The sequence below is a fragment of the Methylobacterium sp. AC690 genome (genome assembly GCF_979256535.1).
Genome location: NZ_CEEDOX010000020.1, coordinates 1 through 56,603, shown reverse-complemented (window position 1 = coordinate 56,603; position 56,603 = coordinate 1). Strand labels below are relative to the sequence as shown.

Annotated in this window: 50 protein-coding genes (1 of these 50 running past the window's edge); 15 read left to right on the top strand and 35 right to left on the bottom strand. The window is 69.2% G+C overall.

Annotated features, from left to right (window positions below; all coding sequences use genetic code 11):
- Both AC0IY1_RS21075 and guaA read right to left on the bottom strand, forming a co-directional pair.
- Window positions 1–591, bottom strand: the beginning of a protein-coding gene (locus tag AC0IY1_RS21075; RefSeq protein ID WP_471772145.1) for an efflux RND transporter periplasmic adaptor subunit. The gene continues 666 nt to the left of window position 1, outside the view; the window shows 591 of its 1,257 coding nt (coding positions 1–591); the start codon lies at window positions 589–591; its stop codon lies off the left edge, out of view.
- A 429-nt stretch (window positions 592–1,020) separates the two neighbouring features.
- Window positions 1,021–2,577 (bottom strand): glutamine-hydrolyzing GMP synthase, encoded by a 1,557-nt coding sequence (gene guaA, locus AC0IY1_RS21070; protein WP_055953455.1) that lies wholly within the window; start codon window positions 2,575–2,577, stop codon window positions 1,021–1,023.
- Between the two features lie 164 nt (window positions 2,578–2,741).
- On the opposite strand from guaA, the gene AC0IY1_RS21065 reads away from it, so the two are divergent.
- The gene (locus AC0IY1_RS21065; RefSeq protein WP_055953452.1) at window positions 2,742–2,969 is read left to right on the top strand and encodes a hypothetical protein; all 228 of its coding nucleotides are present in this window, start codon (window positions 2,742–2,744) and stop codon (window positions 2,967–2,969) included.
- 82 nt (window positions 2,970–3,051) lie between these two features.
- Here the strand turns inward: AC0IY1_RS21065 and AC0IY1_RS21060 are convergent, their stop codons facing one another.
- Window positions 3,052–4,380, bottom strand: a complete 1,329-nt coding sequence (locus AC0IY1_RS21060) for an RsmB/NOP family class I SAM-dependent RNA methyltransferase (protein ID WP_471772143.1) — start codon at window positions 4,378–4,380, stop codon at window positions 3,052–3,054.
- A gap of 138 nt (window positions 4,381–4,518) precedes the next feature.
- Here AC0IY1_RS21060 and AC0IY1_RS21055 point away from each other — a divergent pair, with 138 nt between their 5' ends.
- Complete coding sequence (locus AC0IY1_RS21055; RefSeq protein WP_181017347.1) at window positions 4,519–4,692, top strand: hypothetical protein; 174 nt, start codon at window positions 4,519–4,521, stop codon at window positions 4,690–4,692.
- Here the strand turns inward: AC0IY1_RS21055 and panE are convergent.
- The 4 genes from panE to AC0IY1_RS21035 all read right to left on the bottom strand — a co-directional run bounded on the left by panE (window position 4,686) and on the right by AC0IY1_RS21035 (window position 8,773).
- A complete protein-coding gene (panE, locus tag AC0IY1_RS21050; RefSeq protein ID WP_471772141.1) occupies window positions 4,686–5,642 on the bottom strand; it encodes a 2-dehydropantoate 2-reductase in 957 nt (318 codons plus the stop codon). The two genes, AC0IY1_RS21055 and panE, sit on opposite strands and share 7 nt — an antisense overlap.
- Before the next feature lie 78 nt (window positions 5,643–5,720).
- The gene (locus tag AC0IY1_RS21045) at window positions 5,721–6,152 is read right to left on the bottom strand and encodes an MAPEG family protein (protein ID WP_055953445.1); all 432 of its coding nucleotides are present in this window, start codon (window positions 6,150–6,152) and stop codon (window positions 5,721–5,723) included.
- Window positions 6,153–6,212: 60 nt separating this feature from the next.
- Window positions 6,213–7,706, bottom strand: a complete 1,494-nt coding sequence (gene guaB, locus AC0IY1_RS21040) for an IMP dehydrogenase (RefSeq protein WP_055953442.1) — start codon at window positions 7,704–7,706, stop codon at window positions 6,213–6,215.
- Window positions 7,707–7,870: 164 nt separating this feature from the next.
- Entirely contained in the window at window positions 7,871–8,773 is a 903-nt protein-coding gene (locus AC0IY1_RS21035) for a DUF3313 domain-containing protein (protein WP_103710131.1), read from the bottom strand.
- Between the two features lie 232 nt (window positions 8,774–9,005).
- Here AC0IY1_RS21035 and AC0IY1_RS21030 point away from each other — a divergent pair, with 232 nt between their 5' ends.
- Window positions 9,006–10,529 (top strand): MDR family MFS transporter, encoded by a 1,524-nt coding sequence (locus tag AC0IY1_RS21030; RefSeq protein ID WP_471772138.1) that lies wholly within the window; start codon window positions 9,006–9,008, stop codon window positions 10,527–10,529.
- A gap of 20 nt (window positions 10,530–10,549) precedes the next feature.
- On the opposite strand, the gene AC0IY1_RS21025 is transcribed toward AC0IY1_RS21030, so the two are convergent.
- Together AC0IY1_RS21025 and AC0IY1_RS21020 are read right to left on the bottom strand one after the other, a co-directional pair.
- Window positions 10,550–11,074, bottom strand: coding sequence for a DoxX family protein (locus AC0IY1_RS21025; protein WP_471772136.1), 525 nt, complete (start codon window positions 11,072–11,074; stop codon window positions 10,550–10,552).
- Window positions 11,075–11,153: 79 nt separating this feature from the next.
- The gene (locus tag AC0IY1_RS21020) at window positions 11,154–12,323 is read right to left on the bottom strand and encodes a multidrug effflux MFS transporter (protein ID WP_103710171.1); all 1,170 of its coding nucleotides are present in this window, start codon (window positions 12,321–12,323) and stop codon (window positions 11,154–11,156) included.
- A 366-nt stretch (window positions 12,324–12,689) separates the two neighbouring features.
- Here AC0IY1_RS21020 and AC0IY1_RS21015 point away from each other — a divergent pair, with 366 nt between their 5' ends.
- The 3 genes from AC0IY1_RS21015 (at window position 12,690) to AC0IY1_RS21005 (ending at window position 16,397) form a co-directional block, all read left to right on the top strand.
- Complete coding sequence (locus AC0IY1_RS21015; RefSeq protein ID WP_471772134.1) at window positions 12,690–14,114, top strand: serine hydrolase; 1,425 nt, start codon at window positions 12,690–12,692, stop codon at window positions 14,112–14,114.
- A gap of 185 nt (window positions 14,115–14,299) precedes the next feature.
- Window positions 14,300–15,820: an aldehyde dehydrogenase gene (gene adh, locus AC0IY1_RS21010; protein ID WP_055953430.1), complete on the top strand. Its 1,521-nt coding sequence runs from the start codon at window positions 14,300–14,302 to the stop codon at window positions 15,818–15,820.
- A 154-nt stretch (window positions 15,821–15,974) separates the two neighbouring features.
- Window positions 15,975–16,397, top strand: a complete 423-nt coding sequence (locus AC0IY1_RS21005; protein WP_471772131.1) for a DUF779 domain-containing protein — start codon at window positions 15,975–15,977, stop codon at window positions 16,395–16,397.
- A 4-nt stretch (window positions 16,398–16,401) separates the two neighbouring features.
- Here the strand turns inward: AC0IY1_RS21005 and AC0IY1_RS21000 are convergent, their stop codons facing one another.
- The 6 genes from AC0IY1_RS21000 to AC0IY1_RS20975 form a co-directional block, all read right to left on the bottom strand.
- The gene (locus AC0IY1_RS21000) at window positions 16,402–16,956 is read right to left on the bottom strand and encodes a hypothetical protein (protein WP_103710127.1); all 555 of its coding nucleotides are present in this window, start codon (window positions 16,954–16,956) and stop codon (window positions 16,402–16,404) included.
- A gap of 37 nt (window positions 16,957–16,993) precedes the next feature.
- Window positions 16,994–18,205 (bottom strand): hypothetical protein, encoded by a 1,212-nt coding sequence (locus AC0IY1_RS20995; protein ID WP_471772128.1) that lies wholly within the window; start codon window positions 18,203–18,205, stop codon window positions 16,994–16,996.
- A gap of 447 nt (window positions 18,206–18,652) precedes the next feature.
- Window positions 18,653–19,903 carry an alpha-hydroxy acid oxidase gene (locus tag AC0IY1_RS20990; RefSeq protein ID WP_471772126.1) on the bottom strand — a complete coding sequence of 417 codons (1,251 nt, stop codon included), beginning with the start codon at window positions 19,901–19,903 and terminating at the stop codon, window positions 18,653–18,655.
- 308 nt (window positions 19,904–20,211) lie between these two features.
- Window positions 20,212–20,928 carry an RlmE family RNA methyltransferase gene (locus AC0IY1_RS20985; RefSeq protein ID WP_471772124.1) on the bottom strand — a complete coding sequence of 239 codons (717 nt, stop codon included), beginning with the start codon at window positions 20,926–20,928 and terminating at the stop codon, window positions 20,212–20,214.
- Window positions 20,925–22,025: a Ppx/GppA phosphatase family protein gene (locus tag AC0IY1_RS20980; RefSeq protein WP_055953412.1), complete on the bottom strand. Its 1,101-nt coding sequence runs from the start codon at window positions 22,023–22,025 to the stop codon at window positions 20,925–20,927. The genes AC0IY1_RS20985 and AC0IY1_RS20980 overlap by 4 nt, the downstream gene beginning before the upstream one ends.
- Before the next feature lie 186 nt (window positions 22,026–22,211).
- Window positions 22,212–22,682 carry a response regulator gene (locus AC0IY1_RS20975; protein WP_055953409.1) on the bottom strand — a complete coding sequence of 157 codons (471 nt, stop codon included), beginning with the start codon at window positions 22,680–22,682 and terminating at the stop codon, window positions 22,212–22,214.
- Window positions 22,683–23,061: 379 nt separating this feature from the next.
- On the opposite strand from AC0IY1_RS20975, the gene AC0IY1_RS20970 reads away from it, so the two are divergent.
- Window positions 23,062–23,826, top strand: coding sequence for a cold-shock protein (locus AC0IY1_RS20970; protein WP_055953406.1), 765 nt, complete (start codon window positions 23,062–23,064; stop codon window positions 23,824–23,826).
- A gap of 124 nt (window positions 23,827–23,950) precedes the next feature.
- Window positions 23,951–24,223 carry a hypothetical protein gene (locus AC0IY1_RS20965; RefSeq protein ID WP_471772121.1) on the top strand — a complete coding sequence of 91 codons (273 nt, stop codon included), beginning with the start codon at window positions 23,951–23,953 and terminating at the stop codon, window positions 24,221–24,223.
- Window positions 24,224–24,349: 126 nt separating this feature from the next.
- Here the strand turns inward: AC0IY1_RS20965 and rpsD are convergent, their stop codons facing one another.
- Window positions 24,350–24,967 carry a 30S ribosomal protein S4 gene (rpsD, locus tag AC0IY1_RS20960; protein WP_471772118.1) on the bottom strand — a complete coding sequence of 206 codons (618 nt, stop codon included), beginning with the start codon at window positions 24,965–24,967 and terminating at the stop codon, window positions 24,350–24,352.
- A 207-nt stretch (window positions 24,968–25,174) separates the two neighbouring features.
- Entirely contained in the window at window positions 25,175–26,053 is an 879-nt protein-coding gene (gene murI, locus AC0IY1_RS20955; protein WP_471772114.1) for a glutamate racemase, read from the bottom strand.
- A 213-nt stretch (window positions 26,054–26,266) separates the two neighbouring features.
- Between murI and egtB the strand changes: the two genes are divergently transcribed.
- Entirely contained in the window at window positions 26,267–27,538 is a 1,272-nt protein-coding gene (gene egtB / locus AC0IY1_RS20950) for an ergothioneine biosynthesis protein EgtB (protein ID WP_471772112.1), read from the top strand.
- A gap of 32 nt (window positions 27,539–27,570) precedes the next feature.
- Entirely contained in the window at window positions 27,571–28,545 is a 975-nt protein-coding gene (egtD, locus tag AC0IY1_RS20945; RefSeq protein ID WP_471772109.1) for an L-histidine N(alpha)-methyltransferase, read from the top strand.
- Between the two features lie 114 nt (window positions 28,546–28,659).
- Here the strand turns inward: egtD and AC0IY1_RS20940 are convergent, their stop codons facing one another.
- The 4 genes from AC0IY1_RS20940 to AC0IY1_RS20925 form a co-directional block, all read right to left on the bottom strand.
- Window positions 28,660–28,923 carry a hypothetical protein gene (locus AC0IY1_RS20940; protein ID WP_471772106.1) on the bottom strand — a complete coding sequence of 88 codons (264 nt, stop codon included), beginning with the start codon at window positions 28,921–28,923 and terminating at the stop codon, window positions 28,660–28,662.
- A 213-nt stretch (window positions 28,924–29,136) separates the two neighbouring features.
- Window positions 29,137–31,608, bottom strand: coding sequence for an ATP-dependent Clp protease ATP-binding subunit ClpA (gene clpA, locus AC0IY1_RS20935; protein ID WP_103710119.1), 2,472 nt, complete (start codon window positions 31,606–31,608; stop codon window positions 29,137–29,139).
- Window positions 31,609–31,631: 23 nt separating this feature from the next.
- Window positions 31,632–32,060, bottom strand: coding sequence for an ATP-dependent Clp protease adapter ClpS (gene clpS / locus AC0IY1_RS20930; RefSeq protein WP_244477326.1), 429 nt, complete (start codon window positions 32,058–32,060; stop codon window positions 31,632–31,634).
- 300 nt (window positions 32,061–32,360) lie between these two features.
- The gene (locus tag AC0IY1_RS20925; protein ID WP_471772103.1) at window positions 32,361–32,810 is read right to left on the bottom strand and encodes a phasin family protein; all 450 of its coding nucleotides are present in this window, start codon (window positions 32,808–32,810) and stop codon (window positions 32,361–32,363) included.
- A gap of 300 nt (window positions 32,811–33,110) precedes the next feature.
- Between AC0IY1_RS20925 and AC0IY1_RS20920 the strand changes: the two genes are divergently transcribed.
- Complete coding sequence (locus AC0IY1_RS20920; protein ID WP_471772100.1) at window positions 33,111–34,598, top strand: serine hydrolase; 1,488 nt, start codon at window positions 33,111–33,113, stop codon at window positions 34,596–34,598.
- Window positions 34,599–34,728: 130 nt separating this feature from the next.
- On the opposite strand, the gene AC0IY1_RS20915 is transcribed toward AC0IY1_RS20920, so the two are convergent.
- From AC0IY1_RS20915 to AC0IY1_RS20905, 3 genes are all read right to left on the bottom strand, one after another.
- Window positions 34,729–35,406 (bottom strand): J domain-containing protein, encoded by a 678-nt coding sequence (locus tag AC0IY1_RS20915; protein WP_471772098.1) that lies wholly within the window; start codon window positions 35,404–35,406, stop codon window positions 34,729–34,731.
- Window positions 35,403–35,657 carry a hypothetical protein gene (locus tag AC0IY1_RS20910; RefSeq protein ID WP_471772095.1) on the bottom strand — a complete coding sequence of 85 codons (255 nt, stop codon included), beginning with the start codon at window positions 35,655–35,657 and terminating at the stop codon, window positions 35,403–35,405. The genes AC0IY1_RS20915 and AC0IY1_RS20910 overlap by 4 nt, the downstream gene beginning before the upstream one ends.
- A gap of 64 nt (window positions 35,658–35,721) precedes the next feature.
- Window positions 35,722–36,879 (bottom strand): S1C family serine protease, encoded by a 1,158-nt coding sequence (locus AC0IY1_RS20905; RefSeq protein ID WP_471772092.1) that lies wholly within the window; start codon window positions 36,877–36,879, stop codon window positions 35,722–35,724.
- A gap of 436 nt (window positions 36,880–37,315) precedes the next feature.
- On the opposite strand from AC0IY1_RS20905, the gene AC0IY1_RS20900 reads away from it, so the two are divergent.
- Window positions 37,316–37,531 (top strand): hypothetical protein, encoded by a 216-nt coding sequence (locus AC0IY1_RS20900; protein WP_055953370.1) that lies wholly within the window; start codon window positions 37,316–37,318, stop codon window positions 37,529–37,531.
- A gap of 488 nt (window positions 37,532–38,019) precedes the next feature.
- Here the strand turns inward: AC0IY1_RS20900 and galU are convergent, their stop codons facing one another.
- On the bottom strand, window positions 38,020–38,886 hold the full coding sequence (gene galU, locus AC0IY1_RS20895) for a UTP--glucose-1-phosphate uridylyltransferase GalU (protein WP_055953365.1): 867 nt from the start codon (window positions 38,884–38,886) through the stop codon (window positions 38,020–38,022).
- Window positions 38,887–39,051: 165 nt separating this feature from the next.
- Here galU and galE point away from each other — a divergent pair, with 165 nt between their 5' ends.
- The 3 genes from galE (at window position 39,052) to AC0IY1_RS20880 (ending at window position 42,731) form a co-directional block, all read left to right on the top strand.
- A complete protein-coding gene (gene galE, locus AC0IY1_RS20890) occupies window positions 39,052–40,041 on the top strand; it encodes a UDP-glucose 4-epimerase GalE (protein ID WP_471772089.1) in 990 nt (329 codons plus the stop codon).
- Window positions 40,042–40,088: 47 nt separating this feature from the next.
- A complete protein-coding gene (locus AC0IY1_RS20885; RefSeq protein WP_471772179.1) occupies window positions 40,089–41,255 on the top strand; it encodes a lytic murein transglycosylase in 1,167 nt (388 codons plus the stop codon).
- A 72-nt stretch (window positions 41,256–41,327) separates the two neighbouring features.
- A complete protein-coding gene (locus AC0IY1_RS20880; protein WP_471772086.1) occupies window positions 41,328–42,731 on the top strand; it encodes an SGNH/GDSL hydrolase family protein in 1,404 nt (467 codons plus the stop codon).
- A gap of 299 nt (window positions 42,732–43,030) precedes the next feature.
- Here AC0IY1_RS20880 and gor read toward each other — a convergent pair whose 3' ends face one another.
- The 10 genes from gor to AC0IY1_RS20830 all read right to left on the bottom strand — a co-directional run bounded on the left by gor (window position 43,031) and on the right by AC0IY1_RS20830 (window position 56,570).
- Window positions 43,031–44,428, bottom strand: coding sequence for a glutathione-disulfide reductase (gene gor / locus AC0IY1_RS20875; RefSeq protein WP_471772083.1), 1,398 nt, complete (start codon window positions 44,426–44,428; stop codon window positions 43,031–43,033).
- Window positions 44,429–44,581: 153 nt separating this feature from the next.
- Complete coding sequence (rpmG, locus tag AC0IY1_RS20870; protein ID WP_018044575.1) at window positions 44,582–44,749, bottom strand: 50S ribosomal protein L33; 168 nt, start codon at window positions 44,747–44,749, stop codon at window positions 44,582–44,584.
- Between the two features lie 107 nt (window positions 44,750–44,856).
- Entirely contained in the window at window positions 44,857–46,053 is a 1,197-nt protein-coding gene (locus AC0IY1_RS20865; RefSeq protein ID WP_471772080.1) for an MFS transporter, read from the bottom strand.
- Between the two features lie 85 nt (window positions 46,054–46,138).
- Window positions 46,139–47,413 (bottom strand): efflux RND transporter periplasmic adaptor subunit, encoded by a 1,275-nt coding sequence (locus AC0IY1_RS20860; RefSeq protein ID WP_471772078.1) that lies wholly within the window; start codon window positions 47,411–47,413, stop codon window positions 46,139–46,141.
- A 91-nt stretch (window positions 47,414–47,504) separates the two neighbouring features.
- Entirely contained in the window at window positions 47,505–50,741 is a 3,237-nt protein-coding gene (locus AC0IY1_RS20855) for an efflux RND transporter permease subunit (RefSeq protein ID WP_471772076.1), read from the bottom strand.
- Between the two features lie 158 nt (window positions 50,742–50,899).
- Window positions 50,900–52,033: a M48 family metallopeptidase gene (locus tag AC0IY1_RS20850; RefSeq protein ID WP_471772073.1), complete on the bottom strand. Its 1,134-nt coding sequence runs from the start codon at window positions 52,031–52,033 to the stop codon at window positions 50,900–50,902.
- Between the two features lie 42 nt (window positions 52,034–52,075).
- On the bottom strand, window positions 52,076–53,368 hold the full coding sequence (locus tag AC0IY1_RS20845) for a DUF898 family protein (protein WP_471772070.1): 1,293 nt from the start codon (window positions 53,366–53,368) through the stop codon (window positions 52,076–52,078).
- A gap of 115 nt (window positions 53,369–53,483) precedes the next feature.
- Window positions 53,484–53,708, bottom strand: coding sequence for a YbdD/YjiX family protein (locus AC0IY1_RS20840; protein ID WP_055953333.1), 225 nt, complete (start codon window positions 53,706–53,708; stop codon window positions 53,484–53,486).
- Window positions 53,709–53,713: 5 nt separating this feature from the next.
- On the bottom strand, window positions 53,714–55,780 hold the full coding sequence (locus AC0IY1_RS20835) for a carbon starvation CstA family protein (RefSeq protein WP_055953329.1): 2,067 nt from the start codon (window positions 55,778–55,780) through the stop codon (window positions 53,714–53,716).
- Between the two features lie 157 nt (window positions 55,781–55,937).
- Entirely contained in the window at window positions 55,938–56,570 is a 633-nt protein-coding gene (locus AC0IY1_RS20830) for a TPM domain-containing protein (RefSeq protein WP_471772177.1), read from the bottom strand.
- Window positions 56,571–56,603: the final 33 nt, after the last annotated feature.

The following is a 56,603-nucleotide window of genomic DNA, read 5'->3' as shown; positions in this document are numbered from 1 at the left end:
TGTCCGGGCATCGTTGGTGGCCGTATTCAGGTCGTTCTGAGCGGATTGAAGCTCGCGCAGGGTGGTGACCCGCGAATCATACAGATCGTGCAGGCGCTTCTCAGCGGCTTGGGCGTAGCCGAGCTGCGAGCGTGATTTAGCGAGGACGTTCAGGGCTGCGAGATAGTCGTTCTGGGCCTGCACCATCTCGTTGGCCTGGATCGAGAACAGGCGCTCGCCCTTCTGCACCTGCTCGCCGGTGCGCGCGAAGATGGCAATGACCCGACCCGGGTAAGGCGAGAACACCGGGGTGGCCTGATACTCGTCGACGCCGATCTTACCCTCGGTGGTGATCTCTTCGTAGAAGAGCCGTTGCTCCACCGTCTCGGTATCGATGGCGGCCAGCTGGTCGTGGCTGAGGATGAAGTCGCCGTTGCTCGGCGGCACCACTGTGACGGCGGCCGGCGTCGGTGACGTCGCCGCCCCAGCGAACGCGCCTGGAAACCACAAAAACCCAGTAACGCAAAGACTTGAGACGACTAATAGAATGAAGATCTGGGTGCGATGCTTTAGCCCGGCGAGTGGAGCGAACGAACCCTGAGGCTCAACCATCGAATCAATCTCGCGCGTCTTGGCGTTTTTGCACTAAACCGATCCAGCCGGATGGCGCGTCGGTCTGTAGAGGGCCGTCGCTTGAGATACAAGCGTGGCCGATTCACGATTCGGTCGTGCCGTGTATCGCTTGCTCGGTGTGGCTTCCCTGCCCAGTGAAAGCGGTCACTCCGACAGATCGAGAGGCTGCCGAATATTGGGCTCTCGCCCGCTGCTCGGCCTACGAGAGTGCCGAGCAGCCTGACGACAAAACCCCGCGGACCCTAAGGTCTGCGGGGTTAAAGTTGCGTCACATGAATCCCTGGGAGGGACCGTTGGTATACTACATGCCAATTTAGGGACGGCAAGGCTTGTTGCGCTCTGTCGCGTCTTATTTTGCCGATTGGTCGCACCGTGTAGAGAAATTTTTCTGAACAGACTGCCTGCAGCTCATTCCCACTCGATCGTTCCCGGTGGCTTCGAGGTGATGTCGTAGGTCACGCGATTGATCCCCTTCACCTCGTTGATGATCCGCGTTGCCACGCGGCCGAGGAAGGCCATGTCGAATGGATAGAAATCGGCGGTCATGCCGTCGACCGAAGTCACGGCTCGCAAGGCGCAGACGTGGTCGTAGGTACGCCCGTCACCCATCACCCCGACGGTCTTTACGGGCAGGATCACCGCGAAGGCCTGCCAGATCGTGTCGTAGAGACCGGCCTTGCGGATCTCGTCGAGGTAGATCGCATCGGCCTTGCGCAGGGCTTCGAGCTTCTCGGGCGTGATCGTACCGGGGCAGCGGATGGCAAGGCCCGGACCCGGGAAAGGGTGTCGTCCGACGAAGGCCTCGGGAAGGCCCAGTTCCTTCCCGAGGACACGGACCTCATCCTTGAACAGTTCGCGCAGGGGCTCGACGAGTTGCATGTTCATGCGCTCGGGCAGGCCGCCGACATTGTGATGGGATTTGATCGTCACCGAGGGACCACCGGTGAACGAAACGCTCTCGATCACGTCCGGATACAAGGTGCCCTGGGCCAGGAAGGCGGCCCCGCCGATCTTCTTCGATTCGGCCTCGAAGACGTCGATGAACAGGCGCCCGATCGTCTTGCGCTTCTGCTCCGGGTCGCTGACGCCGGTGAGCTCCCCAAGAAACAGGTCCTGCGCTTCAACATGGACGAGGGGAATGTTGTAGTGGTCGCGGAACAGGCGCACGACCTCCTCGGCCTCGCCCATGCGCAGCAGGCCATGGTCGACGAAGACGCAGGTGAGTTGCTCGCCGATCGCCTCGTGGATCAGAACCGCCGCTACGGCGGAATCGACGCCGCCGGACAGTCCGCAGATCACCCGCTCCTTGCCGACCTGCGCGCGGATCTTCTCGATCGCCTCCTCGCGGTAGGCGCCCATGGTCCAGTCGCCCGTACAGCCGGCGATGTCGCGCACGAAATTGCGGATCAGCAGTGCGCCATGCGGCGTGTGCGCCACCTCCGGGTGGAACTGCACCGCGTAGTACCGGCGAGCCTCGTCCGCGACCGCCGCGAAGGGGGCGTTCTTCGACATGGCGACGGTGGTGAACCCGTCCGGCAGCTTGGTGACGCGGTCCCCGTGGCTCATCCAGACGGGATAGTGCTCGCCCACGTGCCATACGCCCTTGAACAGGGGGCATTCCGACAGGATCTCAATCTCGGCCCGACCGAACTCCGCATGATGGCCGCCCTCGACCTCGCCACCGAGCTGGGCAGCCATGGTCTGCTGGCCGTAGCAGATACCGAAGACCGGCACGCCAGAATCGAAGACGATCTGCGGAGTCCGGGGCGAGGCCTCGGTCGTCACCGATTCGGGCCCCCCCGAGAGGATCACACCCTTCGGCTTCGTCTCGGCGAAAGCCTCGGCCGCCTTGGTAAAGGGGACGATTTCGCAGTAGACGCCCTCCTCGCGGACGCGGCGCGCGATGAGCTGCGTCACCTGGCTGCCGAAATCGACGATGAGGATTTTGTCGTGCTCTGTAGTCATGGCACCGGAGTTAGACGAGGCCTCGGTCTGGTGCAACGGATCGGTCCGCAGAGCCGCCCCGCGGCTGGCGTCGGCCTGGGGATCCGGCGTGCAGTCCCGTTAACCGGTCGTTCACCGCCGGGCGCCGACACCGTGCCCCCCAGCAGCGAACAGGAGCCTCAGCCATGAGAGCCACCATCTTCGGGATCGCCACACTCGCCCTCGCCGGACTCGGAGCCACCTCGGCCTCCGCCTTGCCCGTCTCGGCCGGCATCGCACCGGCCGGCGGGATCCAGCAGGTCCGCATCGTCGAGCGCACGGTGATCCGCGGTCCCCGTTGCAAAACCGTCGTTACCAAGCGCCGTGGGCCGATGGGCCGGATGGTCGTGGTGCGCAAGCGCCGCTGCTTTTGAAAGAGCGCCGCTGCTTCTGAAAGAGCGCCGCTGCTCCTGACGAGTCGTATAGATTGGCCCCCTTGCGGGGCCAATCCTCGTTTCAGGCCCGCCGCTCAAGGGTGGCGACGTAGAAGCCATCGGTGCCGGTCCGGGCGGGACTCATCTGGAGACCGTGCCGGGTCAGACGGACCGCCGAGCCGAGATCGGGCGCGTGCGTGGCGAGGATCTCGGAGGCTGAGAGCACCGCGAAGTCGTCCGGCCGGCGCGCGAGAAGACCGGCGACGGCCGCGTCGTTCTCCTCGGGCAGCAGCGAGCAGGTGATGTAGGTGATGCGACCGCCGGGGCGTACCAGCCGCGCGGCCCGGTCGAGCACCGTGGCCTGATCTGCCACACGTGTGCCCAGGGCATTCGGGCGCATTCGCCACTTGGCGTCCGGATTGCGCCGCCAGGTTCCGGAGCCGGTACAGGGCGCATCGACGAGGACGCGGTCCGCGCACCCGTCAAGGTCACCGAGAACGTCGGTGCGGGCCTTGCCGGCGCGGGGCGTACGGATCTCCGCGACGGCACCGGCGCGCCGCAGACGCTCGTGGATCGGGGCGAGCCGGCGGGGATCGTCGTCGCTGGCCACCAATCGCCCGGAATTCTCCATCATCGCGGCGAGGCTCAGGGTCTTTCCACCACCGCCGGCGCAGAGATCGACGACAGTCTCGCCGGGGCGTGAGCCGCTGAGAAGACTCGCAAGCTGCGAGCCTTCGTCCTGGATCTCGTACCAGCCGTCGATGAATTCCGGCTCGACATGGAGGGCGGGGCCTCGCCCATCATCGCCGATGGGGATGCGCAGGCCGTTGGGCGCGTGCGGGGTCGGCTGCGGCGCGAGGTGGACGAGACCCGCTAGGGCTTCCGGACGGCTGCGCTTGAGCGTGTTGACGCGGATATCGAGCGGGGCCCGTCGGCCAAGGGCGCGCAGCTCGTTGAGGGTCTCGGAGCCGAAGGTCGCTTCGAGGGAGGGAAGCACCCATTCGGGGACATCGCCGGCGACGTGGAGCGGGGCGTCGGTCAGAGTCCCTTCCACAAGGCGAGTCCGTTCCTCCGGGGTCAGGGGCTCCGGGGCGAAGCGCTCGCCGCTGAACATCTCCGCGATGGTCGGCGCCGCGAGACCATACTGGAGCCGCAGCATGCCGATCACGAGGCTGCGCGGGCCCTCGTCGGCCATGATCCAGGCGGCGGAGGCGCGCCGACGCAGGGCGTCGTAGACGAGGCTGGCGATGGCGGCGCGGTCGCCCGACCCGGCGAAGCGGTGGCTTAAACCCCAATCCTTCAGCGCATCGGCGGCGGGGCGGCGGCGCGCGGCGATATCGGCGAGGACCTCGATGGCGGCGGAGAGGCGGGCGGGGGGCGTCAGGGCAAGATCCTCGGGTTTTAGGGCCATCGCCTTCCGTAGGCGCCGCGATACCGCCACGCTTCGGGCGAGGGCCGGACACAATACAGTCGAGCTTCCGGCACGTTTACGGCTTAGCTTGCGCCACGGTGCCGCGTGGAGCGGACGCCTGGAGCTTTAGAGAACCCCATGTCTCCCGTCATCCATCTCAGCCTCGCCGGCCTCGTCATGCTGGCGGTCGCCGCCTGTTCCACGGCGCCGGATGCTCCCGACCTGTCGGCGCCGCCCCCGCGCCGGCCGGATGCCAAGACCCAGCTGGAATACGGCGCGCCTCCGCCCCCGCCGCCCGGCCCGCGCTACTGAGGTTTCGCCGCCGCTGCCTCGCGGGCGCGGCGGTTCTCGTAGGCCTTCAGATGCGTGTAGACGCGGTCGAGGACCGGGTGTGCGGACGCATCGGGGGCCCGCGCGATCAGGTCGCCGATGATGTGGTCGGCCTCGATCCGGGCACCGCCCTCGATGTCGCGCAGCATCGAGGCGGTGAAGGCCGATCCCTCGGCCGTGAGCGTCTTGCGCGTGTTTTCCATCACACCGGGCCGCGGCGCGTAGCCGGCGGCCTCGGCGATCGCCCGGCACTCCTCCATCAGCGCCTCGATGACGGCGAGGCCGCCCGGAGCGGCGAGGATGTCGCCGATGGTGGCGCGCATCAGGCAGGTGGAGCCGGCCAGCGTCGCCAGGAAACTCCACTTCTCCCACATTTCCAACACCATGCTCTCGCTGAGGCGGGGCTGGAACGTCACGCCCTGCATCAGGGACTCGATGGCCTCGACCCGGGCCGAGCGGCCGCCGGACCGCTCGCCGTAGGTCAGGGTGTGCAGCGGATTCATCTGGCGGATCTCGCCCGCGGGGCCGAGGGTCGCCACGATGGCGCAGGATCCGCCGAGCACGCGGTCCGCACCGTATACCAGGTCCAACGCGTCGAGGTGGCGCATCCCGTTGAGCACCGGGAGGATCGCGGTGTCGGGACCCACCGCCGGCGCGACGTCCGCGATGGCGCCGTCGAGGTCGTAGGCCTTGCACGAGAACAGCACGAGGTCGAAGGCGCCGCCCTTGCCGGCGGCGAGGTCGGCGGCGGTGACCGTCTGCGGCGCCGGGATGTGCAGGTTGCCGACGGGGCTCTCGACCGTCAGGCCGGCATCGGCGAGCTTGGCCGCGCGCGCCGGACGGACGAGGAAGGTGACGTCGCGGCCGGCCTCGGCGAGGCGTGCGCCGAAGTATCCGCCGGTGGCGCCGGCGCCGACAACGAGAACGCGCATGGTCTCATCCCTTTCGTCGTTCGTGGATCGCGGCCCCTTGGCGGCCACCCATCCGTCAGGCCGCGCCATCGTACCGGGTCAGATGCCGATCGGCGCCAGGAAGATCCGGATTGCGAAGAGGATCCACATCGCGAGCAGCACCAGCGTGCCGACGGCGTAGGCCCGAAAGCGGTACGGGATGTGGTTCGTGGAGAGATACACGCCCGCATGGACGAAGCGCGTCGCGACGAAGACCCAGGCCATGACAACGAACAGGAGGTCGGCCTTGCGGGTGGCCAGGGCGAGGCCGACGAGCACGTAGAACAGCACCGGGATCTCGAACTGGTTCGAGAAGGTGTTGGCGGCCTGCTGGGCCGGGGCCGGCCAGTTGCGCTGGCCCAGCGTCAGCTCGCGGCCCTTCACGGCACCGCCGCGCACCGCGGAGAGGCGCATCCGCCCGGTCCAGAACAGCAGCGCGAAGGTGAGGAAGACCTGGGCGAAGACGGGGGCCAGGATGGCTTGGACGGACACGGCGATTCCTATCGGGCGGCGACCCGGCCGGACATCCGGCACGGGCGCACGCAGCGCCGGTCAGGCGCGGCCGGGGTAGTTCGGGCTCTCGCGGGTGATGGTCACGTCGTGAACGTGGCTCTCGCGCAGGCCCGCATTGGTGATGCGGATGAACTGCGCCTTCTCCTGGAACTCGGGGATCGTCGGTGCGCCGACATACCCCATGGCGGCCCGCAGACCGCCGGCGAGCTGGTGCAGCACCGCCGCCACCGGGCCCTTGTAGGGCACCTGCCCCTCGATGCCCTCGGGAACGAGCTTGTGGGTGTCGCTGACCTCGGCCTGGAAGTAGCGGTCGGCGGAGCCGCGGGCCATGGCGCCCACCGAGCCCATGCCGCGGTAGCTCTTGTAGGAGCGGCCCTGGTGCAGGAACACCTCCCCCGGGGCCTCGTCAGTTCCGGCCAGGAGCGAGCCCAGCATGGCCACGGAGGCGCCGGCCGCGATCGCCTTGGCGAGGTCGCCCGAGTACTTGATGCCGCCATCGGCGATGACCGGCACGTCCGCGCCATGGGCGGCCTCCACGGCCTCCATCAGGGCGGTAAGCTGCGGCACGCCCACGCCGGCGACGATGCGGGTGGTGCAGATCGAGCCCGGGCCGATGCCGACCTTGATGGCGTCCGCGCCGGCATCGATCAGGGCCTGGGCGCCGTCGCGGGTCGCGACGTTGCCCGCCACCACCTGCACGGCGTTGGAGAGCTGCTTCACCCGGCGCACCGCGTCGAGCACCTTGATCGAGTGGCCGTGGGCCGTGTCGACCACGATCACGTCGCAGCCGGCATCGATCAGGCGCTCGGCCCGCTCGAAGCCGCTGTCGCCGGTGGTGGTGGCGGCGGCGACCCGCAGGCGGCCCTGCTCGTCCTTGACCGCGCCCGGATAGGCGACCTGCTTCTCGATGTCCTTGACCGTGATGAGGCCGATGCAGCGGTAATGGTCGTCGACGACGAGCAGCTTCTCGATGCGGAACTGGTGCAGCAGGCGCTTGGCCTCGTCCTGGCTCACGCCCTCGCGCACGGTGATGAGCCGGTCGCGGGTCATCAGGTCGGCGACGGTCTCGGACGAGTTCGTGGCGAAGCGCACGTCGCGGTTGGTGAGGATGCCGACGAGCTTGCCGCGGGAGCCGTTGGGGCCGCGCTCCACCACCGGGATGCCGGAAATGCGGTTCTGCTTCATCAGCGAGAACGCGTCCGCCAGGGTCTCGTCCGGGTGGATGGTGATGGGGTTCAGCACCATGCCCGACTCGTACTTCTTGACGAGGCGGACCTGCTCGGCCTGCTCGGCCGGCTCGAGGTTGCGGTGAATGACGCCCATGCCGCCGTTCTGTGCCATGGCGATCGCCATCGGCGCCTCGGTGACGGTGTCCATGGCCGAGGCCAGGATCGGCAGGTTGAGGTGGATCGAGCGGGTGAGCCGGCTCGCGATCTTCACTTCGGTGGGCATCACCGAGGAGGCTGCGGGGCGCAGCAGGACGTCGTCGAAGGTCAGGCCCTCGATGATGGAATCAGCGGTGATGCGGGCCATGAACCAACTCCGGAACGGGTGCTGCGTCGGGCCCTCACGGGCGTTCCGACGTCACTGGGTTGGCACGGGCCAGTATCATGCGCGAGGAACCGGCGCAAAGCCGCCGGTGCGCGCGTCCGACAGGAAAATGCGCCAGGGGCGCCGTTCTCCGGTGGGGGTTGCGCCTAGCGCACGCCTCGGGGGGCGCCCGGCAGGCCCTCGGCCGGTCCCTTGTCGGTCCATTCCGGCGGGGCGCCGACGTAGTCGCCGAGGATGCCGTCGATGCCGGGTGCGCGGCCGAACGCCTCGCAATCCGGGTCGAGGGGCGCCTCGCCGAGGGTCGTGATGCGGACGCGATCGTAGGTCGGCAGCGTGAGCGGCGCCTTGAACGGGTCCTGGCCGGTGGCGAGGTAGAAGCCGAAATCCTGGCCGAACTCGCCGGCGAGGTCGTAGGCGTCGCTGGCCGGGGAGAACCGGGCCTGGTTGGTGAAGGCGTTGCTCGCCCCGCCCCAGACCATGGCGGCCCGCTGCACGTTGCGGCTGTCGAGGGCCTCGGCCTCGACCGTCAGGCTGCCGAGACCGATGGGGATGCGGGGAATCGGGATGCGGCCGACGGCCGTCGCGAAACCGGCGCCGAGCTGGGACGCGATGGTGATGCCCGCCGAGGTCGCCACCGTGGCGCCGGCCGCCGGGACGTTGGTGAGGTCGATCCGGGTCACCGCCGAGCGGACGGTGAGGTCGGCCTTCCGGCCCGAGACCACGTCGTAGCGCAGGGAGAGTTCGTAGCAGAGGGCCCGGTCGGCCGCGTTGGCCACGAGCTTGCGCTCGGCCGGGGTCAGGCCCGGGGCCACGACCTCGGAGAAGGAGGTGGGTACGATCCGCACCGTCCGGGTGGCCGCGAGGGCCGCCGGATCGACGAAGATTCGTGAGGAGCTGGCCGTCTCGTCGCTGCCGGCGAGGCGGTCGTAGCGGGTCAGGGCGCCGGATTCCGTGAGCACCACGGTGCCGCAGCCCGCGACCGCGGCCGCCAGGGCAAGGCTGGAGACGAAGCCTGCCAGCCTGCGTCGATGTTCGAACCTCGGAAGCATCGGTGACTTTCTTGGGGACGCGCGGGTGGACGCTCGGCACGCCTCCCCGGGAAAGGCGTCTCCCGAAGGAGCCCTTTCCGAGGGGGAGACCTGCGGTGTCCAGATCATGCCGGCGAGCTTAGCGGCTCCAGCAACATTGTGGAAAGGTGAGCAGGCCCGTCGCCGGTCCGATGCTGGACCGATGTGGCCGCAGGGCCACGCCGCCGGAGGCGTCAGGCCCTGCACGTGCGACATGCCGCTTTCATCCCGTGCCATTCGTCACGGGACGCGCGCTTGCCGCGGCGCGGCTTTTCGTCGGTATGAGGCACCCGAACGGCCCGACCGGACCTATGTCTCGCCGATGCGCACCTCCCAGATCGTTCCCCTCGTCGTCGCCACCGCGCTGTTCATGGAGAACACCGATTCCACCGTGATCGCCACCGCGCTCCCGGCCATCGCCCGGAGCCTGAACGAGGACCCGATCGCCCTCAAGCTCGCGCTGACCGCCTACCTCGTCAGCCTGGCGATCTTCATCCCGATCAGCGGCTGGATGGCGGACCGGTTCGGGGCCCGCACGGTGTTCCGGGTCGCACTCGGGGTGTTCATGGCGGGTTCGCTGGCCTGCGCGGCCTCGAACTCCCTGGCGGGCTTCGTCGCCGCCCGGTTCTTCCAGGGGATCGGCGGAGCCATGATGGTGCCGGTCGGACGCCTCGTGATCCTGCGCAGCGTGCCCAAGAGCGAACTCGTCAGCGCCCTCGCCTACCTGACGATCCCCGCCCTGATCGGACCGATCTTCGGTCCGCCGCTGGGCGGCTTCATCACCACCTACTTCGACTGGCGCTGGATCTTCTTCATCAACATCCCGATCGGGATCGCCGGCATCGTTCTGTCGACGCTCTACTTCGAGAACATCCGCGAGAGCGATCGGCCGCCCCTCGACGTCCTCGGCTTCCTGCTCTCCGGGCTGGGGCTGGCCACGCTGATGCTCGGCCTGGCCTCCACCGGCCGCCACCTCCTGCCGGACGGGGTCTCCTGGGGCTGCCTCGTCACCGGGGGACTCCTCCTGGCGCTGTATTTCCGGCATTCGCGCGGCATCGCCCATCCGGTGATCCGCCTCGACCTGCTGCGCTATCCGACCTTCCGGGCGGCGGTGACCGGCGGCAGCCTGTTCCGGATCGGCACCGGGGCGATCCCGTTCCTGCTGCCGCTGATGCTGCAGATCGGCTTCGGCCTCGATCCCCTGCGCTCGGGCCTCATCACCTTCGCGGCGGCGGCCGGGGCGCTGCTCATCAAGATCATCGGCCCCCGCATCCTGCGCGCCTACGGCTTCCGCCGGGTGATGCTCGTCAACGCCCTCGTCGCCTCGGCCTTTCTCGCCGTGAACGGCCTGTTCACCGCCGAGACCCCGCACGCGATCATCATCTGCCTCCTGCTGATCGGCGGCTGCGTGCGCTCCCTGCAGTTCACCTGCGTCAACGCCATCGCGTATGCCGAGCTGGAGACCCGGGAGATGAGCGCGGCCACTAGCCTCGCCAGCGTGGCGCAGCAGCTCTCGCTCAGCCTGGGCGTGTCCCTGGCGGCCCTGGCCCTGGAGGGCGCAGCCGCTTTGCACGGCCGCAGCGAGATCGCGGCGCAGGACTTCGCCCCGGCCTTCCTGGCCGTGGCGCTGATCTCGGTGATGTCGTTCTTCCCCTTCCGCCGGCTAAGCCCGGAGGCCGGGGCCGAGGTCTCGGGGCACCGGCTGGTCGCCGCCGCCCCACGCAACGCGATGCCGTAGAACGCCCGGGGGCGCGGGCCTCAGGCTGCGGCGCGGGCGGGCGCCCGGCCGCCGGGCGCGCGCTTCGGCTTCGGCCCGCCCCGTGCGCCGGCCGTCGGCTTGGCCGCCGATCGGGCCGGGCTCGCCGCGGCGCGGGCGCCCTGGCGCCAGCCCTGCCAGCTCCAGCGGCCGGGGCCGGTCATCGCGTACATGAGGAAGCCGCCGGCGAGACCGAAATCGGCCAGGAGCAGGGTGCGCTCGGCCACCGCGCTCGGGCCGACGAACTGCCAGAACGGATGCAGCAGCACCGCCATCACGCCGACGAAGACGGCGAGCGCCAAGCCGCTGAGGCGCGGCAGCACGCCGAGGATCAGCGCCACCGGGCCGAACACCTGGACGATCACGGCCGCGGTGGCGACGGCGTTCGGCGACAGCAGGCCGGTGGCCGCGAGGGTGATGGCGAAGCCGGAGACGTTCAGGGCCCGGGCGACCCCGGTGGGCAGCAGCGCGGCGGCGAGCAGCAGCCGGGTGAGAAAGAGCAGTCCGTCTTGGGCACGGCCGGTCACGTCTGGGGCTCCGTCAGGTATCCTGGGACACCGACCTTTGTCGTGACCGCCTGAAGACGGCGTTAAGGCTGCGGTCTCCTCAACCGGAGACGCCGCCGCGGAACAGGCGGCCCCGCTCGGTCCAGGCCACCACCGCGAGGGCGAGGCCGCCGAGGAGCGCGTAGCCGATGCCGATGGGCAGCACCGAGCCATCGAAGGCATGCCCGATCAGGAAGCCGCAGAAGGCGCCCAGGATCGTGGTGTAGAAGCCGAGGAAGGACGAGGCCGTGCCGGCGATCTCGCCGAGGGGCTGCAGCGCCAGGGCGTTGAAGTTCGGCATGGCGAAGCTGATCAGGAACTGGTTGGCGGCCAGGATCGTCAGGAACAGGGCCAGGGGCGGGTGACCGTGATAGGCGAGCCCCGCCACCACCTGCCCCACCGCGACGACGACGAACAGGCTCAGGCCCGCATGGGACAGCGGCCGCATGCCGAGGCGCCGGACGAGGCGGGCATTCACGAGGGTGGCGGCCCCCATGGCGCCGGCGACGAGGCCGAAGGCCAGGGGGAACAGGCCCCCGAGATGGTAGAGCCCCGTGTCGAACACCTGCTGGGCCGAGCCGACATAGCCCATGATGCAGCCGGTGAGCAGGCCCAGCGCCGTGGCGTAGCCCACCGCCACGCGGTTGCGGAAGGTGATGGCCACCGCCTGGGCCACCGCGCCGAGGGAGAAGGGCCGCCGGTACTCCGGATGCAGCGTCTCGGGCATTCGCCAGGCGAACCAGAGCACCAGGATGCCGGCGAGCGCCAGCATCGAGACGAAGACGTAGACCCACGAGCCGAACAGCAGCATGGCGCCGCCGATGGCCGGCGCGATCATCGGCACGATCAGGAACACCATCATGATGAGCGACATCACGCTCGCCATCTCGCGCCCCGCGAAGCGGTCGCGCACGATCGCCGTCGACAGCACGCGCCCGCTGGCGGCGCCGATGCCCTGGATGATCCTCGCCGCCAGGAGCCAGCCGAAGGACGGCGCCACCATGGCGAGGCCGGTGCCGACGACGTAGATCGCCAGGCCCGCCAGCAGCACCGAGCGCCGGCCGTAGGTGTCCGAGAGCGGCCCGTAGACGATCTGCGCCGTGCCGAAGCCGATCATGTAGACGTAGATGAGGAGCTGCAGGCTGTTCGGGTCGACCACGCCGAACCGCGCCTGGATCGCCGGGAACGCCGGCAGCAGGTTGTCGATCGAGATCGCCGTCACGGCCATCATCAGGGCGACGATCCCGACGAACTCGCCGAAGCCCGGGCCCGTCCAGGGCCGTGCGGCGGGTCCGGAGACGGCGTCGGGGATCGGGGGTGCCGGGGCGTGCGCAGTTTGAGCCGGGACGATTTTGGCCGGGGTGGTCTGGGCCGGGGTGGTGCTCACCTGGGACGGTCCTCGGGGGCTGGGGCGGCGCGGCGGATCACCGTCGAGCCAGAACGTTTCGTCCGGCTCTTGGTGCCTTCGGCACGGCGGGGCCATCCGGGGCGCTGCATGGCTGCCGCGCGGGCTCCTCGGCGCGCTCGCGCCACAATTTCGGAGAACCGTGCCCGGGTGCCGGAGATGCGGCGCGTCGGGGAGCGGAACAGCGGCAGCATGCAGGAGACGCGTCGCCGGATCGTCCAGTTCGGGCTCCTCGGTGCCCTCCTGTCGGGCCGGCCGGTCCGGGCCGAGGCCGTCGCGCCGGTCGCGGCGCCCCGGCCGGACTTCGCCGCCCGGGCCGACGCCCTGGTGCGGCCCTACGCCCGGGCCGGGATCTTCTCCGGTGCCGTCATCGTGGCCCGGGACGGCGCGGTGCTGTTCCGGCAGGCCTACGGGGCGGCGCAGCGCGAATGGTCCGTACCCAACACCCCCGAGACCCGCTTCCGGATCGCCTCCCTGACGAAGCAGTTCACCGCCGCCGCGATCCTGACGCTGCAGGAGGCCGGGCAACTCCGGCTCGACGACCCGGCCGCGCAGCACATGCCCGGCCTGCCGGCGACCTGGGCGCCCATCACCCTGCGGATGCTCCTCGACCACACCGCGGGCCTGCCCAACGTGACCGCCCTGCCCGACTACCCGACCCTCCTCGCCCGGACCGCCCGCACGCCCATGGCGGTGGTGGGCCGGCTCTTCCGCGAGGCGCTGCTGTTCCCGGCGGGCTCGGCCCAGGAATACAGCAACACCGGCTACATCCTCCTGGCGGCGATCGTCGAGGGGATCACCGGCGCGCCCTTCGCCACCGCGCTGAACCGCCTCGTCCTCGCCCCCGCCGGCCTCGCCGAGACCGGCGACGCCGATCCCGAGGCGGTGATCCCGCAGCGGGCCACCGGCTATCACCGGGTCGCCGGGCAGTGGCGCAACGCGCCCCCCGTGGTGTCGGCGGCCGTCCTCGGGGCCGGCGGCCTCGTCTCCACCCTGGACGACCTCGTGGCCTGGGACGCCGCCCTGTTCTCCGGCCGGATCCTGCGCCCGGCCGCGCTGGCCGAGATGGTCCGGGACAGCGGCCACGGCTACGGGCTCGGGCTCTATGTCGGCCGCGCCTATGGCCAGCGGCTCCTGTCCCACGGCGGCTTCCTCGACGGGTTCTCGGCGATCAAGGACACCTACCCGGATCTCGGCCTGACGGTCGTCGTCCTGGGCAACACCGAGACGACGCCGGCCCAGACCCTGTCCCGCCGCCTCGGCGCCCTCGCCCTCGGCCAGCCGGAGGTCACCGAGATCGCGGTGCCGGCCGCCGTGCTCGACCGCTACGTCGGGGTCTACCGGACGGGACCCCGCGCCGTGGTCTCCCTCGCCCGGGAGGGCGACCGCCTCGTCGCCCGCGGGGCCGGGCCCGCCCGCCTCGGCCTGACCCCGGAGAGCGACCGTGTCTTCGTGGCCGAGGACGGCACCCGCCTCGCCCTCGACATCGAGCCGGACGGCCGGGCGACGGGCCTCCTCCTCGACCTGCCCGGCGGCGCGCGCGCGGGCCCCCGGATCGACGCGCAGACGGCCCGTCGCATCGGCAACCGCCGCCTGGCCCGCCTCGGGCCGCGCTGAGGGCCGTTCGGGTCGCCAACCCGCCCGAACGGGTCTAACATCCGCGCCGCGTCACGACGCCATCGGGCGCGCCGATCATCCGAGCCACGCCCCTGCGCGACGATCCGTTGGCCAAAAGTCCACCTTGATTTGACGCCGCGTCTGGCCTTGGCTGCCGCCCATAAGAACAATCAGGAGGAACTGCGATGAACAAGCCGGAATTTCTCAACCAGGGTACCAAGGCGCCGTTCTCGGCGCGCTACGACAACTTCATCGGCGGCCAGTGGGTCGCGCCCGTTGCCGGCCGCTACTTCGAGAACACCTCCCCGATCACCGGCCGGGTGATCTGCGAAGTCGCCCGCTCGGACGCCGCCGACGTCGACAAGGCCCTCGACGCCGCCCACGCCGCGAAGGAGGCCTGGGGCCGCACCGCGCCGGGCGAGCGCGCCCGCATCCTCAACAAGATCGCCGACCGGATGGAGGAGAACCTCGATCTGATCGCGCTGGCCGAGACCTGGGACAACGGCAAGCCGATCCGCGAGACGACCCACGCCGACATCCCCCTGGCAATCGACCATTTCCGCTACTTCGCCGGCTGCGTCCGTGCGCAGGAGGGCTCGATCTCCGAGATCGACCACGACACCGTCGCCTACCACTTCCACGAGCCGCTGGGCGTCGTCGGCCAGATCATCCCGTGGAACTTCCCCATCCTGATGGCGGTGTGGAAGCTCGCCCCGGCGCTCGCGGCCGGCAACTGCATCGTGCTCAAGCCCGCCGAGCAGACCCCGGCCTCGATCCTCGTGGTGGCCGAGCTCATCGCCGACCTGCTGCCGGCGGGTGTGCTCAACATCGTCAACGGCTTCGGCCTCGAGTGCGGCAAGCCGCTGGCCTCCTCGCCCCGCATCGCCAAGATCGCCTTCACGGGCGAGACGACGACGGGCCGGCTGATCATGCAGTACGCCTCGCAGAACCTGATCCCGGTGACGCTGGAGCTCGGCGGCAAGTCGCCGAACATCTTCTTCTCCGACGTCGCCAACGAGGATGACGACTTCTTCGACAAGGCGCTGGAGGGCTTCACCATGTTCGCCCTCAACCAGGGCGAGGTCTGCACCTGTCCGAGCCGCGCCCTGGTGCACGAGTCGATCTACGACCGCTTCATGGAGCGGGCGATCAAGCGCGTCGAGGCGATCACGCAAGGGTCGCCCCTGGATCCCGCCACGATGATCGGCGCCCAGGCCTCCTCGGAGCAGCTGGAGAAGATCCTCAGCTACGTCGACATCGGCAAGCAGGAAGGCGCCCAGTGCCTCACCGGCGGCGAGCGCAACGTCAAGGACGGCGAGTTCGCGGAAGGCTACTACATGAAGCCGACCGTGTTCCGCGGTCACAACAAGATGCGCATCTTCCAGGAAGAGATCTTCGGCCCCGTCCTCTCGGTCACGACCTTCAAGGACGATGCCGACGCCCTCAGCATCGCCAACGACACCCTCTACGGCCTCGGCGCCGGCGTCTGGACCCGCGACGGCACCCGCGCCTACCGCTTCGGCCGCGCCATCCAGGCCGGCCGCGTCTGGACGAACTGCTACCACGCCTACCCGGCCCACGCGGCCTTCGGCGGCTACAAGCAGTCCGGCATCGGGCGCGAGAACCACAAGATGATGCTCGACCACTACCAGCAGACGAAGAACATGCTCGTCAGCTACTCCGCCAAGAAGCTCGGCTTCTTCTAGGAGCCGGTTTCGAGATTGACACCCGAGTGAAACTTGCCCCGGCCGGATGACGGCCGGGGCTTTTTCGTTGGCCGCCCTATCTCATCCCAGCGTCCTCTCCCGGGCGTCCTCTCCCGGGCGTCTCTGCCCGAACGTCCTCTCCCGGAGATCCTCCATGAGCGAGACCGCCCTCGATCCGACCACCGCCGACCAGGCCGGTGCCGACGGGACACCCCTGCGCGTCACCGCGACCCCCGCCGCCATCGACCTCATCGAGGAATTGCGGGCCGAGCACGGACCGGTGATGTTCCACCAGTCCGGCGGCTGCTGCGACGGCTCGTCGCCGATGTGCTACCCCCTCGGCGACTTCCTCACCGGCGACAGCGACGTCCATCTCGGCACCGTGGCGGGGGCCGATTTCTGGATCAGCCGGCCGCAATTCGCGGTCTGGAAGCACACGCACCTCATCCTCGACGTGGTGCGCGGCCGCGGCGGCATGTTCTCCCTCGAGAACGGGCGCGACAAGCGCTTCCTGATCCGGTCGCGGGTCTTCACCGAGGCCGAGAACACGGCGCTGGAGGGCGCCTGCCGGATCTGAGGCGTCAGGAGCGCGGCTTCGGTCGCTCGCCGGCGTTGCAGCGCTTCATCGCCGCGACGGCCTCGGAGACGCCGCTCAGGTCGAAGCCCGCCTTCCAGCCCTTGCCCTTGAGGAGGATCTCCTCGGACTCGGCGGCCTTCTCGACGAGGCTGGCGGGCAAGGTCCCGACGAGCCGGGTGCCGTTGCCGGTCCAGGTCGCCTTGGCGTTGACGGTCTTGCCACCGAGTTCGGTGGCGGCCGTGATCTTCTCGTCCCGGTCGTGCTGCCACTTGCTGTAGGTCAGCACCACGACGAGGGCCTTGTTCTCCAGCGCCAAGGTGATCGAATTGTCGGCGTCGTCATCGTCCTCGTCGACGTAGGACCGCACGATCACGCAGGCGGGGCTGCCCGTGACGCTGGCGGCGCGCTCGACCTGCCAGCCGTTCAGGCTCTCGAACAGCGGTCGCTCCTGCTGAAATGCCTCTTGCGGAAGAGGCTGTTGGGCCCGCGCGGCCCCGGAGGCGACGAGACTCGCGAGCAGGCCGAACAGGCAGGACCGGGCCGGCGACGGGCGCTTCATGACGGGATTCTCCGATGGGAACGGGGGCGGTCGCGGCTCAGAGCTTGGCGCCGGGCACCGGCGTCTCCGCCGGCTTGGCGGCCGACTTGGCGGCCGACTCGGCGGCCTCGCGGGCATCCATGAACCCGGCGAACGCCTCGGGCGTCTGGGTCGTGAAGGCAACGATGGGCTGCGGGTCGTCCGACAGGTCGCGGAACGCGGTGCAGAGCTCCGGCGCCGGCTTCGCGAAGGTCGGCTGCAGCTTCCCCTGGATCTCTTCCATGACCGGGGCCATCTCGGGACCGAGGGCGGCGAGCTTGGCATCGAAGGCGGCCCGTTGCCGCGCCGTCGTCGGGATCTCGCAGCTTCCGAGGAGTTTCTGGAAGATCAGGCCCATGCCATAGACCTTGATTCGGGTCTCCGAGGGCCGTGCGGCCGCCTTCCGCTCATCCTGGCGTCGCGCCGTCGCGGCCGCGAACGCGTCCGGCCCCAGGGCGAGGTACTGGTCAAGGGCGGTGCCGAAGCTCGCCGCGTCCTCAGCCTTCGGGCAGAAAGGGGCCCTCGGGTCGGTGAAGCGCTTGCCGAGTTCGCTGTCGATGGCCGCCTGGATCGGGCTCATCTCCGGGCGCATCGCCGCCAGCTTGGCCTCGAGATCGGCGCGCTGCTTGCCCGTGCTCGCGACCTCGCACTCCTTGAGGGCTTTCTCGAAAAAGAGCCCGCTCGCGTAGTTGGCGATGCGGCCCTCCGAGGGAAGCTCCGCCGCGACCTCCGCCGGCGTGCTGCTGCAGCGCTTCAACGCGGCGAAGGCTTCGGCGAAGGCCGGGATCTTGAAGTCGGCGTCGCCGTCCTTGAAGCGCAGCACGATGGCGTCGGCGCCCATGAGGTGCGGCAGGAGCGTGTCCGGGAACTCGCCGGTCAACTGGGTGTCGTCGGCCTTCCACTTGGAGCGCCGGTCGACCACCTTTCCGCCCGCCAGGAGAACGACGGTGCGGTCGCCCTTGTCGTGCGACCAGCCCTGGTAGCCCAGGGAGATGACCAGGAATCCCGGGTAGGTCCCGATCGCCACCGCGCTGGCATTCTCGTCGTCCGCATCCTGGTAGCCGCGCACCATCATGCACTTGGCCTTGGCCCCATCGCCGCTGCGGCTGATGTCCCAATCCGCCACCTTCGCGAAGGGAATGTCCTTGGCCGCCGCCGCCGTCGCGGCGAAGCCGATCCCGGCCGCGAACAGGGAGACCAGAAACCGGGAGACCGGAAGCCGGGAGACCATCGACAACTCCACATCGCCTGCGCGCCCGGGGCAGGCGCCCGGATCAAGACCGGCAACCTGGACTGCAGATCATGGAAGATGTGTTGATGTCGGCGACGTCGTCGAAGGATCGTGGCGATCAGGGCTAATGAAAGCGTAATGATCCGGCCCTGAAGATCAGACGATTGCGGTGCTGGACAGATCCCGTGCGCGGCAGCTGCGCGGCGATCCTTCGCTGCGCTGGGTCTCGCCCCGTCCCGACTTGAAGGCCGAAGGTGTCCTGAGCCTACGGCGCAATACCGGCGAGGGACAGGGATGGTCCAGGGGATGCGCAGTCTTCCCGAACCTGTCCTGCCGGCCTGCTGGTCTGCCGGCCGGGCCCTGAACAGCAGATCGCGCCCCGGGCGGTTCTGCCCGAGAAGCGATCCGGAGAGGACGGCGAATGGGCTTCGCCGCCCGGTGACGATCTCAGGCGCGGCTGACGCTGGCGGCGGTGATCTCGGAGAGCTTCGTCGCGCCGACCTGGCGCATGATCGTCTCGAACTCGCGCTGCATGATCGCCAGAACCGCCGTGACGCCGGGCTCGCCGAAGGCGGCCAAACCCCAGACGTAGGGGCGGCCGATGCAGACCGCGTTGGCGCCGAGCGCCAGGGCCTTGATCACGTCGGTGCCGCGGCGGAAGCCGCCGTCGATGAGGACGGGCGCCTTGCCGTTGACCGCCTGGACCACCTCGGGAAGCGCATCGATCGTCGACTCGAGGCTCTCCTCGGCGCGGCCGCCATGGTTCGACACGATCAGGGCGTCGACGCCGTAATCGAGGGCCTTCTTGGCGTCCTCGTGGGTGACGATACCCTTGAGGACGAGCTTGCCCTTCACGATGCCGCGCAGGCGCTTCACGTAGTCCCAGGTCATGCCCGTGCCGTAGAGGTTCGTCACCTTCGACACGTCGATGTCGTCGAACATCGGCTTGCGGCTGACCTCGTTCTTGAAGCCCGGCGTATGGCAATCCGAGCAGGTGCGGGTGTCGAGGCGACGCTCCCGGAACAGCGTCTCGGTGTTGCGGCCGCCCTGGCGATCGACCGTGAGCACGATGGCGGGGGCGCCGGCCTTCTCGGCCCGCTTCACCAGGGCCTCGGTCACAGCCCAGTCGTCGGTCGGGTAAAGCATGTACCAGACGGGCGCGCCGCGCTCCTTGATCACGTCCTCGATCGCAGTGCTGCCCACGGTCGACAGGATCATCTGGTGACCCTTGACCTTGGCGCCGCGGGCCACCGCCGACTCGGCCTCGGGATGGAAGGCGGCCTGGCTGCTCACCGGAGCCAGGACGATCGGGCTCGCCCAGGTCTCGCCGAAGATCTTCACGGTGGTGTCGATCTTGCGCACGTCGATCAGGCGGCGGGCGCGGATGCGGATCTTCTCGAAGCCCTCGCGGTTCGCCTTCAGGGTCTCGTCACCGTCAACGCCGCTGGCCAGGTAGCCGTAATGGGCCGGGGGCAGGGCCTTCTTCGCCGCGGGCTCGAAATCGAAGACGTTGAGGGCCTGGCTCGGCGAATCGATGATCTCGCCGACATTGCCGGGGGACTGGCGCAGGACGTCGTAGCTCTGCGCCATGGCGGCGTCGGTGCCGAGGGCCGACAGGCCCGCGAGGGCGGCGACCATCGACGGCGCCACCACGGGGCTGGCCGACAGGAACTCCAGGAACTTGCGACGGTGGAACAACTTTTCAGTCTCAGAACCGGGCTGAGGTTGAAACATCTCGAACATTCAAAAGGCTCTCGGCGATCTCGCGGAGCCGCCGTCCTGCACCAGAGATGTTGCAGTGCGCAACAATGCGGCCTGGGCCTATAATTCTCTAGAGGCCCTGGTGCGGAGCCAATTATAATGCAAAAATCGAAATTTTACTGATTATGCATCGCATAAGTTTTTGAGGCGGAAGTCGTCGGAAATGCAGAGCTCTGCGTGAGTCTGCATGCTGCGTTGCACGCAGTGCACTATGGTCACGCTTCCATGGCCGGGATCCGCCCGGCTCAGTCGTCCTGCGATTCGACGGCCGCGCCGGTCGGGCCGCGATAGCCCGTCGCCAAGACGTAGAGTTCGCTCGAATCGGCCCGGCTCGCATTCGGCTTCACGTGGCGCACGCTGGCGAAGTCCCGTTTCAGGTCGGCGAGCAGCGTCCCTTCGGTGCCGCCCTGGAACACCTTGGCGAGGTAGGACCCGCCGGGCGCCAGGATCTCACGGGCGAATTCGGCCGCGGTCTCGGCGAGGCCGATGATCCGCAGGTGGTCGGTCTGCTTGTGGCCGGTGGTGTTGGCGGCCATGTCGGAGAGCACGAGGTCGGCCGGCCCCCCGAGGAGGTCGGTGAGCAGCGTCGGCGCCTCGGGAGCGAGGAAGTCGAGGGTGAGGAAGTCGACCCCGACCATCGGCTCGATCTCGAGCAGGTCGATCCCGACGATCTTGCCGCTGGCCCCCACGATCTTGGCCGCCACCTGCGACCAGCCGCCGGGGGCCGCGCCGAGGTCGACGATGCGCTGGCCGGGCTTCAGGAGCTTGAAGCGCTCGTCGATCTCGATGAGCTTGAAGGCTGCGCGCGAGCGGTAGCCCTCGCGCTTGGCCCGGGCCACGTAGGGATCGTTGAGCTGGCGCTCGAGCCAGCGCTTCTGCGAGGCGGTCCGGCCCCGCCCCGTCTTCACCCGCTGCTTGAGTTCGCCGCGCAGACCCGCGCCGGCACCACGCCTGTCACTCACCGGTAGCTCCCACGGCGCCAGACGCCGTCCTCACGCATCATGTTCATCAAGAGGCCCTCGCGCAGGCCGCGATCGGCGATGCGCAGGCGGTCCGAGGGAAACGCCCGGCGGATCGCCTCAAGGATGGCGCAGCCCGCCAGGACCAGGTCCGCCCGGTCCCGCCCGATGCAGGGATTGTCCGCGCGCTGTTCGAGCCGGGTGTCGAGGAGGTCGTCGATCGCCTCGCCCACATCGGCGTCGCTCATCCAGAGACCGTCGACCCGCCGGCGCTCGTAGCGGGCGAGACGCAGGTGCATCGCCGCCAGCGTCGTCACCGTACCGGAGGTGCCGAGCAGGTGGAAGTGCCGGGCATTCGCGGCGGGGGCGGCCCGGATGGCGAAGCGCGCCAGGAGATCGGCCACCTCCTCGACCATGCCCTCGAAGGTCAGGCGGGTGACGTCGGAGCCGCCGTGGCGCTCGGCCAGGGTCACGACGCCCACGGGCAGGGAATCCCAGGCGCGGATGCGCAGGGTCGGATCGGCCGAGGGGTTCGTCGCCGCGCCGTCGAGCCAGGCGATCTCGGTGGAGCCGCCGCCGATGTCGAAGATCACCACCGACTCGGAATAGGGGTCGGCCAGGGCGGCGCAGCCCGTCACCGCCAGGTAGGCCTCGGTCTGCCGGTCGACGATCTCGAGGTCGAGCCCGACCTCGTTGCGCACCCGCTCGACGAATGCGGCGCCGTTCACCGCGAGGCGGCAGGCCTCGGTGGCGATGATCTTCGCCCGCACCACGCCGCGGGCCTGCATCTTGGCCTTGCAGACCCGAAGGGCCTCGAGGGTCCGCTCGATCGCGGGCTCGCTGAGCCGGTCCGCGTTGCCGAGCCCCTCGCCGAGACGGACGATCCGCGAGAAGGCGTCGATCACCCGGAAGCCGTGCGAGGCCGGCTCGGCCACGAGGAGGCGGCAATTGTTGGTGCCGAGGTCGAGGGCCGCATAGGCGCTGCGCCGGCCCGGACGGCTGGCCGAAGCCGGCGTATCGGCGCGCGCCACCGGTGCCGCTAGCGGCGTCTTCCCGCCGCTCGGGCGGGCCGGCATGGTCGCGGCGCTCTCGTCCCTCATCGGCTGAGCCGAAATCCTCGATCATGGCCCTCGGCGGAGAGCCGGACCAACAGTCCCGTGAGACGCTACAGGTCTCCCCGGCAAACTGCAAAGCCTCGATCGCCCGGACGACCGCATCCGGGATGAATTCAGCGGCTCGAACGAAGCAGGCCGGGGCTCACCCGAGCGAGCTTTCCGCGCGGGCGCTCACCCGAGCTTGCTGGCCGCCGCCATGCGCGGCACCGGCCGGAGGAGGCTCTTCACCTGCGAGAACGGGCGCGGCCGGTTGATCACCTCGTCGAGGCGCGACCACAGGGTCTTGGGCGAGAACGGCTTGGCGATGATCTCGTTGACCCCGAGCGAGATCGCCCGGTCGACCACGTTGCGCCGGGGCTGGGCCAGCATCAGGATGATCGGGACGGTGGGCGACGGCGAGGTGGTGGGCGTGCGCGCCAGGCGGATGAACTCCTCGCCCGAGAGGATCGCCAGATCCCAGTCGATGATGGTGAGGTCCGGCTTGCTCTCCGCCAGGACGCCGAGGGCCTCGGCCCCGTCCGGCGCCTCCAGCACCCGCTTGATCCCGACGCGCATCAGCATGTCGCGCACGATGCGGCGGATGTAGAGACTCTCGTCGACCACCAGTGCCGAGAGGTCCGGAAAACTCGGGGTCGCGATCATGGATGCGGCATCGGGCCCGGCGGCTCGGGGCGGACATGCCCCGCCGACAGCCTACCGTTCGGGACTTTGCGCTTTGCTAACATCGGCCAGCAAATCGATTCGATCGGCGGTCGCGAGAATTGCCTCAGCGGCGGGCACGGGCCGGGAGCTGCGCGGGGGTGCGCTAAAAAGCTACGCATTTTGCCGCAGGAAAGTTACGGAACTCTCGCCAACCGGGGCAGAAGCATCTTGCGATCAAGGCGGCTTTCAGTCAGGACTAAGGCGTTATTCTTGGTCACCGCTGCTGGGAGTAATGATAGAGCGGAGCGTGGGCTGTCTGGGATGGCGCGCACGCGGTTATCGAAACTGATGGTCGGCGGACGGTTTTTGCGAGCTTTCTATGGGACGTGGTCGTGATTTTCGGGGGCCGCAGAAGCGCGGCTTCGATGAGGGTGGAGCCGAGCCGCGTTGGCCGGATCAGGCTCCTCCGAGCGGCGGTGGCTACGGTGGTGGTTTCGGCGGTGGCGGCGGTTTCGACCGTGGTCCGTCGCGCGCCGCTGCGGCGCCCTCTGGACCGGAGCGCGATGCGACGGTCAAGTGGTTCAACAAGGAGAAAGGCTTCGGTTTCGTCGAGCTGGCTGACGGTTCGGGCGATGCCTTCCTCCACATCCGCGCCGTTGAAGCTGCTGGCCATGCCGACCTCCTCCCCGGCACGCGCCTGACGGTTCACACCGCCCAGGGCCAGAAGGGTCCGCAGGTGACCGACGTCACCAGCGTGGACACCTCCACGGCCGAGGCCGCTCCCATGCGCGACGCGCGTCCGCCCCGCAGCGGCGGCTTCGGTGGCGGCGACCGCTTCGGCGGTGGCGGCGGCTACGGTGGCGGCGGTGGCGGCGGTAGCTACGGCGACCGCGGCGGTGATCGTGGCGGCGGTCGTTTCGCCAGCGGTCCGTCCACCGAGATGACCGGCACGGTGAAGTGGTACGACCCGGCCAAGGGCTTCGGCTTCGTCTCCGTCAACGACGGTGGCAAGGACGTGTTCGTGCACCGTTCGGCCCTCTCCCGCGCCGGTCTCGACTCCCTGGCCGAAGGCCAGCAGGTCGTCCTCGGCGTCGTCGAGGGTCAGAAGGGCCGCGAGGCCCAGAGCATCAACGTCGACGATTGATCGACACGGGCTGGCCGCGTTGCGGCCACCTTTCACGGCATGACTGAAACGGCGGCCCGCCCGGGCCGCCGTTTCGCGTTTCAGGCTGACGTCGCGAGAGACGCCAGTGCCTCCGGAGATCGGGATGCGGACCACCCTCCTCGCGCTGATCGGCCTTGCCGGGCTGGCGGCGCATGCTCCGGCCGCGGCCGAGGACTTCACCGGCTTCTATGCCGGCGTGAATGCCGGCTACGGCTTCGAGACCGGCGGGCGGGACAGGCGCGGCGTCGGGCCTGTTGCGCCGGGGGATGAGCCGGGAGCCGCCGACGGCGGTCTTCCGCCGAGCGCCCGGGATGCGTCCCGCGCCCTGCGATCGCGCAACCGCGCAGCCCCGGGCGCCGGCACCCTCCCCCGCTGAGCTCTCGCGACCGTTTCGGCCGAAACCGTCGCCTCCGAAGCCGTTGTTCCCGAAACCTGAGCTTCAACGAGAAAGGGCCACCCTCGTGGGCGGCCCTCTCGTATCGTCGGCGAAGATCCGCTGGGATCAGCGCGAATAGAACTCGATCACGAGGTTCGGTTCCATCTGGACCGGGTAGGGAACCTCGCCGAGGTTCGGCACGCGGGTGACGCGGGCCGTCATCTTGGAGTGATCCACCTCGATGTAGTCCGGCACGTCGCGCTCAGCGAGCTGCGCGGCCACGACGACGATCTCGAGCTGCTTCGAGGAATCCTTGACCTCAATCAGCTCGCCCGGCTTCACGAGGTAGCTGGCGATGTTGACGCGCTGGCCGTTGACCTTGACGTGACCGTGGTTGACGAACTGACGCGCCGCGAACGGGGTCGGCACGAACTTCGCGCGGTACACGACGGCGTCGAGGCGGCGCTCGAGCAGACCGATCAGGTTCTCACCGGAATCGCCGCGCAGGCGGATCGCCTCGGCGTAGTAACGGCGGAACTGCTTCTCGGTGATGTTGGCGTAGTAGCCCTTGAGCTTCTGCTTGGCGCGCAGCTGCGTGCCGAAGTCGGACATCTTGCCCTTGCGGCGCTGGCCATGCTGGCCGGGGCCGTACTCGCGGCGATTGACGGGGCTCTTCGGGCGGCCCCAGATGTTCTGGCCCATGCGGCGATCGAGCTTGTGCTTCGCCTGAATGCGTTTTGACATCGCGGTTCCTCTCGCAATGGAGATCTATCGAGGAACGCGCCCTCCTCTCTCCGCCGGGCCCGGAAGCCTGGAGCGGAGCGACAGGACGGACATTGCCGCCCACGGGTGCGCTTGAAAAGCATCGGGGCCCCTCGTCGGAGCCCCGTTACCGGCGCCTCGTTAGAGCACGCGGCCGCTTCCGTCAATGCCGAGCCGGCTGCCCATCACCTATTGCAGGCCGAGCGGCATCGCCTCCACCGCGACGCGCCCGACCCCCCGGGCCTCCAAGGAGCGGCGCAGGGGCGCCGTGAGGCCGGCGCCGCTGGTGAAGGCGCCGAGCACCGGCGCATCGTCCCGGCCCAGGGCGCGGGGGCTCGGCCCGATCAGCTGCGTCACCCGCCGGGCGATGGCCGGGGCCGGGTCGATCCAGGTCACGGGCCAGGGGGCAAGGGCCCGGAACCGGGCCAGGAGCAGGGGGTAGTGGGTGCAGGCGAGGCAGACCACGTCGGTCCGCCGGCCATCCTCCAGGGTGACGAAGCAGGGGGCGATTTCGCGGGCCAGGGCCGCGTCGTCCACGGGCTGGCCGGCCAGCTCGGCTTCCGCGAAGCCGGCGAGGTTCGGGGCGCCCACCAGGGTGACGGCGCAGGCGCTCGCGTAGGTCTCGACGAGTTCGTGGGTGTAGGCGCGCGCCACGGTGCCGGGCGTCGCCAGGAGGCTGACCACCCCCGAGCGCGTCGCCTCCGCGGCCGGCTTGATCGGCGGCACGACGCCGACGAAGGGCGTGGCGAAGCGCTGGCGCAGGGCCGGCAGCACCAGGGTCGAGGCGGTGTTGCAGGCCACCACGACGAGGTCCGGCGCGTGCAGCCCGAGCAGGCGCTCCATGACGCCGAGCACCCGCTCCACCAGCACCGGCTCGGACAGGCGGCCATACGGGAAGGCGGCATCGTCGGCGGCGTAGACGTAGGCGGCATCCGGTCGTGCCCGCCGGACCTGCTCCAGCACCGTCAGCCCACCCAGCCCGGAATCGAACACCAGGATGGTGGGCGCGGGCGCTACGCTCCGTGCCACGGCCGCCGTGGTCGCTCCTGCCATGAGATCGATCCGCATCCGAGTCCGGCCCGACTGTCCCGCGTGAACGGCGAAGTGTCGGCCCCGAAGGGTTAAGGGGAGGTCACCGTGGCCGGAAAAAGGCGATCGACCCGGCGGTCCGAGCGTAGCCGCGACGAAGGACCCCGCACGGTCTCCGTTGCCGAATGGCCGCGGGGCCATATCTCCTCTCTCACGTTCAGGTTTGCGGGTTCAGGTATGGGAGTGGCCGCCATGGCAGCGTCGGCAGCGTTTCTGGAGACCCCTGTGGCCGAGCCCGGCCGGTCTGCGTTCCCACCCCCGCCCCTCTCGGCGATGCCGGTGGACCGCGCAGCCTGGATCGCGGCCTTCCATCACGTCCGCGACGAGACCGAGCGCCGCGCGGCGCCGCTGTCCCCGGAGGACCAGCAGGTCCAGTCGATGGCGGATGCCAGCCCGACGAAATGGCATCGCGCGCACACCACGTGGTTCTTCGAGCAGTTCCTGCTGCGTGAGCATCTGCCGGGCTACGCCATCTACGACGAGCGGCTGCACTACCTCTTCAACTCGTACTACGTCGCCGCCGGCCCCCGTCAGCCCCGGATCATGCGCGGGCTCATCACCCGGCCGACGGCGGACGAGGTCGCTGCCTACCGCGCGCATGTCGACCGCTCGGTGGATGCCCTCCTGAGCCAGGCCTCCGCCAGTGCCCTCGAGGCGGTGCTCCCGGTCCTCGAGATCGGGCTCTATCACGAGCAGCAGCACCAGGAATTGCTGGTCACCGACATCCTGCACGCCTTCGCGCAGAACCCGCTCGGCCCGGCCTATGACGGGGATTGGCGTTTCCCGAGGCCCCAGAGCGTTGGGGGACGCGCGGAGCTGCGCCGGAGCATCGAGTCCATCGGCCATACGGGCGAGGGCTTCTCCTTCGACAACGAATCCCCGCGCCACGATGCCTTGATCCAGGGCGGCACCCTCGACAGGGCCCTGGTCACCAACGGGCAGTGGCGCGAATTCATGACGGATGGCGGCTACGCGCGGCCCGAGCTCTGGCTGTCGGACGGCTGGATCGCCGCCCAGACCGAAGGGTGGGAAGCGCCGGGCTACTGGCGCGAGACCGAGGGCGGATGGGCGAGCATGACGCTTGCCGGCATCCAGCCGGTCGATCCCGACCTTCCCGTCACCCACATCAGCTACTACGAAGCCGATGCCTATGCTCGCTGGGCCGGGCGTGACCTGCCGACCGAGTTCGAGTGGGAAGTCGCGGCCCGCGCGGACAAGCTCCCCGACGCCTTCGGCCTCGTCTGGCAGTGGACTCGCAGCGCCTACACGGCCTACCCCGGCTACCGCCCGGTGGACGGCGCACTCGGCGAGTACAACGGCAAGTTCATGTCGAACCAATTCGTCCTGCGCGGCTCCTCGGTGGCGACGCCGCAGGGCCATGCGCGGGTCGGCTACCGCAACTTCTTCTATCCCCATCAACGCTGGCAGTTCACGGGCCTGCGCCTGTCGGACGCCCGGTCCTGATCCTCGACCCGTCGCGTGCCCGGAGACGTCCCTTGACCATCAACCCCGTCTTCACGGACGCGACCCCGATCGCGGCCATCGATGCCGAGCGCCAGTTCCTGGACGATGTGCTGACCGGCCTCTCGGCGCCCCAGAAGTTCCTGTCGGCGAAGTATTTCTACGACGCCGCTGGCTCGGACCTGTTCGAGGCGATCACCCGGCAGCCGGAATACTACCCGACCCGCACGGAGCTCGGCATTCTCGACGCGCAAGGATCGGCCATCGCCGCGACCCTGCCGGCCCGGGCGACCCTCGTCGAGCTCGGCAGCGGCTCGACCGTGAAGGTCCGGCGCCTGATGGTGCACCGGCCGGACCTCGCGGCCTACGTCCCGGTCGATGTCTCGGAGAGCTTCCTGCTCAGCGAGGCCGAGGCCCTGGCCCGGGACTTCCCGAACCTGACGATCGCCCCCGTTGCGGCGGATTTCACCCGGGCCTTCACCCTCCCGGCCGGGTTGTCGGGCGGCCCGGTCGCCGGGTTCTTCCCCGGCTCCACCATCGGCAATTTCGAGCCGCCCGAGGCGACCCGGCTGCTCGCCCATTTCGGGCGGGTGCTCGGGGCGGGCGCTACCCTGATCATCGGTGTGGACCTCGTGAAGGAGAAGGCGGTGCTCGATGCCGCCTACGACGATGCCGCCGGCGTGACGGCGGCCTTCAACCGCAACCTGCTCGTGCGGATGCGCCGCGAACTCGGCGCGGAGGTCGATCTCGACGCGTTCGTCCACCGGGCCTTCTTCAACCCCGAGGCCTCCCGTATCGAGATGCACCTCGTCAGCCTGAAGGCCCAGACCATCCGCATCGCGGATCGCCGCATCGCCTTTGCCGAGGGTGAGACGATCCACACCGAGAACAGCTACAAGTACACGGTCGAGAGCTTCCGCACCCTGGCGGGCGAGGCCGGCTGGGGCGCTGAGGCGGTCTGGACCGATCCCGATCGGCTGTTCTCGATCCACGCCCTGCGGCGGGGCTGAGGGCGCGAATCGAAACCGGTCGATCCCTGCGGACGACCGGCCTCCGCGCGTCGCTGAAGTGCTTCGTTGGGCGTGACGTGGGACCGGCGCCGGTTGGTTCGACCGGCGTCCGGATCAGCTGCGCTTCTCCATCATCGCCTTGACCTGCATCAGCTGGTCCCAGAGCTGGCCCGGCGAGGTCCCGAGGAAATCGAGGCCGGTGGTCACGCCCCAGTAGAGTCCGAAGACGATCACCGGAACCAGGATCCAGCCCAGGATCTCCTCGCCGCGCCGGCGGCGCCGACGCCGCAGCCGGCGCTGCTCCCGCGCCGTGAGCTTCGGGGCGGCGGCCTGCTTGGTGGCGATGGGCGTGAGGGGACCCTCGTGCAAGTCGTTCATCGGGGACGCCCCTCCTCAACCGATCTCAGCGCTGGGGAGGCGTATCCGGCCAGTCTCTCGCAGTGTCCGCGCTCCATTCCCGCGCTTGCTAACCATCCGGCGACCTCGTGTCGACCGCCGGATGTGGTTTTCCGCCGCCCGTCGGACGTGAAAAACCGGCCCCTCCCGAGGGGAGAGGCCGGTTCGACCGGGTGGATCTCAGGCCCTGGCCTTTCAGGCCTTGACCAGCGGCACCTTCGGAACGGTGCGGACCCCGGAGCCGCCGCTGGGGCCGCCCTTGTCGTCGCGCTTGTCGTTCGTCTTGCGCGCCGAGGCCTTGGCCTTCGTGCGCTTGTGCTTCTTGGCCGCGTTGGCGACGTCCTTCTCGGGCTTCGGCGTGACCGGACCGGCCGGGAACTCGAAGCCGAGCGCGTCCTTCTCCGCGCCCTCGCCCTTGCGCAGGACGACCCGCACCGCGCCGCCGTCCTTGAGCCGCCCGAACAGAACCTCGTCGGCCAGCGGCGTCTTGATGGTCGATTGGATCAGGCGGGCCATCGGGCGGGCGCCCATCGCGTCGTCGTAGCCGTTCTCGGTCAGCCACTCGCGTGCCTCGTCCGAGAGCTCGATGGTGACGTTGCGGTCGGCGAGCTGCGCCTCGAGCTGGAGGACGAACTTGTCGACCACCTTCGCCACCACGTCCTTCGGCAGGTGCCCGAAGGAGATGATCGCGTCGAGACGGTTGCGGAATTCCGGCGCGAACAGCTTGTTGATCGCCTCGACGTCGTCACCCGTGCGCTTGGCCTGGGTGAAGCCATAGGCCGAACGCGCGAGGTCGGAGGCGCCCGCATTCGTGGTCATGATAATGATCACGTTGCGGAAGTCGACCTGCTTGCCGTTGTGGTCGGTGAGCTTGCCGTGATCCATGACCTGCAACAGGATGTTGAACAGGTCCGGATGCGCCTTCTCGATCTCGTCGAGCAGCAGCACGCAGTGCGGATGCTGGTCGATGCCGTCGGTGAGCAGGCCGCCCTGGTCGAACCCGACATAGCCGGGGGGCGCGCCGATGAGGCGGCTGACCGTGTGCCGCTCCATGTATTCCGACATGTCGAAGCGCAGCATCTCGACGCCGAGGGACGCGGCGAGCTGCTTGGCGGCCTCGGTCTTGCCGACGCCGGTCGGGCCCGCGAACAGGTACGAACCGATCGGCTTGTCGGGATCGCGCAGGCCCGCGCGGGCCAGCTTGATCGCGGAGGTCAGCGCGTCGATGGCGTTGGGCTGGCCGTAGACCACGCGCTTAAGGTTCTCGGTAAGGTTCTTGAGAACCACCGCGTCGTCCTTCGAGACGGTCTTCGGCGGGATGCGGGCCATCGTGGCGATGGTCGCCTCGATCTCCTTGACGCCGATGGTGCGCTTGCGGCGTGCCTCCGGCACCAGCATCTGCGAGGCACCGGTCTCGTCGATCACGTCGATCGCCTTGTCCGGCAGCTTGCGGTCGTTGATGTAGCGCGCCGAGAGCTCGACCGCGGCCTTCACGGCCTCGGTGGTGTACTTGAGCTTGTGGAACTCCTCGAAGTACGGCTTCAGGCCCTTCACGATCTCGATCGCGTCGGGGATCGACGGCTCGTTGACGTCGATCTTCTGGAAGCGACGCACCAGGGCGCGATCCTTCTCGAAGTACTGGCGGTACTCCTTGTAGGTGGTCGAGCCGATGCAGCGCAGCGAGCCGTTGGCCAGGGCGGGCTTGAGCAGGTTCGAGGCATCCATCGCCCCACCGGAGGTGGCGCCGGCGCCGATCACCGTGTGAATCTCGTCGATGAAGAGCACCGCGTTCGGGTGCGCCTCGATCTCCTTCATCACCTGCTTGAGGCGCTCCTCGAAGTCACCCCGGTAGCGGGTGCCCGCCAGCAGGGTGCCCATGTCGAGGGAGAAGACCGTGGCCTCGATGAGGACCTCGGGCACCTCCTTGTTGATGATCTTGCGCGCCAGGCCCTCGGCGATGGCGGTCTTGCCGACGCCGGGCTCGCCCACGAGGAGCGGGTTGTTCTTCTGGCGACGGCACAGGATCTGGATCGTGCGCTGCACCTCGGCCTCGCGGCCGATCAGCGGGTCGATCCGCCCGTCGCGGGCCTTCTTGTTGAGGTTGACGCAGTAGGCCTCGAGGGCATCGCCCTTCTTCTTCGTGCGGCCTTCGCCCTCGTCGCCGCTCGGACGCTCGGAGGCGGATTCCTCGTCAGCACCGCGCACGGGCTTGGCCTCGGACGCGCCCGGGCGCTTGGCGATGCCGTGGCTGATGTAGTTGACCGCGTCGTAGCGCGTCATGTCCTGCTCCTGCAGGAAGTACGCGGCATGGCTCTCGCGCTCGGCGAAGATCGCCACCAGCACGTTCGCGCCGGTGACCTCCTCGCGCCCGGAGGACTGCACGTGGATCACGGCACGCTGGATCACGCGCTGGAAGCCGGCCGTCGGCTTGGCATCCTGGCGGCCGTCCCCGATGAGGTTCGACAACTCGGTGTCGACGTACTCGACCAGGCTGCGCTTGAGGGTGTCGACCTCGACGTTGCAGGCCCGCATGACGGCGGCCGCGTCCTGATCATCCACGAGGGCGAGCAGGAGATGCTCCAGCGTCGCATATTCGTGCCGGCGCTCGCCGGCGAGCGCCAGGGCGCGGTGGAGAGCTTGTTCTAGGCTGCGAGAGAAGCTGGGCAAAGCGTGGCCTCTGTGTGGGGTGCCTATTTCTTTTCCATAACGCACTGGAGAGGATGTTGGTGTTTGCGGGCGAAGTCCATGACCTGCGTCACCTTGGTCTCCGCAACTTCGTACGTGAAGATCCCGCACTCGCCGACACCATTGTGGTGCACGTGCATCATGATCTGAAACGCGACTTCCTGGGACTTGTTGAAGAATTTCTCGACGACGTGAACCACGAACTCCTGAGGCGTGTAGTCGTCGTTCAGCAAGAGAACCCGGTAGAGGCTCGGTCGCTTGGTCTTGGGCTTGGTGCGGGTGATGATGGCGGTCCCGGACCGGCCGTCATCCGTACCACCCGGTTCGCGTGGCTCGTCCGTCGCCCGCACATTCGCGACGCGCCGGTGCGGTGAAAAGGTCTCGGGGCCGTCCGCGCGCGAGGATTCGCTGCCCCGTATCAGGACGTCGGTCATCTGAATCGCATCGACCCCTTGGTGCGGCATGCTGCTTGGTGGCTGCTCATCCGCGGGTCGCGCCGGCGAGGCGCGCTCGCATCGCTGGTAATCTATAGGGCGATCGGTCGCTTCGCCAGTCGGCTGCGCGCACTTGTCCGAGACGGCAGCGGACCGGCTTCCCCAACCACCCGGACGACGCTCTCGGAACGCCCGGTCCCGGACACGAAAAAGGCCCCGTGCGAGCGATCGCACGGGGCCGGACTGTCAGAACGTGAAGGACTGCGGCGGGCCGTGCGCCCGCCGCGCGGCGCCCCGGTCTCAGGCCGCCTTCTGGTCGGCCGCGGGGAAGCCGGGAAGCTTGGGGAAGCTCGCGAGGTCGAAGGTCTTCGCGTTGAAGAAGGCCTTCGGGTTGAAGAGATTTTTGGGGTCGAAGAAGCTCTTGAAATCGAACGGCGCCTTGGCCTGATGCGGCGCTCCGACGTCCTGGGCGAGGCCCTGGTACAGGTCGGTCATCACCTTGGCCTGGTTCTGCAGGCGCTCGTAGGACGCCTTGAGGTACTCGGCCTGGATCTCCAGGGCGGACTGCAGCGTGCGCGCAGCGGCCAGCTGCTTCATCGCTTCGGCGCCGGCGCTGTAGGATTCCTTGGCGAAATCCGCCATCTCGATGCCGGCCGTCTGATTGGTCTTGGCGAGCGAGGAGACGCTCTTCATCACGCTGGCGAGGCCGGTCTTGTTCATCTCGGCGGCCTTCTCGTACATTTGGGTCATCTGACGATCCTTTCGCCCCCGCGGGGCTTACCCTGATGTGTCGGGCAATTGCCCGCGAGGCCGAAGCCGGCCGTGACGTTTTGTGTGCGACGCAACATAAAACGTCAAGCGATATATTGCATCGCAATATGGACGGCGGATCCAACGAATTGGTCGCGCTGCATTAACCGGGCCGTAACTGCGTCCACCTAGCCTGATTGACAGATGTTGCGGGGTAACGGCGGCACGGCCGCACCCCCCGCCGAGATGTTGCGGTGCAAGCCGACCTGCGGGTCGTGCATGTCGAGGCAGTGAGTCGTGATGCGTAGCCATACTCCCCGCGTCGGCCGGGTGCCTGCTATCCCGGCCGCGATCGCAGCGGCCGCCGTCCTGGCCGCCCTCGCCTCCCCGGCCGAGGCGCGACGCGGCCATCATCACCGCGGTGGCGGCGGTGGCGGCTACAACCCGCCCTACGCCGCCATGGTGGTGGACGTGAAGACCGGCAAGACGCTGCACGCGATCAACGAGGATTCGCTGCGCCACCCGGCCTCGATCACCAAGGTGATGACGCTCTACATGCTCTTCGAGCAGCTGGAGCGCGGACGCTACACCCTCGAGTCGCCACTCACCATCTCGTCCTTCGCGGCCTCCCAGGCTCCCTCGAAGCTTGGCCTGCGTCCGGGCTCCACCATCGAGGTCGAGGACGCGATCAAGGCGATCGTGACGAAGTCGGCCAACGATGTGGCCTGCGCCATCGGCGAGAACATCGCCGGCTCCGAAGCCCGCTTCGCCGAGATGATGACGCAGAAGGCCAAGGCTCTCGGCATGAGCCGCACCCACTACGCCAATGCCTCCGGTCTCCCGGATGCCGACCAGATCACCACGGCGCGCGATCTCACCATCCTGGCCCGGGCGATCCAGGATCGCTTCCCGCGGTACTACCGGTACTTCCAGACCCGGTCCTTCGCCTTCCGCGGCCGGGTCATCGGCAACCACAACCGTCTCCTCGGCAATGTCCAGGGCGTGGACGGGATCAAGACCGGCTACACCCGCGATTCCGGCTTCAACCTGATGACGGCGGCCAAGCTCGACGACCGCCAGATCGTGGCGATCGTGCTGGGCGGTAAGTCCGGCGCCAGCCGTGACCGGATCATGGCCGACCTCGTGCGCCAGTCCCTGCCCCGCGCCTATGCGGGTGCGCGCCAGGCCCCCTCGACCGTCGAGGTCGCGGAGCGCGCGCGCCCGGCCGTGGTCGCCGACGGCGCCTCGCGCACCCGGACCCAGGTGGCCTCCGCCGACGACGAGGATGTGGAAACCACGGCATCGACCCTGCACGCCGGTCAGCCCCTCGACATCAGCCCCGGCCGCTCCGCCACCACGACCCCCGGCAGTGCCGGCATGAAGTGGCGCTCCGGCGCCCTGCCGGCCTCGGCGCAGGCCTATGCGCCGTCCGGCGGCCAGCCGGCCTTCCCGGCCGGCGGCAAGAGCGACGCCCGTCTCGCCTCCGTCGACGGCCCCCGCAGCGAGGCGGCGAAGCCGGTCTCCGGCGCGCGGATCACCCCCACGGCCTGGGTCATCCAGCTCGGCGCCATGGACGACGAGGACAAGGCGAAATCCATGCTGTCCGACGCCCGCAGCCGGGCCGGCGGCGCGCTCTCGAAGGCCTCGCCCTACACGGTGAAGGTCGAGCATGGCGGCGCGACCCTGTTCCGCGCCCGGTTCTCGGGCTTCGCAGAGCAGGACAGCGCACAAGATGCCTGCAACGCGCTGAAGCGCAACGGCTTCAACTGCTTCGCCACCCGCAGCTGAGTTTGCACTGACGGGTCTGCAAGGGACCGGCGCCCCGTTCGGGCGTTCCGGCACAGGACACGGACGCCCGGTTCGTATCGCCGGACGGCCGCACTCTCGACATTCCCTGTCTGGCAACGCGCGTGGAGTATCAGCGATGTCGGTTGTTAAGCCTGTCACGGGCCGCGTTGACGCGGGCCGCCTGCTCGGCCGTGCCTCCCTGGTCGGGGTGCAGCCGCTTCATCAGCGTCCGGTGAGCCGTGCGGACCTGCTCCAGGGACGCCCCGCGCTCAAGCCCCAGGATCTCATAGGCCTCCTGCTCCGTCATCGCCCCTGGATACGCCGCGCGGCGCGGCCCCGGGTCGGGATCTCCCTGAGCGTCTACACGCCAGCCGGGATGCCGGCGGTCGAGATACGCCTCTAGACGACGGGCGGTCTCGGCATCGCGTCCGAACAGGGCGATGAGGGCGGGCAGGGGGATCACCGCCAGGGGCTGGCCGGCATAGGGACCCGCCAGGGCGATCCCCTCCCCGCCCGCATCGAAGCGGATGGTGGCCCCCGACAGCCGGCGTGGATCGTAGCGGGCGGCAAAACCCCGGACCCGGCGGTTCAGGCCGGCCGACCCCTCGAGCAGCCAGACGGCCCCGCCCCCGAGCAGGACGGCGAATTCGAGCCGGCCCCGCATCAGCAAGAGCGCTGCCAGCGCGAGGGCGATGTAGCCTCCCACCTGCCGCAGGACGCGTGCCGTCAGGGCCGGATGGCGAATCCGCAGGTTTCGCCCGAACCACCACACGAGAAGGAGCGCCACCGCTCCGGCGAGGAACGTCACCGGCCGAACCCGTACTCGGCACCGACGCGGCCGCCGACGCGCAGCTTCACTCCGCCCACATCACGGAACCCCTGGCTGTCCGCGACCGCCGGCTTCGGGCGCGCCGTGCCGCAGCCGGGCTGCGGCGGCAGACGGACGCCCTCGGGCGCATTGTCCGGGCAGAGATGCGGCGGTGTCCGCTCGGCGGCACCGGCGGCGAGGGGAGCGGCCAGCCAGAGCAGGACGGCGCAGGAGGGACGAAGGCTGACCATGGGTCACTTTCACTGACGATGGATCGCTTTAGCGAGCGCCGCGCGGCGTGACGAGGGCCCGGCCTCAGAGCCGGCTCTCCGCCACGTCGGTGGTGGTGACGCGGACACGGCGGGTGCGTCCGTCCCGTTCCACGGTCAGGTCGATCGAGGTGCCGAGACCGGCCGCCTCCATGGCGGCGGTGAGGTCGGCGAGGCGATGCACCGGTCGGTCGCCGGCCCCGACGATGATGTCGGCGATCTCGCCCGTCTGCGGGTCGACACCCTGAAGGCCGGCCAATGCGGCCGGAGAGCCGCGCAGCACGCGCAGGACCACCACCCCGTCGATTCCGAGGCGCGCCGCAGTCGCCTCCTGTCCCGCGATGATGCCGATGCCGGGATTGCGCGTCCGTCCGTTGCGGATGAGCTCGGGGACGACCCGGTTCACGACGTCGACCGGGATCGCGAAGCCGATGCCGGCGCTCGCCCCGGAGGGCGAGAAGATCGCGGTGTTGACGCCGATGAGGCGCCCGGCGGAGTCCAGGAGCGGACCTCCGGAATTGCCGGGATTGATCGCCGCATCGGTCTGGATGACGCCGGAGAGTTCCCGTCCCGCGCTGGTGGGTAGGCGACGCTGCAGGGCGCTGATCACGCCGGTCGTCAGCGTGTGGTCCAGGCCGAACGGATTGCCGATGGCGAAGACCGACTGGCCGACCTTGAGATCGGCCGAGGTGCCGATGGCCAGGGGCTGCAAGGCCGCGGTGGTACGCCCCAGGCGAATGACGGCGAGATCGTAGCTCGGGGTTGCGCCGACGAGGCTGGCCGACACGACCGCGCCCGAGGAGAGGCGGACCGCGATGGTGCCCCCACCCTGTGCCGCCGCCGCGACCACGTGGTTGTTGGTGACGATGTGTCCGGCCGCATCCCAGATGAAGCCCGTTCCGGTCTGCGAGCCGCCGCCCGACTCACCGCCCTCGTTGTCGACCCCCATCAGGGCTCGCCCCTGGGCGGCGGCCTGCACGAAGACGTGGACCACCGACGGGCTGGCCCGGGCGAAGAGCTCCACCGTCGCTGTCTCGGCGGGCGCCAGGTCGCCGCGGGCGGTGATCGCCCGCGCGGTGTCCGCCGAGAACAGCAGGCCGGTCAGGTAGGGCTGGGCGACGAAGAGGGCGAGCAGGCCGAGGGCCGCCCCGGCGGCCCAGCGGAGGAAGCGATCCGCCGGCCGCGGCGGATACCGATCGGGCATGTGTCATCCTCTTCACCATGCTGCGAAAACCGCACCGCTTCGCGTCGCCATTAACTGGGCGGTGACGCAATGGCCTTCAACTGGCTCGGTACCGCGACGGATCAGGGTGCGACAGCACACCGAAACCCGCCGTGGCCAAAGATAAACATCGGCTCGACATTGTCAGCCGAGGCGACAAAGAGAACGAGAGGGCGTCCAAAAGCAGCCATATTCTGCGCGCTGATCAACAACGGCACGTTTTGTATGAGGGAGGGAGCTTTTAGGTTTGGATGAGCATTTCATTCCTGCCTGAAATGACCTCAAAGCTGCCTTAGAGATGCTTCCATTCACCCGGATAGACGTCCCGCAGCAAATGTTCAGGTTCGAGGTCTTACAGACCATGAGCCGGGCATCCGGCATCGCGGGGAACGACCCTCACGATCAAAGGAATACACACATGGAAACCCAAGCCCTGGAACGTCCCGCCGATCTGACGATCTGGCGTACCGCTCCGGTTCCGGCTCCCCTCGCCCAGCCCGCTCGCTACCGGACCCTGCGTGAGGCCATTGAGGCTGCCGCCGGCGCCCTGTCCGATCCGGCCAAGCAGCCCTGGATCATCACGGAGGATGGCGAGGTGCTGTCGCCGAACTGGATCCGGACCTACCTGAACTGAATCGATCCGCCGGCGCCTTCGCGCCTGTCGTCCCGCGAGCCGACCGCCGCCCCGTGCGCGGCCGGCCCGCGCGTCCTCCCAGGAAGCGTCCACCGATATCCTGCGGCCTGAGGCCGAGCCTTCGCTCCGAGACCCCGCATGCCGGGTCGCGTGCAGATCCTTCGACCCACGTCCACCACCATCAGGATTGGCGTGATCACGCGCAGGACCCTCGCGTCGCTCGCGCGGCCCGAGGCGTCGCGCCTGCGGCGTCCGTTCGCTTGGGCGGGATCGGGCACAAAAAAAGGCCGCTCCGAAGAGCGGCCCGAAGTCTAGGGAGGAAACGCCCAAGAAGGGCTGCCGAACCGCGACGCCATCGCGGTCCCGCAATGCACAATCTAAAGTGCGGCGCACAAAAATCAAGAGCTTTGCACGACGTTCAACCCGTTTTCTCGGGTTTGGGCTCGGCATTTCCTCCGGCGCTGGCCGGACCCTGCCGGGGCGCGGTCTCAGTGCTCGCTCAGAAGCTGCGCGATCTCGGCCTTGAGGGCCTCAGAGAGGTCCTTGCGTTCGAGGGCGTAGGCGATGTTGGCGGTGAGGAAGCCGAGCTTCGAGCCGGTATCGTAGGTCCGACCCTGGTAGTGCATGCCGAAGAAGGCCTGGTCCTTGGCGAGCTTGATCATGGCGTCGGTGAGCTGGATCTCGCCGCCGGCGCCCGTCTCCCCCGCCGAGAGAATGTCGAAGATCTCGGGCTGGAGGATGTAGCGGCCGGAAATGATGAAGTTCGAGGGCGCGGTGCCGGCCTTGGGCTTCTCCACCATGCCGTTGATCTCGAAGGTCTGGCCGAAGGTCTGGCCGACACCGACGATGCCGTACTGATGCGTCTCCTCGGGCTTGACCTCCTCGACCGCGATGACGTTGCCGCCGTGACGCTCGTAGGCGGAGAGCATCTGCTGCATGCAGCCGCGGCTCAGCATGTCGGGCAGCAGCACCGCGAAGGGCTCGTCACCCACGATCTCGCGGGCGCACCAGACGGCGTGGCCGAGGCCGAGCGGCGATTGTTGGCGGGTGAAGCTGGTCTGGCCCGCGCCCGGGAGGTCGCGCTTCAGGGCCTCGTAGGCCTCGGTCTTGCCGCGCTCCTGCAGCATCCGTTCAAGTTCGAAGGCGACGTCGAAGTGGTCTTCGATGACCGCCTTGCCGCGCCCGGTGACGAAGATGAAGTGCTCGATTCCCGCTTCACGGGCCTCGTCGACGACGTGCTGAACGACCGGCCGGTCGACGACGGTGAGCATCTCCTTCGGCACCGCCTTGGTGGCGGGCAGGAAGCGGGTGCCCAAGCCGGCGACGGGCAGGACGGCTTTGCGAATCGGTTTCATCAGCGAGACCCGGTAACGAGGGGAGGTGAGGAAAACCCCGAGTGAGTGACGTTGCCTCGGTACAGCCTCCGCCCAGGGAGGCGATCGAGCCATCGACGTAACGGGCATAACCGACAAGCTCGATTTCCGATATATCGTCAGTGAAACGTTTGGGGAGAAGGTGTCATGGCGGTTCTTGTGACGGGCGGGGCGGGCTATATCGGCAGCCACATGGTGCTGGCATTGCTCGACGCCGGGCACGAGGAGGTTGTGGTCCTCGACGACCTCTCGACCGGGTTCGACTGGGCGCTCCCCCCGGAGGTGAAGCTCGTCATCGGCGACGTCGCGGACCAGTCGCTCGTCACGGAAGTCATCCTCCAGCATCGTATCGACGCCATCGCACACTTCGCCGCGCGCATCGTGGTACCGGATTCGGTCGCAGATCCGCTGCACTATTACTTGGCCAATACCGTCAAGACGCGGGCGCTGATCGAAACGGCGGTTCGCTGCGGGGTCAAGCACGTGATCTTCTCGTCGACGGCGGCGGTCTACGGCGAGCCCGAAGTCGTGCCGGTGCCGGAGGACCTGCCGCCGTCGCCGATCAACCCGTACGGTCGCTCCAAGCTGATGAGCGAGTGGATGATCGCCGATGCTGCCAAGGCACACGGCTTCTCCTACGTCATCCTGCGCTACTTCAACGTGGCCGGGGCCGACCCGCGGGGCCGAACGGGGCAATCGACCCCCAACGCCACCCATCTCATCAAGGTCGCGACCCAAGCTGCCCTCGGGCAGCGGACGCATCTCGAGGTCTTCGGCACCGATTACTCGACCCGGGACGGTTCGTGCCTACGGGACTACATCCAAGTCTCCGATCTCGCCGAAGCCCATCGGGTCGCCCTCAACCATCTGCGGTCCGGCGGCGAGAGCCTGACGATGAACTGTGGCTATGGCCGCGGCTACTCGGTCCTGGAGGTGATCGACGTGGTCAAGCGGGTCTCGGGGCGTGATTTCGAGGTGCGCCTCTCGCCGCGCCGTCCGGGAGATCCGGCCCAGATCGTTGCCGAGGCCCAGCGCATCCGTGATCTCGGCTGGACCCCGCAGAATGACGATCTCGACCGGATCGTCGCCCAGGCCTTCGCCTGGGAAGAGGCCCTGGCCCGGCGCAACCGCCTGTGAGGCGCTGGGCGCCGCTCCTCCTCTCGGGATGGCTCGGGGCCGGCCCGGTGCTCGCGGCGGGAGCCGCGCCCGCGCCGTCCGCAGCGACGGCGGAATCGCGGTCCCGCTTCGTCGCCTTCGTCGCCGCGCTGCGACCGGAGGCCGAGGCGCGGGGCGTCTCATCCAACACCTTCGCGGCGGCCTTCGCGGGGATGTCCGGACCCGATCCCGACGTCCTGGCCCGCACGCGCAGGCAGGGCGAGTTCGGGCGTCCGGTCTGGGACTACCTCGTCGGTGCCGTCTCACTGGGCCGGATCGCCCGGGGGCAGGCTCAGGCCAAGCGGCTCGCGCCCATCCTCGCGCGCATCGAGGCACGCTACGGCGTGCCGCGCTGGATCGTGCTGGCATTCTGGGGTGTCGAGTCGGATTTCGGCGCGAGCGGCGGCAGCGTTCCGACGATCCGGGCCCTCGCGACCCTGGCGGAGGCGCGGTTCCGGGGGACGCTGTTCCGCGACGAACTCCTGGCCGCCCTCACCATCCTGGAGCGGGGCGACGTCACGCCGGAGCGCATGAAAGGCTCCTGGGCCGGGGCCATGGGCCAAGTGCAGTTCCTGCCGTCCAGCTTCCTCGCCCACGCGGTGGATTTCGACGGCGACGGGCACCGCGACATCTGGGGGTCGGAGGCGGACGCCCTGGCCTCCATCGCCGCTTACCTCAAGGCCCTCGGTTGGAACCCGGCCCTGTCCTGGGGCTACGCGGTCACCTTGCCGACGGGATTCGACCTCGCCCGTTATCGCGGCGACCTCGCCGAGTTCGCCCGACGCGGCGTCCGGCGTACCGACGGCCAGGCCCTGCCGGATGCCGGCGCCGGCAGCCTGTTCCTGCCGGGCGGCCTCGGCGGCCCGGTCTTCCTGATCACCGATAATTTCGAGGTGGTCCGCGCCTACAATACCTCGGATTCCTACGCGCTGGCGGTGGGGCATCTCGCCGACCGACTGGCCGGCGGGCCGGTCCTCGCCGCGCCCTGGCCGGTTCGCGACGCACGCCTCGACAAGGCGGGGCTGCAGGCCCTTCAAGTCGGTCTGACGGAGCGCGGCCTCTACGCGGGCGAGACGGACGGGCGCGCCGGACCGAAGCTTCGCGAGGCGGTGCGGCAGTACCAGATCGCCGAGGGCCTGCCTGCGGACGGCTACGCCACCCCAAGGTTGCTGGAGCACCTGCGGGCGCGGCCTTAGACCTCGGCGCCATCCTCCTCTAAGGTGTCGGCCACCCGACCGGTCCCCCGGTCCGTTTGATCGAGGCGTCCCATGACCTTGCCGGCATCGCGCGCGGCCTGGTGTTTCCTCTCCGGTCTCGGCCTGCTCCTCGCCGGTGCCGCGCCGGCCTACGCGCAGTGGGGCGATTCCTACGACGCACCCCGGGGCGGCGACTACCAATCCCCCCGCCGCCGGGCGCGGGACTATTACCGGGACGACGACGGCTACGCCGCCCGCCAGGCGAACCGACGCTACGCCCCCCCGCCTCAGGAGGCGCCGCGCCAGTTCTACTGGCCCTGGGAGGATCGTCCGGCGCCGGCTCAGGTCGCCCCGGTGCCGAGCGCCCGCCCGGCGCCGCCGCGCAGCCGGGGCTATGCCGATGACGGGCGCTCCGGGCACGACGACGGGCGCGCCGTCCGGCGTCGTCCCCGCCCAGCCCCGGTCGTGGCCCAGCCGAAGCCGGCCGTACCCAAGGTCGAGCCGACGACGCGGATCGCGGTGTTCGGCGATACGCTGGCCGGCCACCTCGGCAGCGGCCTGTCGAACGTGTTCGAGGACAATCCGGAGATTGGTGTGCTCGATCGCTCGAAGGCCGATAGCGGCCTCGTGCGCAAGGACGTGGTCGACTGGCCGAAGGCCGCCGAGGAGTTCCTGAAGGCCAATCCGAAGACCAATTATGCTCTCATCATGCTGGGATCCAACGATCGTCAGCCGATCCGGGAGGGCGACCAGACCCTCGATCCCCTGAGCGACCGCTGGCGCACCCTCTATGCCGAGCGCGTCGACGCCCTGATCAAGGTGTTCACGGACGCGAAGATCGCGCTGATCTGGGTCGGGGCTCCCCCCATGCGCAGCGAAGCCCTGACCAAGGACATCGCGGCGATCAACGACATCTTCCGCGAGCGCGTGGCCAAGGCCGGCCAGACCTACGTCGACATCTGGCCCGGCTTCGTCGACGACCGCAACCGGTACACCGCGACGGGACCGGACCTGGAAGGCCAGGAGGCCAAGCTGCGCACGGCGGACGGCGTCCACTTCACCAAGGCCGGGGCGCGCAAGATGGCGCATTTCGCCGACGTCGAGTTGAAGCGGATGATGGGAACCGGAACGCCGCCGGCCCAGCCGGCGCTCGCCGCCCCCGTGGCGGTGGCGCCGCAGCCGATCGTTGAAGGCGAAGCCACCAAGCTCGACGATGCCGCCGCCATCGATCGGCAGATCACCGCGATGCTTCCGAGCCTGCCGGAGCCGCCGGGCATCCCGGCGCTGCCGGTCAAGCCCCTCGCCGGCCCGGTGGTCCCCCTCGGCCGCGCCGAGGTGACGCCGGGCGGCACCCTGATCAGCGGCCGCCCCCGCGACGCCGATCCGACTGGTACCGTCGAGCGCGCCCTGGTGCGGGGCGCCGCCCCCCTGGCCCAGCCCGGCCGCGCCGACGACTTCAAGTGGCCGCCGGGCTGACCGGCGGTCCCTCCTCCAGCTTCCCCCGATCGCGATCCGGTGCAGCGCGAAGGCGCCGTCACGCGCTGCGTCGGGCTCGGTCTGGACATCGCGCCAGATCACGTCCGGCGCTTCGATCCGGGTCGGGCGCTCGGCATCGGAGCGGTCGTCGAGGCGGATGCCGGCCGGCATGAGGCCGCGCATCTCTCAGGCCGGACCGCTGGTGTCCGGGACAATTGCGCGGCCGCGGGTCCGCTCGTTGTGCGTGGTGGTGCGATGACCCGCGACGGATCGGGTCCGGGGGCTCGGCCGCCGAGACGCTAGCCGACACCCACCGGATGCTTGGTCACCACGGGGTTGCGCATCGTGACGAGTTCCTCGCCGGCCGTGGGATGCACCGCGATGGTGCGGTCGAAATCCGCCTTGGTGGCCCCCATGGTCACGGCGATGCCCACGGCCTGGATGATCTCGCCGGCATCGTGCCCCAAGACGTGTACGCCGACGACGCGATCGCTGGCGCAATCGACCACCACCTTCATCAGCACGCGCTCCTCACGGCCGGACAGGGTCGCCTTCATCGGCCGAAAACTCGAGCGGTATACGTCGATGGTGCCGTAGAGGTCACGGGCCACATCCTCGTTGTGGCCGACGACCCCGATCTCCGGCGTCGAGAAGACGGCAGTGGGGATCAGGCCGTGATCGACGCACCACGGCTTGTCGCCGAACACCGTGTCGGCGAAGGCGTGGCCCTCACGAATGGCGATCGGCGTCAGCGCGGCCCGATCGGTGACGTCGCCCACCGCGTAGATCGATGGCACGCAGGTCTGCGAGAAGGCGTCGACCGGGATCGCGCCGCGCGCATCCGGCGTGATCCCGACCTTGTCGAGACCGAGCCCGGCGATGTTCGGGCGCCGGCCCGTGGCGGTCAGGACCTGATCGACCTCCAGGGTGCTGTCGTCGTCGAGGGTGACGCGGATGCCGCCCTCGGTCCGGTCGAGGCGCTCCACCGTACGGTTGAGGCGCAGGTCCATGCGCTTGGCATAGGCCTCGCCGAGCGCGTCGCGGATCTCGTCGTCGAAGCCGCGCAGGAGGCGGTCGCCCCGGTGCAGCAGGGTGGTGCGGCTGCCCAGATGCGCGAAGACGCCGGCGAATTCCACCGCGATGTAGCCGCCGCCGACCACGAGGATGCGCTCGGGCAGGGTCTCGAGCGCGAAGACCTCGTTCGAGGTGATGGCGAGCTCGGCGCCCGGGATCAGCGGTTCCTTGACCGGATGGGCGCCGACCGCGACCAGGATGATGCGGGCGGTGACGCGGCGGTCCGATCCGACGAGGCGCACGGTGTGCGCATCCTCGATCACCGCCCGCTCGGGACTGACGGTGACCCCCGCGCGGCCGAGATTGGCGTCGTAGATGCCTTCGAGGCGGCTCACCTCGGCGTCGCGCCGGGCCTTCAGGACGGACCAGTCGAAGCGCGGCTCGGGCACGGTCCAGCCGAAGCCGGCGGCATCCGCGAATTCGTCGGCGAAGCGCCCGGCATAGACCATGAGCTTCTTCGGCACGCAGCCGCGGATCACGCAGGTGCCGCCGACCCGGTACTCCTCGGCGAGCTGGACCCGGGCGCCGTAGCCGGCGGCGATGCGGGCCGCCCGGACGCCGCCGGAGCCGCCACCGATGACGAACAGGTCGACGTCGAAGCTGCGGTCGAGATCGTCTGCCATGAACTCATCCTGCGGGTGTGGGCGCCGAGGGCTCTCCATCGCCCGAACGGGGCGGTACATCAACCGTCCCACCGCGCAAACGAAAAGGCCGCTTCCCCCTGCGGAGAAACGGCCTCGACGACACCGATGCGGCGCGGCAACGCGCCGTCGGGCTTACTTGATCTTGGTTTCCTTGAAGTCGACATGCTTGCGCACGACGGGGTCGTACTTCTTCATCGACAGCTTCTCGGTCTGCGTGCGGGAGTTCTTCTTCGTGACGTAGAAGTAACCCGTGTCAGCGGTGGAGATCAGCTTGACTTTAACGGTGACGGCCTTGGCCATGGACGCGGCGCTCCTGTGATCGCGGCATTCCGCATCAGCGAAACGCAAAAGGGCCGGCGTCGGCCGGCTGAATACCGGCGGGTGATTGCCTCATCGGCCGGGATTCGTCAAGGCTTGTCGTTCGCTGGCGCCTCGTCCGTCGGCCGCTGGACGAGGCGCAGGGCGACCACCGCCGCGTAGCCGAGGAACAGCAGGCACAGGCTGTAGGCGAAGCCCTGGGGCGGGGCCAGATCCATGCCGCCGCCGATGATGGGCGGACCGAGCATCAGACCGACATTGTAGAGCACCACGAAGGCGGCGTTGGCGCCGGCGAGTTCCCGCCCCCGCACCGTCGCCCCGAGATGGGCCAGACCCACCGTGTAGAGTGTCCCGGCAATGCCGCCCCACAGGAACAGCAGCACCAGCAGCGCGGGGAACGAGGCCGAGGCCATCGGAATCAGGCTCGAGCCGAGGGCGCCGCCGAGACCGGCCATCAGCAGCACGAGGCGGCGGTCCACGCGGTCGGCGAGCCAGCCGAACGGGATCTGGAACATCACGTTGCCCAGCGCCAGCGCGCTGACGAGCCCGGCCGCCGTCTCGGCGTCGTAGCCGAGGCGCAGGCCGTAGAGCGGCAGGATCGCGAAGCCGCCGGTCTCCACCGCCCCGTAGACCAGGGCCGCGGCGGTGGCCGCGGGCGCCAGGCGCAGATAGGCGTGGAAGGGCCGCGACGCGCCGGGCCCGATCACCGGCGACAGGCCCCGGGCCAGTAGCAGCGGGACCAGGGCGACGAGGAACAGGCCGGCCCCACCGAGATAGGGCGCGGGGCCCTGTGTCCCCAGGACGGCGAGCAGGGTCGGGCCGACCGCGAAGCCCAGCGCCAGCACCGTGGCGTAGATCCCCATCACCAGCCCGCGCCGCTCGGGCGGAGCCGCCGCGTTGATCCAGAACTCGGAAAGCACGAACAGCGCGCCGAGGCTCGTGGAGAACACGAAGCGCAGCACGAACCACCAGGCGATGCCCTGCAGGAGCTTGAAGGCGACGAGGCAGAGGGCGCCGAGGACGATGGCGCCCACGAGGAGCGGCAGCACGCCGAGGCGGGCCGCCAGGCGCGGCACGAAGGGGACCGTCAGGATGGCCGCGAGGCCGGCCACCGCGGTGTTCACCCCGATCAGGGTGCTCGACGCACCCATGCGCGCCATCTCGATGGAGAGCAGCGGGATCGTCAGGCTGAGCCCGATGCCGACCACCGCCACACAGGTGATGGCTGCGGCGATCGAGGCGAAGCGGGAGCCGTCGCGCGACTCGGCGTCGGGGGGAGTCGGCATGACGGGGTCCGCTGCGGGTCGCTGGCGCGACGCCGGGACCGCCTTGTCTACGCCGGAGCGTGCCGGCGCAACCGAGGCGCCGCTCTCACCGTGCGGCCGACTTCAGCGGCTTGCTGTCGGCAGCCGGCGGCTTGCGCTCGATCTTCTGGCCGTCGCGCAGGTCGGCGGGGGGGCTGAGCACGATCTCCTCGCCGCCGTCCAGGCCCTGGCCGAGCTCCACCGTGGTGCCGAGGTCGCGCCGGATCGTCACCGTGCGCCACTGCGCCGTGCCGTCGTCGCGGGCCACCGCCACCTGGGTGCCGCGCTGGTTGAAGACGAGGCTCTCGGCCGGCACCCGCACGTTGGGCTCCGTGCGCGGCACCTTGAGGGTGACGTAGACATAGAGTCCGGCCCGCAGGGCGCCGTCGCCGTTCGGCACGTCGACCTGGGCCGTCAGGGTGCGGGACGAGGTCAGCAGCGCCACCGAACTGCGCTCGACCTTGCCGGAGAAGGTCCGGTCGGCGATCTGCGGAACCTTGATGGACGCGTCCACCCCCGGCTTCACGCCGACGGCGACGTTCTGGGGCACGTTGACCGAGACGCGCAGGATGTCGTCGCGGTCCATGGAGAGCAGCGCGGTCCCGCTGCCGTCGGCGTGCACGAGGTCGCCGACATCGACGCCGCGCTGGGTGATCACGCCGTCGAAGGGGGCGATGATGTCCTTGAAGCCGGTGAGCGCCCGCAGGCGCTCCACCGTGGCCGCCTGGGCCTTGATGTTGGCCTGGGCCACCTTCACGCCGGCTTCCGCCGAGGCGAGGGTCGCCGCCTGACTGAGCACGCTGGCCTGGGAATTGTCCGCGTTCTGCTTCGAGGCCCAGCCCTGGCCGGCGAGCGTCGTGGTGCGGGTGTTGGTGACGTTGGCGAGGTTCACGTTGGCCTTGGCCTGGTCGACCATGGATTTGGCCTGCAGCAGGGCCGCCTCGAGCTGTCCGGTCTGCGCCTCCGCCTGGGCCAGCTGCTGATCGAGGTCCGGGGCGGCGATGCGCATCAGGATGTCGCCCTGGCGGACGCGGCTGCCGATATCGACCCTGCGCTCGGCGATGTAGCCGGTGGCGCGGGCGTAGAGGGCCGCCTTGGCGAAGGCGTCGGTCTGGCCCGGCAGGGTGATGTCGATGGGCTTGTCGGCCCGCTCCGCGGTGGCGGTGCGCACCGCCGGCACGAAGCTGTTGATCTTCCGCTGGGTCTCGGAGGCGGCGGCGCGCCGCTGCATCTGGCCGTAGCCGCCCCAGGCGAGCAGGCCGATGGCGGCCACGGCGGCGATCAGGAAGGGCGCCTTGCCGGGCGGCGGCGGGATGTCGGACGGGTCGTGGGTCTGATGCATCACGCCTGTCCCATCGCCGAACCGGGCTTCACCCTGCGATTCATGACCAACCTTCGAACCAAGATCCGAAACCTGACGATCCGCCGACGGCTCACGCGTAATCCTCCAGGGGCTTGACCGCGCCCCGGCGCAGCAGCGCGTACAGGAACGGCACGAAGAGCAGCGTCGCCGGCGTGCCGATGGCGATGCCGCCCATCACGGCCCGGGCCAAGGCCGCGTTCTGCTCGCCGCCCTCGCCCGTGCCGAGCGCCATCGGAATGAGCCCGAGGAACATCGCGCTCGCGGTCATCAGCACCGGCCGCAGGCGTGTCTCGCCGGCGAGCAGGGCCGCCTCGACGGCACCGCATCCGGTCGCCTCGCGATGCTCCTTGGCGAAGGTCACCAGCAGGATCGAGTTCGCGGAGGCGATGCCCACCGACATGATCGCGCCGAAGAGTGAGGGAATCGAGAACGTCGTCCCGGTGACGAACAGGCTCGCGACGATGCCGCAGAAAGCGAGCGGCAGGGCGGCCAGCACCACGAAGGGATCACCCCAGCTCTGGAAGTTCACCGCCATCAGCAGGTAGACCGCCACCAGGGCGATCGCCAGGCCGACCTGGAGCCGGAAGAAGGCGGATTCCATGTTCTCGATCTGCCCGCGCACGATGATCTTGTCCGGCGCCGGCAGGGCCTTCTGCTCCTCGGCGACGATCTGGCGGATCTCCTTCGAGACCGAGCCGAGATCGCTGTCCTGCACCGCCGCGTAGATGTTGAAGGTCGGCTGCGTGTTGACGTGGTTGATCACCGTCTGCGACCCCTCGCGGCGCATGGTCGAGACACTGGAGAGGAGCGTCAGCACCCCGGGCGCATCGGCGCCGCCATTGACCAGGAGCGGCGTATTCTGGAGCGCGGTCAGCGAGTCGTTGCGGTATTCCGGCGTCTGGACCCAGAGCTGGTAGGGGATGCCGGTCTTCGGGTCGGTCCAGAAGTTCGGCGTGACCTGGAAGGAGCCCGACAGCGAGACGTTCAGGCCCTGCGCGATCTGCTGCTGGGTGAGCCCGAGCTCCGAGGCGAGCCGCCGGTCCACATCGACGAAGAACTGCGGCGTGCCGACGATCTGGTGCAGGTGCACGTCGACGGCGCCGCGCACCGCCTTGAGGCGGCGGACGATGTTTTGCGCCACCTCGAGATCCTTGGCGGTGTTGCGCCCCGTGACCTGGATGTCGATCTGGGCGAGCGTGCCGAAGTTCAGGATCTGGGTGATGATGTCCGAGGGCTGGAAGTAGAACACCACGTCGGGGAAACGCTCGCGCAGCACCTCGCGCAGGTGCTTGGTGTAGTCCGCCACCGAGCCGTGCCCCTCCCTGAGGTTGATGAGCATCTGGCCGTCGTTGTAGGCGACGAACGAACCGTCCGAGAAGGCGAAGTTGTAGTTGTTCGCCGGGAGGCCGATGTTGTCGAGGATCTGGTCGATCTCGCCCTCGGGAATGACTTCGCGGACCACGTTCTCGACCTGGGCGAAGACCTGCTCGGCTGTCTCGATGCGCATCCCCGGGCGGGTCCGCAGGTGCAGGGTCATCTGGCTCGAGGCGACCTGCGGGAAGTAGTCCTGCCCGACGAAGACGAAGAGCCCGGCGGTGGCGGCGAAGACGACGGCCACCAGGGTCAGCGTCGCGGCGCGGCGGGCGATGACGACGTGGAGCAGGCCGAGATAGCCGCGGTGGAAGCGCGCGAACCGCAGCTCGAAGCCGTGCCGGAACCAGCCGGCCAAGCGGAAGACCGGGCCGCCGACCCATCCGAGGGCACGGGCGACGCGTCCCCGCCGCGGCGCGGCGCCCTCCCCGTGCTTATCCCCGTGCTTGGTGTCGTATTCCCGCGCCACCAGCACGTCGATCAGCACCGGGACCAGGGTGCGTGACAGGACGTAGGAGGTCAGCATGGCGAACACGACCGCCAGGGCCTGGGGCGTGAACAGGTATTTCGGCGTGTCCGTCAGGGCGAAGACCGAGACGAAGGCGGCGCAGATCGACAGGGTCGAGATCAGCGCCGGCTTGGCGATGCCGGCCGCGCCCTCCACCACCGACTTGCGGAAGGGCTCGCCCTCCTCGAACAGCCGGTAGGTGTTCTCGATCGCCACGGTGGCGTCGTCGACCAGGATGCCGACCGCCAGGGCGAGGCCGCCGAGGGTCATCACGTTGATGGTCTCCCCCAGCGCCGCCAGGATCGCCAGCGAGGTCAGGATCGAGAGGGGGATCGAGACCAGCACCACGATGGTCGAGCGCCACGACCCGAGGAACAGCAGGATGGTGAGGCCCGTCAGGCCCGCCGCGATGATCGCCTCGTGGATCACGCCCTCGATGGCGGCGGAGACGAAGACCGACTGATCGAACAGCGGCTTCAGGCTCATGCCCTCGGGGGCGGCGGCCTGGATGTCGGGCAGCGCCTTCTTGACGTTGTTGACGACGTCCAGCGTCGAGGCGGTGCCGTTCTTGAAGATGCGCATCAGCACCGAGTGCAGGCCGTCCGCGCGCACGATGTTGACCTGCGGCGGTCCGCCGTCGCGGACGTTGGCGACGTCGCGCACCAGGATCGGCTGGCCGCCCACCACCTTGATCGGGATCTGGTTCAGGGCTTCGATCGCCTCGGGCGAGGCGTTGAGCTGCACCGGATATTGCTGCTCGCCGATCTTCGCGAGGCCGGAGGGGATCGTCAGGTTCTGCGCCGTCACCGCGTTGGTGACGTCGAGGGCGGTCAGCCCGAGGGCCTGGAGGGCGTGCAGGTCAAGATCGACCATGATCTGGCGCGGCGTGCCGCCGAACGGCGACGGCAGGGTCGAGCCCGGGACCTGGGTCAGGCGCTGGCGGATGCGATACTGGGCGTAGTCGAAGACCTTCGTCAGGCTCTCCCGGTCGGAGGAGAGCGCGAGCTGGATCACTGGCACCGAGGAGGCCGAGAAGCGCAGGACGATGGGGGGCTGTACGCCGGGCGGCATCGTCGAGCGGATCGAGTTCATCGCCGAGACGACCTGCGCGATGGCGAGGTCGATGCTCACCGAACCATCGAAGTAGATCTTCTGGATCGCCGTGCCCTGGAGGGTCGTCGACTCCATTCGAGCGATGTTGTTGACGTTGTTCGAGAGCGAAAACTCCGCATAGGTCGTGATGCGGCGCTCCATCTCGGAGGTCGACAGACCGTTATACGTCCACACCACCACGACCACCGGGATATCCACGGTGGGCAGGACGTCCTTCGGGGCGACCACGACCGCTGCCGCGCCGCCGAGCATCATCAGCACGGCGAGCACGTAGATCGTGATGCGGAACTTCAGAGCATACTGGACGAGGCCCATGCGGCTCCCACGCGATCGCGTTCAGGCTGGTGTACCACGGTGGTCGCATGCCACCGGTTCCTCTGTAGCCGTGACGCCGCGACGCAATCGAGGTCTCAACCCGAGATTTTTGTTTCCGGGTGTAAACCGGTCGCCTAAACTTCGGCGCTGCTGCCCGATTACTGTGCTGATTTCACCGGGACGTTGCGACAGATGCCTTTCAGCAACGCCCAGTCCGCGCCCGTGAGGATCTGCCGCCCGCCGCTCCCGAGGCCCGCCAGGGTGCGGATCCGCTGGGCGCGTTCCCGTGTCATGGGATGGCTGCGGAGGAACGTCGCGACCGCGCCCTGGTCCCCGTCCCCGGCGATCCGCTCCAGGATCGTCGCCAGCGCCGCGGCATCGCCCCCGGCTCGGCGCATCAGGGTCACCGCGTAGGCATCCGCGGCGTTCTCAGCCTCGCGGGAATAGCCGGCCGAGATCGCGGCCTGCCCCGTGGCGATGAGGATCGTCGAGCCCGTGAGGTCGCCGAGAACGAGGCTGAGAAGGAACGAGCTTCCGCCCGCGGCCAGCAGGGCCCGCATGGGATCGTGCGCGGCGACGTGCCCGAGCTCATGGGCAAGGATTCCGGCGAACTCATCTGGGGTCTCCGCCTTGTCGATGAGGTCCGAGAGCACGAGCACCCGTGCGCCGGGCAGGGTCAGCGCATTCGCGAGGGGGTGCCGGCGCACGCTGACCAGGGGTTCGCCCGGCAGGTCTTCGCGCTGGGTGTCGCCGCCCTGGGTCATGTGCCTGACCAGCCGGTCGAGGACGGCCCGGGCCGCGGGCTCGTCGCAAACCGGTGGATCGCCGAGAAGGCGGCCGACCTGGCCCTCGACCGCACCGCCGAGCCGCGTCTCGATCGCATTCGGCACCAGGGGCGCCAGGCGGCCGGCGATGACCGGAACCCCGTAGATCGCCAGGACGAGCACCGACACGCCGGCGGCGACCGACCACAGGACCAGGCGCCAGGTCCCACCGGCGCCGGCCGCGTCGGACCGGTGGAGGTCGGGGCAGCGGCCGGCGAGGGCGTCGGCAAAGCCGGGGTCGGCGAACTCGACCCGGGCGGGGCTGCCCCGCGGGCCGATCCGTACCAGGGGCGGGACCGTGTCGCCGGCCGCGAGGTCGGCGAGGTCCCAGGCGAGGCGGGCGCCGGCTCCGTCGATCTCGAGGCGGTCGGCGAGCCGCAGCGTCACCGGGTGCGCCCGGGCGCTGAGGCCGTCGAGATAGGTGCCGGTGGCGACCGGCGGCGACGCGACCGGACCTGTGTGCTGCATCGGCCTTATCCGGAGCGCTCCGCTGCTGTTCGGGCGGTCGGGCTAGAACCCGACCTCCAGGGCGCCACCGACATCGAGGGCATCGGCGAGGCCCTCGTTCAGCCCGCTGCCGACGCGGCGGCTGGAGGCAAGGATGGCGGCGAGCCCCTCCGCGTCCGCGACGGTGGTGGTCGTGGCGACGGCGGCCCAGAGGCGCGCGGTGATGACGCGGACGTAGAGCACGGCGAAGACGAGGGCTCCGCCGAGATAACCGACGACCAGGCCGAGGCCGATCACCCAGGACGCCCCGCTCGCGGGGCCTTTCGCCTGGAGCAGGAACGCGCCGCCGCCGATGACGAGGCCGAGCACGACGACGAGGCCGATGATCGACAGCAGGTAGACGATGTAGGGCCAGTAGAACTGTCGCGCCTTCAGCGTCGACGACAGCCGCACCGGCCCGAGGCTTGCCGCGTTCGTGAAGACGCGCGTCTCGCGTGCCCGGTAGAACGGGATCAGCAGGAAGCCGAGGGACGCGGTGAGGCCCAGCGTGCCGACGAGGATCGCCCCATAGGTGGCGACGGGTGTGCCGGCATAGGCGGGATTGAAGATGGTCTCGCTCGGCTTGCCGCCGGGCTTCGGCACGAACAGGTCGGCCGGGAGCGTGAAGTCCGTGGCGGTCAGGAAGGCGAACAGCGCGGCGAGGACCGGCAGGAGAACGACGGCGTAGAAGCTCAGCCAGGGCAGGAGCAGCGACCGCCCACGGGCCGACGAGTCCATGCGGCTCGACCCGATCAGGGTATGGGTGATCCGATAGCGCTCCAGGCTCGCCCGCATGAACGGAAACGCGAGGCCGAGGGTGACCAGGGTCAGGAGCGCCCAGCCCGTCGCCATCAGCGCGTAGGTCATCGCCGATCCGTCCTGTCCCAGCCGGATCCCGCGCCAGAGGGTGCGCGAGGCCCGGTAGCGGCGACCGCGGTAGCCCGCGAACTGGCCGAGGACGAACAGGATGGCGAAGGACAGGATGCTGCCGAAGGGGGCGAGCGACGGGACCGAGAGGGTCGCGACGAAGATCGCCACGTAGATCGGTATCAGCACCGCGAGGGCGACGAGGAAGCCGAGGAACAGTTCCTTGCCCCGGCCCGCATACTCGCCCGGGCTGCCGTCGATGACGGTGCGGTTCCAGAAGTAGCGCCGCAGGTCGGTGATGTACCAGAACCGGTAGATCCCGAAGGTGACGAGCGACAGCAGGAAGCCGCGGATCGCGAGGCCGGTGAGGCCGATGAGCCGCTTATCGAAGGTGATCGCGCCGACGCGGCCCGAACTGGAGCGAGCGTCGAACGCCAGCGGCTGTGTCATGGTGCCCCCGGACATCGGAGGCGCAAGCTAAGCCGATTTCGGGCGGCACTGCCAGGGTCACACCCGTGAGTCCGCTCGTCTGGTTAACACCCGCGAGACGGGCAGGCGGCAGCGCTCAGCAGCAGCGGAAGCCGCTGCGATTGCCGACGCCGAAGCGGGCGTTCTCCCGGTTCCGGAAGAACTCCCGTTCGCTCATGGGCTCCTGGTCCGCATGCGTCTTCCGGATATGGGCGGCATAGGCCTCGTAATCGCCCTGCCCCACCATCAGGCGAGCGCCGTCGCAGACGCATTTCGAGAAGGTCCTGAGACGGTCCCGCAACTCGGTCGACGACAGCGCCATGGGACTTACTCCGCGGGAACGGCGGCCGGGCCGCCGCTCTCCAGGGCGGTCCAGCGATCGGCCCGATAGGCCTTCACGCAGGCCATGATGCCGAAGGCGGCGATGGCGAGCACGAGGCCGACGAACAGGACTGCGAGGGCCGCATCGATCCGGTCGTTGAAGACGATCTTGTGCATGTCGGCCATGGTCTTGGCCGGTGCCAGCACCTTGTTCTCCGCGATGGCGGCCGAGAAGCGATCGGCGTGGGAGAGGAAGCCGATCTTGGGGTCGGCCGAGAAGATCTTCTGCCAGCCGGCCGTGAGGGTGCAGAGGCAGAGCCAAGCGGTGGGGATGATCGTGACGAAGGCGTAGCGCTCGCGCTTCATCTTGAAGATCACCACGGTGGCGAGCGTCAGGGCCACGGCGGCCAGCATCTGGTTGGAGATGCCGAACAGCGGCCACAGGGTGTAGATGCCGCCGAGCGGATCGGTGACGCCCTGGTAGAGGAAGTAGCCCCAGGCGCCGACGCAGAGGGCGGTGGCCAGGATGCTGGGTGCCCAGGCCGAGGTGTCCTTGAACCGCGGCGAGACGAGCCCGAGCAGGTCCTGGAGCATGAAGCGCCCGGCGCGCGTGCCGGCATCCACCGCCGTCAGGATGAACAGCGCCTCGAACAGGATGGCGAAGTGGTACCAGAACGCCATCATCGTCTTGCCACCGATGGCCGAGGAGATGATGTGCGCCATGCCCACCGCGAGGGTCGGCGCGCCGCCGGCGCGGGAGATGATCGAGTGCTCGCCGACGTCCTTGGCTGTCTGAGCGATCTGCTCGGACGTGATGGCGAAGGCGGGATCGAGCTTCGTCACCGCGGCCGCCGCGGTCTCCGGCGTCGTGCCGACGAGGCCGGCCGGGGCGTTCATGGTGAAGTAGATGCCCGGCTCGATCACGCTGGCGGAGACCAGCGCCATCACGGCCACGAAGCTCTCCATGAGCATGCCGCCGTAGCCGATGAAGCGGGCATCGGACTCACGGTCGATCAGCTTCGGGGTGGTGCCCGAGGAGATCAGGGCGTGGAAGCCCGAGACCGCGCCGCACGCGATGGTGATGAACAGGAACGGGAACAGCGACCCGGCCCAGACCGGTCCGGTGCCGTCGACGAACTTGGTCACGGCCGGCATCTGCATGTGCGGGGCGACGTAGGCGATGCCCAGGGCCAGGCCGATGATCGTGCCGATCTTGAGGAAGGTCGAGAGGTAGTCGCGCGGGGCGAGCAGGAGCCAGACCGGCAGGATCGAGGCGATGAAGCCGTAGCCGATCAGCAGCCAGCACAGCTGCGTGCCGGTATAGGTGAAGAAGGGCCCCCAGTACGGGTCCGCCGCGACGTTCCCGCCGTAGACGATAGCCAGCATCAGCAGCACGAAGCCGATGATCGAGACCTCGCCGACCTTTCCGGGGCGGATGTAGCGGGCGTAGAGGCCCATCAGCATCGCGATCGGGATCGTCGCCGCGACCGTGAAGGTGCCCCAGGGGCTCTCGGCCAGGGCCTTCACGACGATCATCGCCAGCACCGCCAGCAGGATGACCATGATCATGAAGGTGCCGAACAGGGCGATGACGCCCGGAATGGTGCCGAGCTCCGCGCGGATCAGCTCGCCCAGCGAGCGGCCGTCCCGGCGCATTGAGATGAAGAGGACCATGAAGTCCTGCACGGCGCCGGCGAGCACCACGCCGGCCAGGATCCAGAGCAGGCCCGGCAGGTAGCCCATCTGCGCCGCGAGCACCGGGCCCACCAGCGGTCCGGCGCCGGCGATGGCGGCGAAGTGGTGGCCGAACAGCACGTTGCGGTTGGTGGGGACGTAATCGAGCCCGTCGTTGTGGACGTGGGCCGGGGTTGGGCGGCTGTCGTCGAGCCGCATGACCTTGGAGGAGATGAAGAGCGAGTAGTAGCGATAGGCGATCAGGTAGATGCAGACGGCCGCCACGACGACCCAGAGGGCGTTGACCGTCTCGCCGCGCGTCGTCGCGACGATGGCTAGGGCCGCCGCCCCCAACGCTCCCACGAGGGCCCAGGGCCCGTGCTTCGTTACCGCACTCATGACGTCTCGCTCCAGCGACCTGTCCTTCGTAGCAGGTCGTCAAGGGCTCTTCTCGCGCAAATTCTTCCGCAGGACCAGGGGCCTGCGATTTCAATCATTCGGGATTGAATCACCCATCCGGCGTTTTCTCACCCTGGGTTGCGCAGCCTCCCGATCGTCAATCGAGTTCGATCACGCGGTTCGGCAGAGCGTCGACGGGCCTGGGTTCCGGCGGGAGCTGCCCGGCCAGGATGGTGCCGACCTGCACGACGGCATCGGTCAGGCCCGCCTCGGCCTCGCCACGCCGCAGGGCAGCCAGGAGCCCCTCGATCGCGCCGGACCAGGCGGAGGCCGGGACGCGCGCGGCGACGCCGTGATCCGCGACGATCTCGGCATGGCCTTCGGCCCGGGCGACGTAGATCAGCACGCCGGTCCGCCCTTCCGTCCGGCTGAGGCCGCGGGTGGTGAACTCGCGCAGGGCCTGTTCGTGGGCGCGGTCGCGGCGGATCGCCCGTGGCACCAGGGCCATCCGTATCCGGGGATGGAGCCCCGCCAGGAGCGCCAGCAGGACCGCGGCGACCTGCGCCAGCGCGATCGAGGCCGCGCTCCACGGCGTCAGGGCGATCAGCGGCCAGGGCAGGACGAGGCCGACCGCCAGGGCCAGCAGCAGCGGCGCGGAACGGTAGAGCCCGGCACGGGCCGCCACCAGCACGACGATCTCGCCGGCCGTCGCGGTCTCGGCCCGGCGGATCGCCTCCGCGATCCGCGTCCGCGCCGGTTCCTCGAGGAAGGGACGCTGCTTACCAGTCACCGGAGGCCCCTCCCCCACCCGACGAGCCACCCC

Coding starts and splice junctions, on each gene's coding strand:
- guaA (WP_055953455.1), bottom strand. CDS start 2,577: ATGACTACAGAGCACGACAAAATCCTCATCGTCGATTTCGGCAGCCAG.
- AC0IY1_RS21065 (WP_055953452.1), top strand. CDS start 2,742: ATGAGAGCCACCATCTTCGGGATCGCCACACTCGCCCTCGCCGGACTC.
- AC0IY1_RS21060 (WP_471772143.1), bottom strand. CDS start 4,380: ATGGCCCTAAAACCCGAGGATCTTGCCCTGACGCCCCCCGCCCGCCTC.
- AC0IY1_RS21055 (WP_181017347.1), top strand. CDS start 4,519: ATGTCTCCCGTCATCCATCTCAGCCTCGCCGGCCTCGTCATGCTGGCG.
- panE (WP_471772141.1), bottom strand. CDS start 5,642: ATGCGCGTTCTCGTTGTCGGCGCCGGCGCCACCGGCGGATACTTCGGC.
- guaB (WP_055953442.1), bottom strand. CDS start 7,706: ATGGCCCGCATCACCGCTGATTCCATCATCGAGGGCCTGACCTTCGAC.
- AC0IY1_RS21035 (WP_103710131.1), bottom strand. CDS start 8,773: ATGCTTCCGAGGTTCGAACATCGACGCAGGCTGGCAGGCTTCGTCTCC.
- AC0IY1_RS21030 (WP_471772138.1), top strand. CDS start 9,006: ATGCCGCTTTCATCCCGTGCCATTCGTCACGGGACGCGCGCTTGCCGC.
- AC0IY1_RS21020 (WP_103710171.1), bottom strand. CDS start 12,323: ATGATGGCCGTGACGGCGATCTCGATCGACAACCTGCTGCCGGCGTTC.
- AC0IY1_RS21015 (WP_471772134.1), top strand. CDS start 12,690: ATGCAGGAGACGCGTCGCCGGATCGTCCAGTTCGGGCTCCTCGGTGCC.
- adh (WP_055953430.1), top strand. CDS start 14,300: ATGAACAAGCCGGAATTTCTCAACCAGGGTACCAAGGCGCCGTTCTCG.
- AC0IY1_RS21005 (WP_471772131.1), top strand. CDS start 15,975: ATGAGCGAGACCGCCCTCGATCCGACCACCGCCGACCAGGCCGGTGCC.
- AC0IY1_RS21000 (WP_103710127.1), bottom strand. CDS start 16,956: ATGAAGCGCCCGTCGCCGGCCCGGTCCTGCCTGTTCGGCCTGCTCGCG.
- AC0IY1_RS20995 (WP_471772128.1), bottom strand. CDS start 18,205: ATGGTCTCCCGGCTTCCGGTCTCCCGGTTTCTGGTCTCCCTGTTCGCG.
- AC0IY1_RS20980 (WP_055953412.1), bottom strand. CDS start 22,025: ATGAGGGACGAGAGCGCCGCGACCATGCCGGCCCGCCCGAGCGGCGGG.
- AC0IY1_RS20975 (WP_055953409.1), bottom strand. CDS start 22,682: ATGATCGCGACCCCGAGTTTTCCGGACCTCTCGGCACTGGTGGTCGAC.
- AC0IY1_RS20970 (WP_055953406.1), top strand. CDS start 23,062: ATGGGACGTGGTCGTGATTTTCGGGGGCCGCAGAAGCGCGGCTTCGAT.
- AC0IY1_RS20965 (WP_471772121.1), top strand. CDS start 23,951: ATGCGGACCACCCTCCTCGCGCTGATCGGCCTTGCCGGGCTGGCGGCG.
- rpsD (WP_471772118.1), bottom strand. CDS start 24,967: ATGTCAAAACGCATTCAGGCGAAGCACAAGCTCGATCGCCGCATGGGC.
- murI (WP_471772114.1), bottom strand. CDS start 26,053: ATGCGGATCGATCTCATGGCAGGAGCGACCACGGCGGCCGTGGCACGG.
- egtB (WP_471772112.1), top strand. CDS start 26,267: ATGGCAGCGTCGGCAGCGTTTCTGGAGACCCCTGTGGCCGAGCCCGGC.
- AC0IY1_RS20940 (WP_471772106.1), bottom strand. CDS start 28,923: ATGAACGACTTGCACGAGGGTCCCCTCACGCCCATCGCCACCAAGCAG.
- clpS (WP_244477326.1), bottom strand. CDS start 32,060: ATGACCGACGTCCTGATACGGGGCAGCGAATCCTCGCGCGCGGACGGC.
- AC0IY1_RS20925 (WP_471772103.1), bottom strand. CDS start 32,810: ATGACCCAAATGTACGAGAAGGCCGCCGAGATGAACAAGACCGGCCTC.
- AC0IY1_RS20920 (WP_471772100.1), top strand. CDS start 33,111: ATGCGTAGCCATACTCCCCGCGTCGGCCGGGTGCCTGCTATCCCGGCC.
- AC0IY1_RS20910 (WP_471772095.1), bottom strand. CDS start 35,657: ATGGTCAGCCTTCGTCCCTCCTGCGCCGTCCTGCTCTGGCTGGCCGCT.
- AC0IY1_RS20905 (WP_471772092.1), bottom strand. CDS start 36,879: ATGCCCGATCGGTATCCGCCGCGGCCGGCGGATCGCTTCCTCCGCTGG.
- AC0IY1_RS20900 (WP_055953370.1), top strand. CDS start 37,316: ATGGAAACCCAAGCCCTGGAACGTCCCGCCGATCTGACGATCTGGCGT.
- galU (WP_055953365.1), bottom strand. CDS start 38,886: ATGAAACCGATTCGCAAAGCCGTCCTGCCCGTCGCCGGCTTGGGCACC.
- galE (WP_471772089.1), top strand. CDS start 39,052: ATGGCGGTTCTTGTGACGGGCGGGGCGGGCTATATCGGCAGCCACATG.
- AC0IY1_RS20880 (WP_471772086.1), top strand. CDS start 41,328: ATGACCTTGCCGGCATCGCGCGCGGCCTGGTGTTTCCTCTCCGGTCTC.
- gor (WP_471772083.1), bottom strand. CDS start 44,428: ATGGCAGACGATCTCGACCGCAGCTTCGACGTCGACCTGTTCGTCATC.
- rpmG (WP_018044575.1), bottom strand. CDS start 44,749: ATGGCCAAGGCCGTCACCGTTAAAGTCAAGCTGATCTCCACCGCTGAC.
- AC0IY1_RS20865 (WP_471772080.1), bottom strand. CDS start 46,053: ATGCCGACTCCCCCCGACGCCGAGTCGCGCGACGGCTCCCGCTTCGCC.
- AC0IY1_RS20860 (WP_471772078.1), bottom strand. CDS start 47,413: ATGCATCAGACCCACGACCCGTCCGACATCCCGCCGCCGCCCGGCAAG.
- AC0IY1_RS20855 (WP_471772076.1), bottom strand. CDS start 50,741: ATGGGCCTCGTCCAGTATGCTCTGAAGTTCCGCATCACGATCTACGTG.
- AC0IY1_RS20850 (WP_471772073.1), bottom strand. CDS start 52,033: ATGCAGCACACAGGTCCGGTCGCGTCGCCGCCGGTCGCCACCGGCACC.
- AC0IY1_RS20845 (WP_471772070.1), bottom strand. CDS start 53,368: ATGACACAGCCGCTGGCGTTCGACGCTCGCTCCAGTTCGGGCCGCGTC.
- AC0IY1_RS20840 (WP_055953333.1), bottom strand. CDS start 53,708: ATGGCGCTGTCGTCGACCGAGTTGCGGGACCGTCTCAGGACCTTCTCG.
- AC0IY1_RS20835 (WP_055953329.1), bottom strand. CDS start 55,780: ATGAGTGCGGTAACGAAGCACGGGCCCTGGGCCCTCGTGGGAGCGTTG.